Origin of the sequence: Pseudomonas sp. BF-R-19, from assembly GCF_019956445.1 — a bacterium.
Classification (GTDB): domain Bacteria; phylum Pseudomonadota; class Gammaproteobacteria; order Pseudomonadales; family Pseudomonadaceae; genus Aquipseudomonas; species Aquipseudomonas fluorescens_BH.
The window spans coordinates 1-56579 of the sequence record NZ_JAHBDN010000049.1; the positions used below are offsets into that span (position 1 = coordinate 1).

The 56579-nt window shown below is 60.5% G+C and carries 56 protein-coding genes (1 of these 56 running past the window's edge); 21 read left to right on the plus strand and 35 right to left on the minus strand.

Going from position 1 to position 56579, the window contains the following annotated elements; genetic code table 11:
- Positions 1 to 198 precede the first annotated feature (198 nt).
- From KGB28_RS13285 to KGB28_RS13295, 3 genes are all read left to right on the plus strand, one after another.
- Entirely contained in the window at positions 199 to 1812 is a 1614-nt protein-coding gene (locus tag KGB28_RS13285; protein ID WP_223445727.1) for an inorganic phosphate transporter, read from the plus strand.
- A gap of 300 nt (positions 1813 to 2112) precedes the next feature.
- Positions 2113 to 2979 (plus strand): hypothetical protein, encoded by an 867-nt coding sequence (locus KGB28_RS13290; RefSeq protein WP_223445728.1) that lies wholly within the window; start codon positions 2113 to 2115, stop codon positions 2977 to 2979.
- Positions 2976 to 3698, plus strand: a complete 723-nt coding sequence (locus tag KGB28_RS13295) for a TylF/MycF/NovP-related O-methyltransferase (protein WP_056725897.1) — start codon at positions 2976 to 2978, stop codon at positions 3696 to 3698. Before KGB28_RS13290 ends, KGB28_RS13295 begins: the two co-directional genes overlap by 4 nt.
- A 168-nt stretch (positions 3699 to 3866) precedes the next feature.
- Here KGB28_RS13295 and KGB28_RS13300 read toward each other — a convergent pair whose 3' ends face one another.
- Complete coding sequence (locus tag KGB28_RS13300) at positions 3867 to 4301, minus strand: multidrug/biocide efflux PACE transporter (protein WP_223445730.1); 435 nt, start codon at positions 4299 to 4301, stop codon at positions 3867 to 3869.
- A 90-nt stretch (positions 4302 to 4391) separates the two neighbouring features.
- Here KGB28_RS13300 and KGB28_RS13305 point away from each other — a divergent pair, with 90 nt between their 5' ends.
- Positions 4392 to 5246 (plus strand): LysR family transcriptional regulator, encoded by an 855-nt coding sequence (locus KGB28_RS13305; RefSeq protein WP_223445732.1) that lies wholly within the window; start codon positions 4392 to 4394, stop codon positions 5244 to 5246.
- 111 nt (positions 5247 to 5357) lie between these two features.
- Here the strand turns inward: KGB28_RS13305 and KGB28_RS13310 are convergent, their stop codons facing one another.
- The 3 genes from KGB28_RS13310 to KGB28_RS13320 all read right to left on the minus strand — a co-directional run bounded on the left by KGB28_RS13310 (position 5358) and on the right by KGB28_RS13320 (position 7431).
- Positions 5358 to 6593 carry an RNA polymerase sigma factor gene (locus tag KGB28_RS13310; protein ID WP_223445733.1) on the minus strand — a complete coding sequence of 412 codons (1236 nt, stop codon included), beginning with the start codon at positions 6591 to 6593 and terminating at the stop codon, positions 5358 to 5360.
- Between the two features lies 1 nt (position 6594).
- A complete protein-coding gene (locus KGB28_RS13315; protein ID WP_007985194.1) occupies positions 6595 to 6939 on the minus strand; it encodes a YciI family protein in 345 nt (114 codons plus the stop codon).
- Positions 6940 to 7005: 66 nt separating this feature from the next.
- Entirely contained in the window at positions 7006 to 7431 is a 426-nt protein-coding gene (locus KGB28_RS13320) for a YybH family protein (RefSeq protein ID WP_108228697.1), read from the minus strand.
- 141 nt (positions 7432 to 7572) lie between these two features.
- On the opposite strand from KGB28_RS13320, the gene KGB28_RS13325 reads away from it, so the two are divergent.
- Entirely contained in the window at positions 7573 to 8058 is a 486-nt protein-coding gene (locus KGB28_RS13325) for a GNAT family N-acetyltransferase (RefSeq protein WP_223445735.1), read from the plus strand.
- 136 nt (positions 8059 to 8194) lie between these two features.
- Here the strand turns inward: KGB28_RS13325 and KGB28_RS13330 are convergent, their stop codons facing one another.
- The 3 genes from KGB28_RS13330 to KGB28_RS13340 form a co-directional block, all read right to left on the minus strand.
- Positions 8195 to 8683 carry a GNAT family N-acetyltransferase gene (locus KGB28_RS13330; protein ID WP_223445737.1) on the minus strand — a complete coding sequence of 163 codons (489 nt, stop codon included), beginning with the start codon at positions 8681 to 8683 and terminating at the stop codon, positions 8195 to 8197.
- A gap of 98 nt (positions 8684 to 8781) precedes the next feature.
- Positions 8782 to 9267, minus strand: a complete 486-nt coding sequence (locus KGB28_RS13335; protein ID WP_223445739.1) for a GyrI-like domain-containing protein — start codon at positions 9265 to 9267, stop codon at positions 8782 to 8784.
- A 67-nt stretch (positions 9268 to 9334) separates the two neighbouring features.
- Complete coding sequence (locus KGB28_RS13340) at positions 9335 to 9997, minus strand: LysE family translocator (RefSeq protein WP_085717119.1); 663 nt, start codon at positions 9995 to 9997, stop codon at positions 9335 to 9337.
- 137 nt (positions 9998 to 10134) lie between these two features.
- Here KGB28_RS13340 and alaC point away from each other — a divergent pair, with 137 nt between their 5' ends.
- Complete coding sequence (gene alaC / locus KGB28_RS13345; protein ID WP_223445740.1) at positions 10135 to 11352, plus strand: alanine transaminase; 1218 nt, start codon at positions 10135 to 10137, stop codon at positions 11350 to 11352.
- A gap of 181 nt (positions 11353 to 11533) precedes the next feature.
- Here alaC and KGB28_RS13350 read toward each other — a convergent pair whose 3' ends face one another.
- Positions 11534 to 12886, minus strand: coding sequence for a GntP family permease (locus tag KGB28_RS13350; RefSeq protein WP_223445742.1), 1353 nt, complete (start codon positions 12884 to 12886; stop codon positions 11534 to 11536).
- Between the two features lie 81 nt (positions 12887 to 12967).
- Entirely contained in the window at positions 12968 to 13501 is a 534-nt protein-coding gene (locus KGB28_RS13355; RefSeq protein ID WP_223445744.1) for a gluconokinase, read from the minus strand.
- 215 nt (positions 13502 to 13716) lie between these two features.
- Here KGB28_RS13355 and KGB28_RS13360 point away from each other — a divergent pair, with 215 nt between their 5' ends.
- Positions 13717 to 14748 (plus strand): LacI family DNA-binding transcriptional regulator, encoded by a 1032-nt coding sequence (locus tag KGB28_RS13360; RefSeq protein ID WP_223445746.1) that lies wholly within the window; start codon positions 13717 to 13719, stop codon positions 14746 to 14748.
- Positions 14749 to 14909: 161 nt separating this feature from the next.
- Here KGB28_RS13360 and KGB28_RS13365 read toward each other — a convergent pair whose 3' ends face one another.
- Positions 14910 to 15158, minus strand: a complete 249-nt coding sequence (locus KGB28_RS13365) for a DUF6124 family protein (protein ID WP_223445748.1) — start codon at positions 15156 to 15158, stop codon at positions 14910 to 14912.
- 399 nt (positions 15159 to 15557) lie between these two features.
- Between KGB28_RS13365 and KGB28_RS13370 the strand changes: the two genes are divergently transcribed.
- Entirely contained in the window at positions 15558 to 16193 is a 636-nt protein-coding gene (locus tag KGB28_RS13370; protein WP_223445749.1) for a glutathione S-transferase family protein, read from the plus strand.
- Between the two features lie 110 nt (positions 16194 to 16303).
- Here KGB28_RS13370 and KGB28_RS13375 read toward each other — a convergent pair whose 3' ends face one another.
- The gene (locus KGB28_RS13375) at positions 16304 to 17176 is read right to left on the minus strand and encodes a LysR family transcriptional regulator (protein ID WP_223445751.1); all 873 of its coding nucleotides are present in this window, start codon (positions 17174 to 17176) and stop codon (positions 16304 to 16306) included.
- Positions 17177 to 17275: 99 nt separating this feature from the next.
- Between KGB28_RS13375 and gstA the strand changes: the two genes are divergently transcribed.
- Complete coding sequence (gstA, locus tag KGB28_RS13380; RefSeq protein ID WP_223445753.1) at positions 17276 to 17878, plus strand: glutathione transferase GstA; 603 nt, start codon at positions 17276 to 17278, stop codon at positions 17876 to 17878.
- A 129-nt stretch (positions 17879 to 18007) separates the two neighbouring features.
- On the opposite strand, the gene KGB28_RS13385 is transcribed toward gstA, so the two are convergent.
- From KGB28_RS13385 to KGB28_RS13405, 4 genes are all read right to left on the minus strand, one after another.
- Positions 18008 to 19021, minus strand: coding sequence for an ABC transporter substrate-binding protein (locus KGB28_RS13385; RefSeq protein WP_223445755.1), 1014 nt, complete (start codon positions 19019 to 19021; stop codon positions 18008 to 18010).
- Positions 19018 to 19566: a sigma-70 family RNA polymerase sigma factor gene (locus KGB28_RS13390; protein WP_223445757.1), complete on the minus strand. Its 549-nt coding sequence runs from the start codon at positions 19564 to 19566 to the stop codon at positions 19018 to 19020. The genes KGB28_RS13385 and KGB28_RS13390 overlap by 4 nt, the downstream gene beginning before the upstream one ends.
- Before the next feature lie 133 nt (positions 19567 to 19699).
- Positions 19700 to 20491 (minus strand): phosphate/phosphite/phosphonate ABC transporter substrate-binding protein, encoded by a 792-nt coding sequence (locus KGB28_RS13395; protein WP_223445759.1) that lies wholly within the window; start codon positions 20489 to 20491, stop codon positions 19700 to 19702.
- A gap of 140 nt (positions 20492 to 20631) precedes the next feature.
- On the minus strand, positions 20632 to 21573 hold the full coding sequence (locus KGB28_RS13405) for a fatty acid desaturase (RefSeq protein ID WP_223445761.1): 942 nt from the start codon (positions 21571 to 21573) through the stop codon (positions 20632 to 20634).
- Between the two features lie 329 nt (positions 21574 to 21902).
- Between KGB28_RS13405 and KGB28_RS13410 the strand changes: the two genes are divergently transcribed.
- Entirely contained in the window at positions 21903 to 22316 is a 414-nt protein-coding gene (locus tag KGB28_RS13410; protein ID WP_223445762.1) for a GNAT family N-acetyltransferase, read from the plus strand.
- Positions 22317 to 22433: 117 nt separating this feature from the next.
- Here the strand turns inward: KGB28_RS13410 and def are convergent, their stop codons facing one another.
- Both def and KGB28_RS13420 read right to left on the minus strand, forming a co-directional pair.
- The gene (gene def / locus KGB28_RS13415) at positions 22434 to 22973 is read right to left on the minus strand and encodes a peptide deformylase (RefSeq protein ID WP_223445764.1); all 540 of its coding nucleotides are present in this window, start codon (positions 22971 to 22973) and stop codon (positions 22434 to 22436) included.
- Between the two features lie 2 nt (positions 22974 to 22975).
- A complete protein-coding gene (locus KGB28_RS13420) occupies positions 22976 to 23932 on the minus strand; it encodes a YihY/virulence factor BrkB family protein (RefSeq protein ID WP_046042267.1) in 957 nt (318 codons plus the stop codon).
- A 353-nt stretch (positions 23933 to 24285) separates the two neighbouring features.
- Here KGB28_RS13420 and KGB28_RS13425 point away from each other — a divergent pair, with 353 nt between their 5' ends.
- Positions 24286 to 24663 (plus strand): hypothetical protein, encoded by a 378-nt coding sequence (locus tag KGB28_RS13425; RefSeq protein ID WP_150757893.1) that lies wholly within the window; start codon positions 24286 to 24288, stop codon positions 24661 to 24663.
- A gap of 166 nt (positions 24664 to 24829) precedes the next feature.
- On the opposite strand, the gene fadD1 is transcribed toward KGB28_RS13425, so the two are convergent.
- Both fadD1 and fadD2 read right to left on the minus strand, forming a co-directional pair.
- Positions 24830 to 26530, minus strand: a complete 1701-nt coding sequence (gene fadD1, locus KGB28_RS13430; RefSeq protein WP_223445767.1) for a long-chain-fatty-acid--CoA ligase FadD1 — start codon at positions 26528 to 26530, stop codon at positions 24830 to 24832.
- Between the two features lie 360 nt (positions 26531 to 26890).
- Positions 26891 to 28579, minus strand: a complete 1689-nt coding sequence (gene fadD2, locus KGB28_RS13435; RefSeq protein WP_223445769.1) for a long-chain-fatty-acid--CoA ligase FadD2 — start codon at positions 28577 to 28579, stop codon at positions 26891 to 26893.
- A gap of 245 nt (positions 28580 to 28824) precedes the next feature.
- On the opposite strand from fadD2, the gene KGB28_RS13440 reads away from it, so the two are divergent.
- Positions 28825 to 29769 (plus strand): alpha/beta hydrolase, encoded by a 945-nt coding sequence (locus KGB28_RS13440; RefSeq protein ID WP_223445771.1) that lies wholly within the window; start codon positions 28825 to 28827, stop codon positions 29767 to 29769.
- Between the two features lie 41 nt (positions 29770 to 29810).
- A complete protein-coding gene (locus tag KGB28_RS13445) occupies positions 29811 to 30281 on the plus strand; it encodes a MaoC family dehydratase (RefSeq protein ID WP_007974451.1) in 471 nt (156 codons plus the stop codon).
- Positions 30282 to 30424: 143 nt separating this feature from the next.
- On the opposite strand, the gene KGB28_RS13450 is transcribed toward KGB28_RS13445, so the two are convergent.
- On the minus strand, positions 30425 to 30892 hold the full coding sequence (locus KGB28_RS13450) for a ferritin-like domain-containing protein (RefSeq protein ID WP_151213937.1): 468 nt from the start codon (positions 30890 to 30892) through the stop codon (positions 30425 to 30427).
- Between the two features lie 203 nt (positions 30893 to 31095).
- Between KGB28_RS13450 and KGB28_RS13455 the strand changes: the two genes are divergently transcribed.
- Positions 31096 to 31332 carry a DUF3820 family protein gene (locus tag KGB28_RS13455; protein ID WP_003227425.1) on the plus strand — a complete coding sequence of 79 codons (237 nt, stop codon included), beginning with the start codon at positions 31096 to 31098 and terminating at the stop codon, positions 31330 to 31332.
- A 19-nt stretch (positions 31333 to 31351) separates the two neighbouring features.
- Positions 31352 to 32533, plus strand: a complete 1182-nt coding sequence (locus KGB28_RS13460) for an aminotransferase class V-fold PLP-dependent enzyme (protein ID WP_223445773.1) — start codon at positions 31352 to 31354, stop codon at positions 32531 to 32533.
- Between the two features lie 2 nt (positions 32534 to 32535).
- Here the strand turns inward: KGB28_RS13460 and KGB28_RS13465 are convergent, their stop codons facing one another.
- From KGB28_RS13465 to zwf, 4 genes are all read right to left on the minus strand, one after another.
- Positions 32536 to 33261 (minus strand): intradiol ring-cleavage dioxygenase, encoded by a 726-nt coding sequence (locus KGB28_RS13465; protein ID WP_223445775.1) that lies wholly within the window; start codon positions 33259 to 33261, stop codon positions 32536 to 32538.
- 275 nt (positions 33262 to 33536) lie between these two features.
- Entirely contained in the window at positions 33537 to 34202 is a 666-nt protein-coding gene (locus tag KGB28_RS13470) for a bifunctional 4-hydroxy-2-oxoglutarate aldolase/2-dehydro-3-deoxy-phosphogluconate aldolase (protein ID WP_008050561.1), read from the minus strand.
- Between the two features lie 17 nt (positions 34203 to 34219).
- Positions 34220 to 34933 (minus strand): 6-phosphogluconolactonase, encoded by a 714-nt coding sequence (gene pgl, locus KGB28_RS13475; RefSeq protein ID WP_223445777.1) that lies wholly within the window; start codon positions 34931 to 34933, stop codon positions 34220 to 34222.
- Positions 34920 to 36389: a glucose-6-phosphate dehydrogenase gene (gene zwf, locus KGB28_RS13480; RefSeq protein WP_223445779.1), complete on the minus strand. Its 1470-nt coding sequence runs from the start codon at positions 36387 to 36389 to the stop codon at positions 34920 to 34922. The genes pgl and zwf overlap by 14 nt, the downstream gene beginning before the upstream one ends.
- 228 nt (positions 36390 to 36617) lie before the next feature.
- On the opposite strand from zwf, the gene KGB28_RS13485 reads away from it, so the two are divergent.
- A complete protein-coding gene (locus tag KGB28_RS13485) occupies positions 36618 to 37478 on the plus strand; it encodes a MurR/RpiR family transcriptional regulator (protein WP_170948639.1) in 861 nt (286 codons plus the stop codon).
- A gap of 148 nt (positions 37479 to 37626) precedes the next feature.
- Here the strand turns inward: KGB28_RS13485 and KGB28_RS13490 are convergent, their stop codons facing one another.
- From KGB28_RS13490 to edd, 11 genes are all read right to left on the minus strand, one after another.
- Positions 37627 to 38481, minus strand: coding sequence for a D-hexose-6-phosphate mutarotase (locus KGB28_RS13490; protein WP_223445781.1), 855 nt, complete (start codon positions 38479 to 38481; stop codon positions 37627 to 37629).
- A gap of 113 nt (positions 38482 to 38594) precedes the next feature.
- Positions 38595 to 39941: a carbohydrate porin gene (locus KGB28_RS13495; RefSeq protein ID WP_223445782.1), complete on the minus strand. Its 1347-nt coding sequence runs from the start codon at positions 39939 to 39941 to the stop codon at positions 38595 to 38597.
- A 196-nt stretch (positions 39942 to 40137) separates the two neighbouring features.
- Positions 40138 to 41298, minus strand: coding sequence for an ABC transporter ATP-binding protein (locus KGB28_RS13500; protein WP_223445784.1), 1161 nt, complete (start codon positions 41296 to 41298; stop codon positions 40138 to 40140).
- Positions 41299 to 41302: 4 nt separating this feature from the next.
- On the minus strand, positions 41303 to 42148 hold the full coding sequence (locus KGB28_RS13505) for a carbohydrate ABC transporter permease (protein WP_007974434.1): 846 nt from the start codon (positions 42146 to 42148) through the stop codon (positions 41303 to 41305).
- Positions 42141 to 43049, minus strand: coding sequence for a carbohydrate ABC transporter permease (locus KGB28_RS13510; protein WP_008032969.1), 909 nt, complete (start codon positions 43047 to 43049; stop codon positions 42141 to 42143). Before KGB28_RS13510 ends, KGB28_RS13505 begins: the two co-directional genes overlap by 8 nt.
- Before the next feature lie 193 nt (positions 43050 to 43242).
- Entirely contained in the window at positions 43243 to 44541 is a 1299-nt protein-coding gene (locus tag KGB28_RS13515; protein ID WP_223445786.1) for an ABC transporter substrate-binding protein, read from the minus strand.
- Between the two features lie 117 nt (positions 44542 to 44658).
- Positions 44659 to 45918 carry an AGE family epimerase/isomerase gene (locus KGB28_RS13520; protein WP_223445788.1) on the minus strand — a complete coding sequence of 420 codons (1260 nt, stop codon included), beginning with the start codon at positions 45916 to 45918 and terminating at the stop codon, positions 44659 to 44661.
- A 236-nt stretch (positions 45919 to 46154) separates the two neighbouring features.
- Positions 46155 to 47582 carry an ATP-binding protein gene (locus KGB28_RS13525; protein ID WP_219098057.1) on the minus strand — a complete coding sequence of 476 codons (1428 nt, stop codon included), beginning with the start codon at positions 47580 to 47582 and terminating at the stop codon, positions 46155 to 46157.
- Between the two features lie 31 nt (positions 47583 to 47613).
- Positions 47614 to 48345: a response regulator gene (locus tag KGB28_RS13530; RefSeq protein ID WP_223445790.1), complete on the minus strand. Its 732-nt coding sequence runs from the start codon at positions 48343 to 48345 to the stop codon at positions 47614 to 47616.
- Positions 48346 to 48522: 177 nt separating this feature from the next.
- Positions 48523 to 49482 carry a glucokinase gene (locus tag KGB28_RS13535; RefSeq protein WP_223445792.1) on the minus strand — a complete coding sequence of 320 codons (960 nt, stop codon included), beginning with the start codon at positions 49480 to 49482 and terminating at the stop codon, positions 48523 to 48525.
- The gene (gene edd / locus KGB28_RS13540; protein ID WP_223445794.1) at positions 49479 to 51305 is read right to left on the minus strand and encodes a phosphogluconate dehydratase; all 1827 of its coding nucleotides are present in this window, start codon (positions 51303 to 51305) and stop codon (positions 49479 to 49481) included. The genes KGB28_RS13535 and edd overlap by 4 nt, the downstream gene beginning before the upstream one ends.
- Positions 51306 to 51525: 220 nt before the next feature.
- On the opposite strand from edd, the gene gap reads away from it, so the two are divergent.
- The 5 genes from gap to KGB28_RS13565 form a co-directional block, all read left to right on the plus strand.
- Positions 51526 to 52527 carry a type I glyceraldehyde-3-phosphate dehydrogenase gene (gene gap, locus KGB28_RS13545; RefSeq protein WP_223445796.1) on the plus strand — a complete coding sequence of 334 codons (1002 nt, stop codon included), beginning with the start codon at positions 51526 to 51528 and terminating at the stop codon, positions 52525 to 52527.
- A 17-nt stretch (positions 52528 to 52544) separates the two neighbouring features.
- The gene (locus KGB28_RS13550; protein ID WP_057713543.1) at positions 52545 to 53009 is read left to right on the plus strand and encodes a methylglyoxal synthase; all 465 of its coding nucleotides are present in this window, start codon (positions 52545 to 52547) and stop codon (positions 53007 to 53009) included.
- A gap of 77 nt (positions 53010 to 53086) precedes the next feature.
- The gene (locus KGB28_RS13555; RefSeq protein WP_223445798.1) at positions 53087 to 53605 is read left to right on the plus strand and encodes an RNA polymerase sigma factor; all 519 of its coding nucleotides are present in this window, start codon (positions 53087 to 53089) and stop codon (positions 53603 to 53605) included.
- A gap of 120 nt (positions 53606 to 53725) precedes the next feature.
- Entirely contained in the window at positions 53726 to 54691 is a 966-nt protein-coding gene (locus tag KGB28_RS13560) for a FecR family protein (protein WP_223445800.1), read from the plus strand.
- Between the two features lie 122 nt (positions 54692 to 54813).
- A protein-coding gene (locus KGB28_RS13565; protein WP_223445802.1) for a TonB-dependent receptor crosses the window boundary here: on the plus strand, positions 54814 to 56579 show its 5' portion. 799 nt of this gene lie beyond the right edge of the window; only the first 1766 of its 2565 coding nucleotides appear in the window; the start codon lies at positions 54814 to 54816; the stop codon falls past the right edge of the window.

Here is a 56579-nt window from a genome sequence, read left to right on the forward strand (position 1 = left end):
GCGGTGTGTCATTCAACATTGATATTGACTGGCCTGACGCCTTCGCGAGCAAGCCCGCTCCCACAGGGTTCACCTTCAAAGACCGGTGATTTCAAATCAACGGCCCGCAAATCCCCCAAACACTGACCCAGAGCAGCCTCCCTGTAACAATTGGCAACGATTATCACTGATACACCTCCCTCCTCAGGAATGTCCGTGATGGCTACGCCCTCCTTCACCGCCGCCCCGGCGCCCGCCAGTAGCGCCATACCGCAACTCGACAAAAAACCCGGCCTGCTCACCATCGTGGTGTTTTTCGCCGTGCTGGCCATCGGCTTGTTGTTTACCGCCTACAGCCTGATGCACGACATGAACGAACTCGGCACGGTGGTGACCACCTGGACGCCGTTCCTGCTGTTGGGCGTGGCACTGTTGATTGCCCTGGGCTTTGAGTTCGTCAACGGCTTCCATGACACCGCCAACGCGGTGGCCACGGTGATTTACACCAACTCGCTGCCGCCGAACGTTGCGGTGGTCTGGTCCGGTTTCTTCAACTTCCTCGGGGTGCTGCTGTCCAGCGGCGCGGTGGCGTTCGGCATTATCGCCCTGCTGCCGGTGGAGCTGATCCTGCAAGTCGGTTCGTCCGCCGGTTTCGCGATGATCTTCGCCCTGCTGATCGCCGCGATCCTGTGGAACCTCGGCACCTGGTGGCTGGGGCTGCCGGCGTCGTCTTCGCACACCCTGATCGGTTCGATCATCGGGGTCGGCGTGGCCAACGCCCTGATGCACGGCCGCGACGGTACCAGCGGGGTGGACTGGGCCCAGGCCACCAAGATCGGTTACGCGCTGCTGCTCTCGCCACTGGTGGGCTTCGGCTTCGCGGCGCTGCTGTTGCTGGCCCTGCGCGCGTTCGTCAAGAATCGTGCGCTGTACAAGGAGCCAAAGGGCGAGACCCCGCCGCCGTGGTGGATTCGCGGCCTGTTGATCGTGACTTGCACCGGCGTGTCGTTTGCCCACGGCTCGAACGACGGCCAGAAAGGCATGGGCCTGATCATGCTGATTCTGGTGGGCACGCTGCCAATGGCTTACGCATTGAACCGCACCATGCCGGCCGATCAAGCGTTGCAGTTCGCCGCAGTCGCCGAAGTGACCCAGCAAGCACTGGTCAAGGCGGCACCGCAACCGGCCCCCGCCGACCCACGCGCGGTGCTGTCCGAATACGTGCGCAGCAAGGAAGCGACCCCGCAACTGGTGCCGGCGCTGGCCGCGCTGACCGGCAGCATCGGTGCTCAGGTGAAGGGTTATGGCTCGCTGTCGAAAGTCCCGGCCGAGGCCGTGGGCAACGTGCGTAACGACATGTACTTGAGCAGCGAAACCATTCGCCTGATGGACAAGAACAAGGTCGGCAATTTCGACGCCGACACCAGCGGCAAGCTGCAACTGTTCAAGCAGCAGATCGACAACTCCACGCGGTTCATTCCGTTGTGGGTGAAGATCGCCGTGGCCATCGCCCTTGGCCTGGGCACCATGGTCGGCTGGAAGCGCATCGTGGTGACCGTCGGCGAGAAAATCGGCAAGACCCACCTGACCTACGCCCAGGGCGCCTCGGCAGAAACCGTGGCGATGCTGACCATCGGTGCCGCCGACATGTTCGGCCTGCCGGTATCGACCACTCACGTGTTGTCCTCGGGCGTGGCCGGGACCATGGTCGCCAACGGCGGCGGCTTGCAGATGAAGACCATCCGCAACCTGCTGATGGCCTGGGTGCTGACGTTGCCGGCGGCGATCCTGCTGTCGGGCAGTCTGTACTGGTTGTTCACGCAATTGTTCTGAATGTGGGAGCGGGCTTGCTCGCGAAAGCGGTGTATCAGTCGACATCGATGCTGAATGTCAGACCGCCTTCGCGAGCAAGCCCGCTCCCACAGGAGTGCAAATCCCAGGGTCGCAGCCTGGGTTCGAAGCACATCATCCCGGCGGGTTTTCCCGTCGGGATTTTTTTCGTCCAGCGGCACGGCATTTGCTCGCATGCTCAAAGGCTTGCGCTTTATTGACGCACCACACGTCCGCCAGCCCTTCAGTTTGTCAGCCTGTTGCCGACTCTTATGAGAGCCAAAGTATTCCTGGGTGAGAACCGTGAACTTATTCATCAATCAGTTGCACAAGCACGCTGATTTCAGAAGTGCGATCTACGCTGGCGACATCTTCCTCAACACCGAACTGAAAGCGGCAAAGGAACTCTGCGCCTTTGCCCAGGAAAGCATCACGGCGGCCTTCGATGGCGAGACCAATCACCAGGCGCTGCACACGCTGATGCCGGTGGAAGAGTTCGTGGTGCTGGTGACCCGCCTCAAGGGCCAGTTCACCAACAGCCTGCGTGCCAAGGAGCTGATCCGCGGCTTCACCGACGAAATCGGTGCCGCTCCCGAGGCGTTCATTTTCGACGTACCGCGCATCCGCGTCGTGCCCAACTACGACTACCTGCACGCCGGCGTCAGCTACGCCTACAAACCCCATCGCGATACCTGGTACGGCGGTGTCGACTGCCAGATCAATACCTGGATGCCGGTCTACACGATCCAGCCTGAGCAGACCATGATGATCAACCCGGCCTACTTCGACGTCCCGGTGAAAAACACCTCGGCGCAGTGGAGCCTGTCCGACTGGATCGGCGTGCAACGCCAGCGTGCCAAGGACAACGTCAAGGAAGAGGCGCGCCAGCACCCGGTGCCCACCGAAGCGATCAACAGCGCCTCAGAACTGCGCATTGCCGGCAACACCGCCGAGATGCTGGTGTTCTCGGGTTCGCACCTGCACGGCACCGTGCCCAATTACACGCAACACACCCGCTTCAGCGTGGACTTTCGCCTGATGCACCTCGACGACCTCAAGCAGCTGCGCGGCGCGATCAACGTCGACAGCGCCTGCCCGGATGTCGGCGCCGGTTTCAAAGACTACTTCCACGTCCACGACTTTTCGAATTTCCGAGGAATCCCGCAATGACCAAGCGTCGCATCACGCCCGCCGAGGCCCAGTACAACGAAACCCGTACCAACGTCCTGAAACGGGTCGATGCCGAATACGTGGCCGACGCGCCGTTCGTCTTCGCCAACCGCATTGGCGTGACCGCCGCACTATCGCGCATGGAATTGTTCAAGAAGGTCGCTGAAGTGCCGGGCGCGATCATTGAGTGCGGCGTGTACAAGGGCAACTCGTTGATGCTCTACATGCACCTGTCGATGATTCTCGAGCCGTATGCGATCAACCGCTCGATCGTGGGTTTCGACACCTTCGAAGGCTTCCAGAGCATCGACAAGAAAGAAGACCCGGCTGACGTCAATGAGACCATGTTCGCCGACACCGACCAGTCGCTGATCCAGGACATGATCGACGCCAACGACCTGTTGCGCCCGGTCAACCGCATTCCGCGTTGCGAACTGGTCAAGGGCGATATCGTCAAGACCGTGCCGGAGTGGGTCAAGACCCGTCCGGACCTGGTCGTGGCCATGCTGATCCTCGACACCGACCTGTACGAGTCGACCAAAGTCGCGCTGGAAACCTTCCTGCCGTACATGCCCAAAGGCGCGATCGTGGTGCTCGACGAAGTCGCCTACCGCAACTTCCCGGGCGAAACCAAGGCCCTGCGTGAAGTGCTCGACCTGAACAAGATCGAACTCAAGCGCCTGCCGTTCGATTCGTGCGTGGGTTACTTCCACGTCTGATCCAAAGACCTGGAATCTGATGCAATACCTGTGGGAGCGAGCTTGCTCGCGATGGCGGTCTGTCATTCAGCAATGCTGTTGACTGACACGCCGCCATCGCGAGCAAGCTCGCTCCCACAAGGGCAGGTCTCAGACCTCTGACCCGCCCTCTCGCCACAAAAACACGACTCAGCAAACCTCGCGAGTCACCAGCATCCGCTCCCGAACCACGTCATACGCCCAGTGGTAGACGTAGGTGTACGGCAGGAAGAACAGCAACACACCGATGTCCAGCAGGAACGCCTGCCACAGGCTGACATTCAGCCACCAGGCGATCAACGGTACGCCCAGGGCGACCAAGCCGCCTTCGAACAACAGCGCATGCACCACGCGAACCCAGGCGTTGTGGGCGATGGCGAGACGCTTGAGCAGCCGATCGAACATACCGTTGAAGACCACGTTCCAGGCCAGGGCCAGGCCGGCGATGAGGACGGTGACCATGCCCATTTCCAGCATCGGTTTTTTCATGATCCAGGCCAGCAACGGGGTACAGATCAGGATGGCCAGCAGTTCGAAGCCGATGGCTTGAAAAATACGTTCAGTAATGGATTTGTTGGCGCTCATGGCCGAACTCCCTTGAGTGACTGTGGTTGCCATGATCCATCATCACGCCGATACTTCATAACCAATAACCATCGATCAAGGCGATAGTTCATGGCGTCTCACGAAGTGTTGCTGGCGTTTGTCGAAGCCGCGACCCAAGGTTCGTTTTCCGCCGCGGCACGCAAGTTGGGCCGCAGTCAGTCGACCATCAGCGCGGCGGTGGCCAGCCTGGAAATCGACCTGAACCTGACGCTGTTCGACCGCAGCAGCCGCAAGCCCGGGCTGACCCCGGCCGGGCACGTCATGCTGCAACGGGCCGAGGAGATCCTGGCCGCCACCAGTCGCCTGGAAATAGCCGCCAGCCAACTGTCCCAAGGGGTGGAAGCGAAGCTGACGGTGGCGCTGTCCGATACCTATCAGTCGGACCGCTTCGAAGCCGCCTTGAGTGCCTTCGAGCAGCGTTACCCGGACCTGGAACTCGAGTGCCTGATCGCCGAATGCGATGACTTGATGTCGCTGGTACAAAGCGGCCGGGCGCAGATTGCCTTCGCCGAAATGCAGGACAGCTACCCGCCGGACCTGGTCAGTTCGACGGTGGACGAGCGCACGGAAATCGCCTTGTTCGTGTCCCCGGCACATCCGTTGGCGAAACTGGACTATGTCGACCGGGACGTACTGCAGCAACACCGCGAACTTCGCCTGGCCACCATCATCAATCCCTATGAAAGTCGGGCGAAGGGCCGCGTCTGGTCGGCGCCGAGTTATCTGATGCTGCTGGAAATGGCTCAGGGTGGATTCGGCTGGGCGCCGTTGCCGCGCTGGCTGGTCGAGCGGTTCGGGCCCGGTACGTTGCAGGAACTGGTGGTGCGCGGCTGGCCGAAAACGGTGTCGGTGGATGCGTTGTGGTCGCGGCTGAATCCGCCGGGGCCGGCGGGGAGCTGGTTGCTGGGCAAGATGCTGGAATAGCGGCGCGGCCATTCGCGAGCAAGCCCGCTCCCACATTCAGACCTCATTCGCCTGAACACTTCGGTCACCTGTGGGAGCGGGCTTGCTCGCGAAGAGGCCAGTGAGGACACATCAATCCAACGCCTTGAGCCGCTCTTCGATAAACCGCCGCTCCGGCTCTTGCCGGGTCAACGCCAGCGCCCGTTCCCAAGCCGCCCGCGCCTCTTGTTTGCGGCCCAGTTGCCGACAGAACTCCGCCCGCGCCGAATGCGCCAGGTGGTAGTCGAGCAGTTCTCCCCGCTCCAGAATGGCGTCGACCAGCGTCAGCCCCGCCAGCGGACCATCGCGTTGCGAAATAGCCGCTGCACGATTCAACTCGATCACCGGTGACGGCACCGCCCGCAGCAGGACGTCATACAGACCGACAATCTGCAGCCAATCGGTTTCCCCCGCCGTCGGGGCTTCGGCGTGCACCGCCGCGATCGCCGCTTGCAGGCAATAGGGCCCGAATCGTCCCATGGTCAGCGCCCGCTCGACCAGCATGCAGCCTTCGCTGATCAACCCGGCGTCCCACAGCGAACGGTCCTGCTCGTCCAGCACGATCAACTCGCCGCTCGCCGAGGTCCTGGCCGGGCGGCGCGACTCGTGCAGCAGCATCAACGCCAGCAAGCCCATCACCTCCGGCTCCGGCAACAGTTCCACCAGCAACCGGCCGAGACGGATCGCTTCGCGGGTCAAATCCTCGCGGATCAGTTCGGCCCCGATGGACGCCGAGTAGCCCTCGTTGAAAACCAGGTAAATCACCCGCAATACGCTGTCCAGGCGCTCGGGCAACTCAGCGAGCGTCGGCACTTGATAAGGGATTTTCGCATCGCGGATCTTCGCCTTGGCGCGCACGATGCGCTGGGCGATGGTGGCCGGGGCCGAGAGAAAGGCCCGGGCGATTTCTTCCGTGGTCAGGTCGCACACCTCTCGCAGCGTCAGCGGCACTTGCGCGTCCGCCGCCAGGGCCGGGTGGCAGCAAGTGAAGATCAGCCGCAGGCGATCGTCTTCCACGTCTTCATCACTCCAGTCGGCCTGTTCCAGCGCCTCCAGTTGCGCGATCAGCAAGGGCTGCGACGCGGCAAAACGTGCGCGCCGGCGCAAGGCATCGATGGCCTTGAAGCGCCCGGTGGACACCAGCCAGGCCCGCGGATTGTCCGGTACGCCGTCACGCTGCCAGCGTTCGACCGCGATGAAAAACGCCTCGTGCAAGGCTTCTTCGGCGAGGTCGAAATCCCCCAGCAAGCGAATCAGGGTCGCAAGAATCCGCCGCGACTCTTCGCGATAGATCCGCTCGACCTGCGCTTGAACCGGCAGCCCCGGCATCTTAAGGATTCAACTGCCGAACGGGGCGCACTTCGACACTGCCGACCCGGGCCGCCGGAATGTTCCCGGCGACCTGGATGGCTTCGTTGAGGTCCCTGGCATCGATCAGATAAAAACCGGCCAACTGCTCCTTGGTTTCAGCGAACGGGCCATCGGTGATCGACATCTTGCCGTTGCGCATGCGCACGGTGGTGGCGGTCTGTACCGACTCCAGCGCCTCGGCGGCGACCATCCGGCCGCTGCCCTGGATCGACTCGGCATAGGCCATGCACTCTTCGTCCTTCGGGCTTTCCGGCAGCGAATGCAGCAGGCGCTCATCGCTGTAGACCAGGCATAAATACTTCATCACGCTCTCCTTATCGAACGATCAACTATGGCCGCTGATTGGCATTCTGGCTCGGCTTCCCGACGATCAGGGTTTGAGATCGAACAGCGTCGCGCCGCTGGTCATGTCGAACGGTGCCGACCAATGTTCGTGGACGATCTGCCACAGCCCGGCTTCTTGCCGATAGCAAGCGGTGACGCGCATCCAGCAGGACTGGGTTTCGCCCTTGTCGTTGGTGCCACCGCAATGGGCCAGCCAGTGAGCGAACGCAATTTCCTGGGACGGCTCGATGGTGATTTCGTGGAATTCGAAGATGTGAGGGCCGGGGCACATTTCCATGCAGGCCTGCCAATGTGCGCGATACGCCGGCTTACCTTTGAATTGCAGGGCCTTGACCGCGTCGAAGGAGACGATGTCATCGGCATAAAGGGCCATGACTTTTTCAATGTCCTTGGCCATGACCGCCTGACGATAGTTCTCGATGAGGTTATGGATCTGGGTTTGCGAGTTCATGGTGGTTCTCCGTGGTTTTTATAGTGAAGACACCCTTAGTCGTCCGGCGATCCGGCAAATCGACAGACGAAATAAAAATAAACCATAAAGCCAAACTCGCTAGAATCCGAGGTTCATTTCCGTTGGATAAAGGACACTCCAGTGACAGCCCGACTCGTGCCTTATGAAAGCCTGAATGCGCTGCAGCGCCAACAGGTCGAGGCCATCGAAGTGCATTCGCAACAGATCAGGTTCTCGGGTGACATCCACGGCGCATTGCACACGTTGTTGTCCAAGCCCGGCCCCGGCGTCAAGGGATTCGCCCTGCTGGCCGAGGATGTGCCCGTCGCGTTCCTGCTGCTCAAGCGCCCGCCGGTGTTGCCGGTCTGGGCCGATGAACACAGCGCCACCCTGCATGCGCTACAGGTCGATCAGCACGCCCAGGGCAAGGGCTACGGCAAGGCCTGCCTGCAAGCGCTGCCCGAGGTGGCGCGCCTGGCCTGGCCGGAAATCAGGGGGCTGGAGTTGTCGGTGGATGCCGACAACGAAGCCGCCATCGCCCTGTACGCCAGGTTTGGCTTTGTCGACAGCGGCGAGGCGTACAAGGGCCGGATCGGTTATGAGCGGCGGATGGGGTTGGTGTTCTGAACACGCCCCCACCAACACCACAAAACTACTGTGGGAGCGGGCTCGCTCGCGAAGGCGGAGTGTCAGTCAATGATGATGTCGACTGACACTCCGCCTTCGCGAGCAAGCCCGCTCCCACAGGGGATCTCCAACAGTCTTACAGCTCCAAAATCATCTCATGCCACGCCATGCCGCCATGGTCAGACGCCGAGGGTTTGATATAGGCAAAGCCAAAACCGGCATACAACGGAATATGCCGCTCCTTGCACATCAGGTTGATGCTGACCTTGCCCATCGCACGCATGCGCTCGATGAACTCGCCCATCAGGCGCTTGGCCAGGCCTTGCCCTTGATAATCCGGGTGTACCACCACCGACATGATCACCACGTGCGGCCCGGCCGGGTCGTGGCCGATCAGTTCCTTGAACGCCTCGTCCGACATTTCCACCTGGAACGCCGCACCGGAATTGATGAAACCGGCAACAACCCCGTCCACTTGCGCGACGATAAACCCCTCGGGCCAGGTGGCGATGCGGGTGGCGATCTTCTCGCGGGTCGCGGCTTCGTCACCTTCATAGGCAAGGGTTTCGATGGCAAAGCAGCGGTCCAGATCGGCGGGGGTGACGTTGCGGATGACGGTGTTCATGGCAGCTCGGAATCAGCGTGGGAAAGGCTGGGGATGATAAATCAGCCGCCGTGGGACATCGAGAGACGAATCGGCTGATCCGCCTCTCGATACACGTGTCACGCCTTGATCGGCAGCCAGATTTCCAGTTTGCCGGTGTTGAGCTTGGGGTTGAAGTCTTCGCTGTAGCGTTCGAACTCCGGGGCGTCCAGCGCCTGGTGTCCGGACTGTGGCAGCCAGGTGTCGAAGATGTAGCGAAAGGTCTGCGACAAGGTATCCAGCGCCCCCTTGTGCTCGAACACCGCGTAATACTGGGGTTGCACTTCAACCCAGCGGTAGGTTTCCGGCAAGTCGTCGAGTTTGCTGATCTCGACCCCTGCGATGTAATCGAAGCCGCCCTTGCCGTCGAAATTGCAGCAGACACCGTAGGTGACTTCACCTTTTTGGCCCGGAATGTTCCCAATGTGGGGCTCGAGTTTTTCCCAGAGTTTGGGAATGCCCTGGGTGGTTTGCTGGGTAAATTGTCCGCCCAGCCCTGCAATCAGCAGGAAGTGCCCGTGTTCGAAGCGCGGTTGCGTCAGTTCGACGCGTGCTAACTCATCCATGACTCGACTCCTGACGCATAAAAATGGGTTCGGCTGGGAGTATAGAAGCCAAACCCGATTCGCCCAATTACAGTGCGTGCAATTGCTCGACGGCAGCGGCACCAACGAACTCGTTGTAACCCGATAGGATCACGTAGACCGCGAAATAACAGAAGATCGCCGCCGATGCCATATAGGAATAACGCAGCAATTTGTCGCCCAGCAACTTGCCGCCATGGCTCGCGGCGAAGCACAAGCCTGCCGACCAAAGCAGCCCGGCACAGAGGAAACCGCCGAGAAACAGTGCCGAACTGAGCGGGCCACCGCCACCGGAACGGGCGATCAGGGTGCCGCCCACTGCCGCGAACCACAGAATGGCGCTGGGCGAAGACATGGCGAGAAAGATCCCGCGCAAGAATTCCTTGCGGTGGGAGTTGTTCCCGACCTCCGCCGTTTCGGCCAGCAGCGCCTCGTGGTGAATCGCCGAATAGATCATCTTCGCCGCGAAGTACACCAGCAGCGCCGAGCCACCGATCCACAACACCCAGCGCACGCTTTCGTACTGCAGCAACACGGTCATGCCGGCCAGCGCCAGTACCGCGTAGATCAGGTCGCCGACACAGGTCCCCAGCCCCAGGGCAAAGCCCTGGAAATAGCCGCGTTGCATGGCCAGCGTGATCATCGCGATATTGGCCACGCCGATATCCAGGCACAGCGAGAGGCTCAGCAAGAAGCCGCTGGTAAATTCCATCGAACCCTATCCTTCGGACAAATTTGTTTACATTGAGGCTGGACAGTCTGCCACAGCTGCCCTTACATTCCGCCACAGGTCACCGCTGACCTGCGTCGCTCGGACGGTTCCGGGCGCTTACGTTATCCGAGGCAACAATGGCCGAACAAGGTTCGCCGCGCCGCTTTGCGCGCATAGATCGACTCCCCCCTTACGTTTTCAACATCACCGCCGAGCTGAAGATGGCCGCCCGTCGTCGTGGCGAAGACATCATCGACTTGAGCATGGGCAACCCCGACGGCGCCACGCCGCCGCACATTGTCGAAAAACTTGTGCAGGTCGCTCAGCGTGAAGATACCCACGGTTACTCCACCTCCAAGGGCATTCCGCGCCTGCGCCGGGCGATTTCCAACTGGTACAAGGATCGTTACGCGGTCGACATCGACCCGGAAAGCGAAGCCATCGTCACCATCGGCTCCAAGGAAGGCCTGGCGCACTTGATGCTGGCGACCCTGGATCAGGGCGACACCGTGCTGGTGCCGAACCCGAGCTACCCGATTCACATCTACGGCGCGGTGATTGCCGGCGCCCAGGTGCGCTCGGTGCCACTGGTGCCGGGCGTGGATTTCTTCGCTGAGCTGGAGCGGGCCATTCGCGGCTCGATCCCCAAGCCGAAGATGATGATCCTCGGTTTCCCGTCCAACCCCACCGCCCAGTGTGTGGAGCTGGACTTCTTCGAACGGGTGATCGCCCTCGCCAAGCAGTACGATGTGCTAGTGGTGCACGACCTGGCCTATGCCGACATCGTCTACGACGGCTGGAAAGCCCCGTCGATCATGCAGGTGCCGGGGGCCAAGGACATTGCGGTGGAGTTTTTCACCCTGTCCAAGAGCTACAACATGGCCGGCTGGCGCATTGGCTTCATGGTCGGCAACCCGGAACTGGTCAACGCCCTGGCGCGGATCAAGAGCTACCACGACTACGGCACCTTCACCCCGCTGCAGGTAGCGGCCATCGCTGCGCTTGAAGGCGACCAGCAATGCGTGCGCGACATCGCCGAGCAGTATCGGCAGCGGCGTAATGTGCTGGTCAAAGGCCTGCATGAACTGGGCTGGATGGTGGAAAACCCGAAAGCCTCGATGTACGTCTGGGCCAAGATTCCCGAGGCCTATGCGCACCTGGGCTCGCTGGAGTTCGCCAAGAAACTGCTGGCCGAAGCCAAGGTGTGTGTCTCGCCGGGCGTCGGGTTTGGCGAATACGGCGATGATCACGTGCGCTTTGCCCTGATCGAAAACCAGGACCGGATTCGTCAGGCCGTGCGCGGGATTCGCGGGATGTTCCGGGCGGATGGGTTGGCACCAAAAACCAACGCCTGACACATATCCCCTGTGGGAGCGGGCTTGCTCGCGAAAGCGGTGTATCAGTCAATAGAGATGTTGAATGTACCGGCCTCTTCGCGAGCAAGCCCGCTCCCACATTTGTTCTATGTTCAGCCTTGAAATCGATCACCCACAAAAAAACCGCATCGCTGCGGTTTTTTTGTGTCTGCCGAATCGCTTAGACGAACAGCGACAACAACAGGATAAAGCCCAGGCCAACCACGGAGAGGATGGTTTCCATCGCGGTCCAGGTCTTGAAGGTTTCGGCCACGGTCATGTTGAAGTACTGCTTGACCAGCCAGAAACCGGCGTCGTTAACGTGGGACAGGATCAGGGAACCTGCACCGGTGGCCAGCACCAGCAGCTCACGGTTTACGCCCGGAATCATCCCCACCACCGGCACCACAATGCCCGCGCCAGTAATGGTCGCCACGGTCGCTGAACCGGTCGCGATACGGATCACCGCCGCCACCAGCCAGGCCAGCAAAATCGGCGAGATCTGTGCAGCCACCGCCATGTTGCCGATCACGTTACCCACACCGCTGGTCACCAGCATCTGCTTGAAGCCGCCACCGGCACCGATGATCAGGATGATCGCAGCGGTCGGCGCAAGGCTCGCGTCCAGCCACTTGAGCATCTGTTGCGAACCGATGCCCTGCTTGTAGCCGAAGGTGTACAGCGACAGCAGCAACGCCAGCAGCAGCGCCGAGATCGGGTGACCGATCAAGTCCATGAAGGTGCGGAAGAAGTTGCCGTCCGGCAGCACCACATCGGCAAAGGTCTTGAGCAACATCAGGAACACGGGCGACAGCACAGTGATCAGGGTAATGCCGAAGCTAGGCAGATCGCCTGCATCCTCATCGCGCACCAGTTGATCCACCAGTTCCTGATTCGGATGACCAGGAATGTGCTTGGCAATGAACGTACCGAAGATCGGGCCGGCAATAATGGCCGTCGGCAGCGCAACGATCAGGCCGTACAGAATGGTTTTACCGATGTCGGCACCGAACACGCCGATGGCCAGCAGCGGACCCGGGTGCGGCGGCACCAGGCCGTGCACGGCGGACAGACCGGCCAGCAACGGGATACCGATCTTGATGATCGACACGCCGGTGCGCCGGGCAACGATGAACACCAGCGGGATCAGCAGCACGAAGCCGATCTCGAAGAACAGCGGAATGCCGACCAGGAACGCAGCGAACATCATCGCCCACTGCACCTTGTCCTTGCCGAAGGCGCGGATCAACGTCTGCGCAATCTGATCCGCACCACCTGATTCGGCCATCATTTTGCCGAGCATGGTGCCCAGCGCGAGGATGATGCCGACAAAGCCAAGCACACCACCGAAGCCGTCCTGGAACGCCTTGATGATGGTGCCGATCGGCATGCCGGAGGTCAGCCCGAGGAAAGCGGCGGCAATGATCAGGGCGATGAAGGGGTGAAATTTGAACTTGGTGATCAGGACGATAAGTCCGATCACCGTGACCACTGCATCGAGCAGCAGGAACGTCTCGTGGGACATGCCAAACATTAGGGGTGTCTCCTGGTTGTTGTTGTTATTAAAGCGGGTTGATCAGAAGTCGTGAGGACAGCGCTGTCTTTGCAAACACAGTCATACCGCCTGCTTCAGGCCGTGCGCCTGCCACCAGGCATGAGCCTGCGCCGCCAGTTGCTCGACGCTATGGGTCGAAGCATCCAGCGCCAGGGTCAACGGCTCGCCGACGGGCGATTCGAGGGTGGCGAACTGGCTGTCGATCAGGGTCGACGGCATGAAGTGGCCTGGCCGATGGGACACACGGTCGGCGGCCACTTCGGGGGTCAACTCAAGGAACACGAAGCCCAGGCCCGGCAAGGCACTGCGCAGACGTTCGCGATAGACGTGCTTGAGCGCCGAACAGGTCAGCACCGGGCGCTGGCCCTTGGCGTCGACACGGCGCAGTTCATCGCACAGGCTGTCGAGCCAGCCGGCACGGTCTTCATCGTTCAGGGGAATACCCGCGCTCATCTTTTCGATGTTGGCGGCAGGGTGAAAAGAGTCGCCTTCAATGGCCGTGGCGCCGCTCATATGGCACAGGGCCTCGCTGACGCACGTCTTGCCGCAACCGGCAACGCCCATGATGACCAGGGCGGTGATGGGATGATTCATGTAACACCTCAGCGCGCAGACAGCGCTACCTTTGCCAGTTATGACACTAGATCAAAAGCAGATGTTGCCGACGCCTTTCTTGTCATTTTGTGGGTTGCAGCAGGTTAGGTCCCGACGCCAAAAAGAGAGGATCAGGCGAACCCTCGCTCACGCATTTGCAGCTGCATCGAGACAGCGCTACCTTAGTGCCTTGAATTTTGTTTGGCAAGCCGTCGATGAATCCAACTAAAAACGATAAAAATACCCGCACCACTGGCCGCCCTACCCTGAACGAAGTGGCCCGACTGGCCGGCGTCAGCCCGATCACCGCCTCCCGCGCCTTGCGCGGGGTCAGCACCGTGGCCACTGAACTGGTGGAAAAGGTGCAGAAAGCGGCGCTGGAACTCAACTATGTGGTCAACCCTGCCGCCCGCGCCCTGGCCTCGGCCCAGAGCCAATCGGTGGTGGTATTGGTGCCGTCGTTGTCGAACCTTTTGTTCATCGACACCCTGGAAGCCATTCATCAGGTTTTGCGCCCCAAGGGCTTCGAAGTGCTGATCGGCAACTTCCATTATTCGCGTGATGAAGAAGAAAACCTGCTGCGCAACTACATGGCCTATCAACCACGCGGCTTGTTGCTGACCGGTTTCGACCGCACCGAAAGTTCGCGACGGATGATCGAGGCCAGCAATATTCCTTGCGTGTACATGATGGAATTGGACAGCGCAGCCGGGCTCAATTGCGTTGGCTTTTCGCAACTGGCCGCGGGCGAAACGGCTGCCGAACACTTGCTGTCTCGCGGCCGCAAGCGCCTGGCCTACATCGGCGCGCAACTGGACCAGCGCACCTTGCTGCGCGGCGAAGGTTTCCGCAAAGCCCTGCAAAAGGCCGGTCTGTATGACCCGGACCTGGAAGTGCTGACGCCGCGCTCATCCTCCGTCGGCCTCGGCGGTGAACTGTTCCTGCAACTTCTGGCCAGTCATCCGGATGTCGACGCGATCTTCTTCGGTAACGACGACCTGGCCCAGGGCGCCTTGCTCGAAGCCATGCGCAATGGGATCAAGATCCCCGAGCAAGTGGCGATCCTCGGCTTCAACGACTTGCCCATGTCCGAACACATGGTCCCGCGCCTGAGCAGCATCAACACCCCGCGAGAGGCCATTGGCCGCCGCGCGGCGGAGCAGATGCTGACGCTGATGGCCGGCAACACCGTGGCCAAGCCGGTGCAGGACATGGGGTTTGAGTTGAAGGTGCGGGAGAGTACATAAGCGCGACACATATCCATTGTGGCGAGGGACCTTGCTCCCGTTGGGTTGCGAAGCAGCCCCCAAAACCTGCGCTCCCCGCTGGATCTGGTACACCGAATGTCATGCTTTACGACGGCTACGCCGCCGAACGGGAGCAAGCCCCCTCGCCACAGGTTCCGCGATTAATCCTGCGGATCGAGGTTATCCAGTACCCGGTTCACCGCCAGTTCAGCCAGCATGATGATCTGTGCAATCGCCAATGCCGTATTGCGCTGGCTACCTTCCAGAAAAGCAGCAAAGTCATTGGTCATGACGCTCGCCGAGGCCAACGACTCGCAGGCGTGCGCCAACAGAGTTTCGTTATTGATACCGGGTGAGATGGCGAACATTGGGCTGGGATTGCGTGGGGGGTTCGGCGTGGGTTTGAACATGGTGATGCTCCTAGAGTAATGGAGCTGCCACGATTCGCTGCTAGACGAAAATAAGGTGGCAGCCGTGCGCGGGCTAGCAGACCAGGACTCTAGAACCCGGTAGACCCGAAGATCTTCCCACGCACAGCCGCCATAACATGAACTGACAGGCATAAAAAACACCTGTTCACGATTGGTGGACGCTATGCGCCTAAAGTATCCAGGCTGCTAGACCCGATCGCTGAATTTGCAGCGACGCGGAACGATAGAGTCCGGATACCAGGCGCACAAGCCGGCGGATTCTGGCGTAGTTGTAGGCAATGACGCAATAAATCGTAGGCAGCGGAAACCTGTCGAAACGCCTTTCCTACAGACCACTCCTACAATTACACCTACGCCTTTCGCGATGGAGCAGCTCAAATGGAACACACACTGAAGATTCTCGGCAAAGCCTCGTCCATCAACGTCCGAAAAGTCCTGTGGACCTGCGAAGAACTGGGTATTGCCTACGAACGCGAGGACTGGGGCAGTGGCTTTGCGTCCACCCACAGCCCCGAGTTCCTGCGCTTCAATCCCAACGCGCAGGTGCCGGTGCTCATCGATGAAGCCGGCGTGTTGTGGGAATCCAATACGATCTGCCGCTATCTGGCCGGCAAACACCAACACCACCACGAGCTGCTGCCTGGCGAACCGGCGGCACGCGCCCGGGTGGAACAGTGGATGGACTGGCAAGCCACCGAGCTCAATCCGTCGTGGAGTTATGCGTTCATGGCGCTGGTGCGCAAGGACCCGGAGTTCCAGGACGCGCATCGCCTCGAAGTCGGCATCCGCGGCTGGAACCAGAAGATGGGCATCCTCGAACATCAACTCGCAACCACCAAGGCGTATGTCGCCGGACCACAGTTTACTTTGGCCGACGTTGTCATCGGTTTGTCGGTCAATCGCTGGCTGATGACGCCGATCGACCGTCCTGACTACCCCGCCGTCGATGAATATTTCAAACGCCTGGCGCAACACCCCGGTTTCCTGAAGCATTGCTGCAATGGCTTGCCTTGAATGGCCGCAGGTTGCCGCCTGGATCGCCACACAGCAAGGCAACCTTGGGCTTGCAAGGCCACTAGTCGGCCAGCATTGAGGACAAAATCGGTTCAGCGGCTTGTCGGGGGTTACCGTCCGTCGAGCATGTCCAGCAGCGCCTGCACCGCCGCCGACGGTGGTTTGTTCGCGGCGACCACCAAGGCAAACTCGCGCTCGATCCGCGGCAACACCGGTACCACGCGCAAACCTTGCCGATTGCCCGGCAGCGTCATCTCCGGCACCAGGCTCACGCCGATGTTTTCCCGCACCAGGGTGAACGCACTGCTCCACTCACGGACCTCGACGCGCACATCCTGCAGTTGCAGCCCCGCATCGGCAGCCAGGCTTCGCGCGTTGGTCGAACAACCGCCCGTGGCCAGTACAAAAGGTTGCGCCACCAACTCTTCGAGGCAGACGCCTTCTTCATGGGAACGCCGCGCCAGCGGATGGCCCCCGGGCAATACCGCCATCCAGGCATCGCGTCCCAAAGGACTGGCCTTGCGCTCGGCAGACGGATTGAGCACCACGCCGACATCCACCAACCCCGCGCCGAGCAGGGTTTCCACTTCGTCATCGCTGACCTCCAGTGCGACCACCTCAATGCCGGGGTAAAGCCGGTTGAACTGACGCAGCAACGGCGGCAGAAAGGTCGCCAGTACCATGGGAAAACTGGCCAGGCGGATCGTCCCGCGTTCAACACCTTTTGCGGCCTCGACAGTGCTGCGAATGGCTTGCAGCGCACCGAGCATGGTCCGTGCCTGCTCGATGACCGGCAGGCCGATGGCTGTCGGCAACGTCTGGCGGTTTTCCCGGGTGAACAATTGAACACCCAGGGTTTCCTCGATCAAGGCCAGGGCCTGGCTGGCGCCTGACTGGGTCATGCCGACCCGTTCGGCGGCCCGGGTGATGTTGCCGGTATCCGCCACGGCCACCACCATTCGCCAGTGCATCAGGTTCATCATGGCAGTAGCTTTCCTTATGGCAGTTTTCTGAAAGATTAATTTTACCGTTGGCGCCGCGCACTATGACACTGGCGTAAATCCACAACCAGAGCCCGCCCCATGAAGCTGTATTACGCCCCCCAAGCCTGCTCGCTGGCGCCGCATATCGTGCTGCGTGAACTGGAACTGCCTTTCCATTTGATCCGCGTCGACAACATCAGCAAAACCACGGCAGACGGCGACGACTTTCTCGCCATCAACCCCAAGGGGTACGTCGCAGCCTTGCAACTGGATAACGGCGAAGTGCTGACCGAAGGGCCGGCAATTCTGCAATTCCTGGCTGATCTGCGGCCGCAAGCGAAACTGGCCGCAGTGCAGGGGACATTCGAGCGGGTACGGTTGCAGGAATGCCTGAACTTCATCTCGACGGAGATTCACGGCGGGCTCGGTTTGCTGTTCAACGCTCGATTTCCCGAAGAGGTGAAAGCGCTGATCAAGGAGAAACTGTTCAAGCGTTTGGCCGTATTGAACCAGACGTTGGAGCGGCAGGATTACTTGATGGCGGGCGGGTTTGGCATTGCTGATGTGTATTTGTTTACGGTGTTGCGTTGGGCTCGGTTGTTCGACATTCAATTGAATGAGTGGCCGGCGTTGGCAAGGTTTCAAGCCAGGGTGGATCAGCGGCCGGCGGTGAAAGTGGCGTTGGCCGCCGAGTTGGCGTAAGACTTGAGATTATTCGCGAGCAAGCCCGCTCCCACAGGGGATCTTTGTTGACCACGGGATTTGTGGACACAACCGACCCAATGTGGGAGCGAGCTTGCTCGCGATGGCTACCTTCCAGGCACTACAAAACTACAAGCTCGCACTCACCTTGGTAGCCACCTCCCCCGGCACCCAGCCCTTCCACACCTGTGGCTGCTCACGCAAAAACGCTTCGGCGACTTCACGGGGTTTCTGCCGCTTTTCACTCATCTGGCCCAAGGTCTGGTTCAACAGATCGATCGGCAAATCGACCTTTTCAAAGAACGTCACCAGGTCCGGGTATTGCGCCTTGAACGGTGCCGATACGCCGATGGCCAGGCTCGCCGGCATCGAGCGCGTGCCTTTGGGGTTCGGGTTGTTGGCGTCGGCCAGGGTTTTCCAGGCTTCGGCGTCGAACGGCGGCTCGTCGAGTTTCACCAGTTTGAAACGCCCCAGCAGCGGTGTCGGCGACCAGTAGTAGAACAGCACCGGTTTGCCACGGCGGATCGACGACGCCACCTCGGCATCCAGTGCGGCACCGGACCCTGTGCGGAAGTTGACGTAGCTGGCGGTCAGGTCATAGGCCTTGAGTTTTTGGCTGTTGACGATTTCCGAGGTCCAGCCGGTCGGGCTGTTGAGGAAGCGCCCGCGGCTCGGGTCCTCGGGGTCGCGGAATACGTCCTTGTATTTCGCCAGGTCAGCAACGGATTTCAACTCCGGGGCCAAGGGCTTGATGCCGCGCTCGGGATCGCCCTTGATCACGTACTCCGGCACCCACCAGCCTTCAGTGGCGCCCTTGACCGTATCGCCGAGGCCGAACACCTTGCCCTCCGCCGCCGCCTTGACCCAGGCGGGGCTGCGCCCTGCCCACTCTTCACCGATGACCTGAATATCGTTTTTCGCCAGCGCCGCTTCAAGGCTGACGGTGCTGCCCGGCAGCGTGTCGGTCGGGTAGCCGTAACCTTTTTCAACGATCAGGCGCAGGATTTCGGTGATGAGGCTGCCGCTTTCCCAAGTGATGTCACCAAAGTGAATAGGCGCCGCTTTTTCCGCGGCCGATGCCGGGTGGGACACCAGGCTCAGGGCCAGCAGCGAACTGCCGAGCAGGGTTTTGATCGATCTCATGCGGACCTCTTGTTCTGGAGTGGGCTGTTCAGGAATTGATTGGCACTGTGCCGGTCGCACAGGGCCTGGGATCGGGTCATGTAGTCGCTGACTGAACGCAGCGAGATGCCCAGCACCGCGGCGATTTGCGGATAGGTCAGGCCGTCGATCCGCGACAGCAGGAAGGTCGAGCGGACTTTGCCCGGCAACCGCTGAAGACTGCGATCCACACGGGTCAGGGTCTGGGACACCTGAGCCAGTTCCTCCGGCGATTCGGCGTGGATTGGCTCGGCCTGTTGCAGTTGCTGAAGGTACTGGCGCTCCAGGTCATCCCGACGCCAACGCTGATAGAGCAGGCGCTGGGCAATGGTGGTGAGCAAGGCACGGGGTTCACGGATTGCCGTCAGGCCAGGGGCCTGCAGCAGTTGCACGAAGGTTTCACCGGCAATGTCTTCGACAGCGGCGGCATCGTTCAGGGACTGACGCAGGCGTGTGCAGAGCCAGTGGTAGTGAGCGCGGAACAGGCCGTCCACGTGTTTGCGATGAAGAATATCGGCGCCGGACATAGGGGCTCCTGGGTTAGGGGTCGCTGAATGTCCGGTGGTCCGGTGAGGCGAATCCTAGCAAGGAGGCTTATTCATTAATAATATTTAAAACTTATTTTTATATTCTATTTTGAAATTAAAACTCTATTGCGTCCTATCGCAAATCCCCATACCCCAACGTCTCGGCTTCACGCTGATAGTCGAGCACAACCTGATAGTCGCTTTCGTTGGCGGGCAGTACCTCTGGCAAACCGAGGGTTTCGGCAACCTCCGGCAATTCGCGCAACGCCAGGTTCATCACCCTTAGCAGCTCTTCAGCCTGCTCATCGTTGACTGTAGCGGCGGTAATGAACGGTAAGGCAGGACTGAGCGCACTGCGGGCAATCACGTGCAAACCGGCCACTTCCTCTGCGGCATGGCGCGCCAGATAGGCAAAGGTCACGCTGTCGATGGCCGCCAGATCGGCAAGGTCTTCGCGCAACCAACGCAGGCTTTCACGATGACTGCCGCTGACGCCGACCTGAGCAAAAAACCGCCCGTCACGTTGCAACGGCGCCAACCGGTGGCGCAGCAGGTTCATGCCACTGTTGGAGTCCAGGCCATTGATCACACCTCGGCTGCCGCGAAAATCCGCCAAGGTTCGCCGTGCATCATCAAGGCGTCCCAGAATCAGGCTGCAATGATTGCCGCCGCTGCTGTCCGGCAGCTCATAACGAGGCCGCCCCAGCACCCGGACCTTGCCGCGCAATGCCGTCATCAGCGGATAGCCGCAGGTTTGTGTCAGCAGCAAGTGCGGCGACAACCACATCTGCATCAGCGACAGGCCTTCGGTATCACGACGGGCGTCGCCCAGGTGCTCGAGGATTCGCGCCAGCCAGCGTTCGCTGGCCTGGTGGATGGGTTCGGGGGCGGTGTACATCAGCAGTTCGGCGATGTGTTGGGTCATCGAAAAAGTCCCATGCGGCAAATTTCCAATGTGGGAGCGGGCTTGCTCGCGAAGGCGGCGTGTCATTCAACATGGATGTTGGCTGGGACGACGCCTTCGCGAGCAAGCCCGCTCCCACAGGGTTTTGAGGTGATCATGCATCAGTAAAACGGATGCCTCGGGCTGTCGATGGCTTTTACTCCATGCTCACGCCACAACTGCCCGTATCCCCGCACCAGAAACCCGCCACTGCGCGCCAGCCATTGCTCGCGACGGGCCCGATAAGCGCGGGGCAGGTCGTACCAGGGCAACCCCGGCAACTCGTGATGCACCAGATGAAAGTTGAGGTTCAGGAATATCCAGCGCCACGGCCACGCCGCTTCATTGAGCACCGTGCGTTGCTCCGGCGCAGCATGAGGCCGATGTTCATAGTAGGAGCGAATCATGGCGATCGACAGCGCCGGCACACTGATCAAAAACAGATAATGCCAAACCGGCAACACACTGACGTTCGCGATGAACAGCAGCATCAACCCGGTCATCAAGCCGTGACTCAACCACATCATCCAGGCCTGGCGCTCGCCCGTTCTCAGGCGTTGCAGCTCTTCACGGGCCAACGCCAGCAAGGCCAGCGGTGCACCCAGGGCAAAGCGGCCGAGCACGGTTTTGTTCAGCCAGTGCAGGCTGCGCACCAACAGTGAACTGCCCCGCCACTGCCCGGCGCTCAGGTAACGGCTTTCCGGATCGCGACCGGGGATCGTCAGGTCTTCGTCGCGGTGATGCAGCAAATGGCTATCGCGGTACAAGGTGTACGGATACCAGACGGCAAGCGGCGCGTAGCCAAGGATTTTGTTCAGGGTTGGCCAGCGCGTGGGATGGCCGTGCAGCAGTTCGTGCTGCACGGACAACCACAGCACCAGCAATGGAATCAGCAACAGCGTGCTCCACCACAAACCCAATCGATGGCTGTTCAACACGATGCCAAACCAGGCGCCGTATACACCGATCAACAGCAACCAGGTTGGCCATTCGGTACGCGCGGTGAAGCGTCGGCGCAGGGTTTCGATTTCTTCTTGGTGAGTGCTATCAAAGTAATGGGGCATGGCGTAGCTCAGATCGGGGACCAGTCCCCTTCTGTGCATTGGCCTTGGGAAATCTTGCAGATTATTTTCAGGAGGATCGCTCCCATGTTGCATGGGAGCGATCAATCAACGCAGGATCAGTGACCGAACACGCCGACCTTCTTGGCCTTCTTGTCCGCGCGCTTTTCAATGGCGGTTTTCACCGGTTTCTTTTTCGCCGCTTTCTTTGAATCCAGACCTTTGGACATGATGCGTACTCCACTCATGGGGATGTGAGATCAGGTATACACCTATCCCGGCGCGCGCGTTCTTTTATAATCGCCCGCTTTGCACACCGACAGTCCGAGACCATGCCCGATACTCAATTCACCCTGCTCGACGAGCCGTTATGGCCATTGATGAACAAGTTCTACCGCGCTCACCAATCGTCGATGAAAGCCGTGCGCGACGCGCAGCTGTGGGTGGCCCGGCGTGAGCAGATTGTTGCCGTGCTGTGTTTGCGTCCGGTGTCCGGCGGGCATTGGCTGACCGGCTTGCTGGTCGATCCGGCCTGTCGCGAACAAGGGCTTGCCGCCGGGTTGATTGCGGCTGCAGTGAAGGAGTGCGAACTGCCGGTGTGGCTGTTCTGTCATCCGGACTTGCGGGGGTTTTATGAGCGGCGCGGGTTTACGTTCGATCCGCCGATGCCTTACGCGATGGTTGAACGGTTGAGCCGTTATGCGCGCAGCAAGCCGATGATTGCGATGGGGTTGGCGCCGAAGTAATCGAGATCAAAATGTGGGAGCGGGCTTGCTCGCGAAGGCGGTGTATCAGTCGCCAGCAATATTGACTGACCGGGCCTCTTCGCGAGCAAGCCCGCTCCCACAGGGCTTTGCAGTGATCTAATCGTCCGCGTTGGGGTCCAGGTCCGGGAACATCACCTCGGTGAAGCCAAACTTGCTGAAGTCGGTAATGCGCGACGGGTACAGGCGGCCGATCAGGTGATCACACTCATGCTGCACCACCCGTGCATGAAACCCCGAAGCGATGCGTACGATGGGCTCGCCCTTGGGGTCGACGCCTTCGTAGCGAATCTGCTGGTAACGCTGCACCGCGCCACGCAGGCCAGGCACGGACAAACAGCCTTCGAAGCCCTCTTCCAGGGTCGGGCTCAGCGGTGTGATCAACGGGTTGATCAGGATCGTCTGCGGCACGGCCTCGGCATCCGGATAACGCTCGCTGTGCTCGAAGCCGAAGATCACCAGTTGCAGGTCGACACCGATCTGCGGAGCAGCCAGGCCAACGCCCCCCACACTTTCCATGGTCTGGAACATGTCATCGATCAGTTGCCACAGCTCGGGGCTGTCGAACATTTCGGCCGGCACTGGCGAGGCAATGCGCAGCAGGCGCTCATCGCCCATTTTCAGAATTTCACGAATCATGATCAGGTTTCATCAATGGTCGGTTTGTGTGAGTGATCGCGGCCCAGCCCCGACACGTGGTGTTTTTCCTCATGGACGGGACCATGCTCGCCAGCCACTTTTTCGCCAGGGTCCTTGCCCTCTCGCGACATGTGCTCGATCACGGCATTCATCTCCGCGCCCAGCAGCAGCACCGCGGCGGAAATGTAGAAATACAGCAACAGCACGATGATCGCACCGATACTGCCATACATGGCGTTGTAGTTGGCGAACTCCTTGACGTACAAACCGAAGCCCAAGGAGGCGATGATCCATACCACCACCGCCAGCACTGAGCCTGGGGTGATGAAGCGGAATTCCTGTTTGACGTCGGGCATGACGTAGTAGATCAACGCCACCGCGACCATCAGCAGGATCACGATCACCGGCCAGCGCGCGATGGTCCAGAGGGTGACGATGAAGTACTCAAGGCCGACCTGCGCAGCGATCCAGCTCATCACCTGCGGCCCGAGCACCATCAGCGCTGCGGCGATCAGCAGCATGCCGGCAATGCCGACGGTGTAGATGATCGACAACGGAAAGCGTTTCCACAGCGGGCGCCCTTCTACCACGTCGTAGGCGGCGTTCATCGCGCTCATCATCAGCCGCACACCGGCGGAGGCGGTGTACAGCGCAATCACGATACCCACTGACAGCAAGCCGCCCTTGGATTGCTGCAACTGGTCGATCACCGGGTTGACCTGCTCCAGCGCCTGAGGCGGCAACACGAGTTCCGATTGCAGGCGCAGCCAGGAGAAGAAGTCGGGCAGATGCAGGAAGCCGATCAGGGCAATCAGGAACAGGATGAACGGAAACAGCGAAAACAGCATCTGATAGGCCAGCGCCGAGGCATAGGTCGACATTTCGTCGGCGATGAACTCGGTGACCGTGCGCATCATCACACGGTGCAGGGGCAAGCCTCTCATGTCCGGGAAAATCATTCGCGTCTCCATTCGCCGCATACGGATTGGGTTGAAGTCGTGGCGACTCAGGGGCTGTTTTCTTTCATCAAGGTAGCCCAGTTGGCGACTTTGAAACAAATTCAGCGTGCAAGTTCAGGCTGACACAAAAACGGCCATCTGAAGATGGCCGCGTCTTCTTTTCATTAAAGACATTTCAATGCAGGAAAGCCGTTACACAAGGTTGACCGAGGGCTTTTGCAGGGAGTTTCATTTATTTCACCACGACATTTCATCGTTCAGTGCAGGTTGGGCTTTATGTTTACGGGCCAACCCCTGAGAATGCGCATCACATTCAGGCCTTGGCGCTGAAGATCCAATCCCGTAGGAACGTTATGAAACTCGATAAAAAGCAGGCCATTGCCCGCAGAAACCAGGAACTCGGCGGTGCTGTGCTTGGCGTCAACAACTGCCACTTCGCCGAACTGAACCGTAACCGCAACATCTGGTGGTTCGACCTCCCGGTGACGCGCCTTGCAATCGGTCAGTACGAGTGGATTCACCTGCTGATGCACACGCCGGACACCGACGAGCTGCTGCACCTGAAGGTGCCGACCGTGTTCCTGCGCGAGAAGCTCGAAGGCCTGGTGGTGCGAAATGAAGGCAAGCGCAAGGCAGCATTGAGCCTGGAACTGAGCGCCGACAAGGACTCCTTCCTGCAGGACATGCGCCCGGCGGGCACCAACGTCAACTTCGCGCCGTTTCGCCAATAAAAAGCAAAAGCTTCGCGAGCAAGCCCGCTCCCACATTTAACCGAGTTCCTCCAGCAAGAATGCGGTCGAATGTGGGAGCGGGCTTGCTCGCGAAGACGACCTGACAGGCACCAATGACTTATCAGGCATCCAAAAAAAGCCCCGCATCTGCGGGGCTTTTTGTTGATTACGCGGTGGCTTTCTTCGCGTTGATCTTCTTCAGCTCTTCATCGCGCAATTCACGACGCAGGATCTTGCCGACGTTGGTGGTCGGCAGCGCATCGCGGAACTCCACGGCGCGCGGGACCTTGTAGCCGGTGACGTTGGCGCGCATGTGCTCCATCACCTGTTCCTTGGTCAGGGTCACGCCCGGCTTGGCGACGATGAAAATCTTGATCGCCTCGCCCGACTTCTCGTCCGGTACACCGATGGCCGCGCATTGCAGCACGCCCGGCAGGGTGGCCAGCACGTCTTCGAGTTCGTTCGGGTACACGTTGAAACCGGACACCAGGATCATGTCTTTCTTGCGATCGACAATGCGCATGTAGCCATCGGGCTGGATCAGCGCGATGTCACCGGTCTTCAACCAACCTTCGCTGTCGAGGATTTCATCCGTGGCTTCCTGGCGCTGCCAGTAACCCTTCATGACTTGCGGACCCTTCACGCACAGTTCGCCGATTTCGCCCATCGATTGTTCGACACCGGCATCGTTGATGATTTTGCACAGGGTCGATGGCACCGGAATGCCGATGGTGCCGATCTGGATGTTCTGGATCGGGTTGACCGTCGCCACCGGGCTGGTTTCGGTCATGCCGTAGCCTTCGCAGATGGCGCAACCGGTCACCGCTTTCCAGCGTTCGGCCGCGGCCAGTTGCAGGGCCATGCCGCCCGACAAGGTGACTTTCAGCGCGGAGAAATCCAGCTTGCGGAAGCCTTCGTTGTTGCACAGGGCCACGAACAGCGTGTTCAGGCCGACGAAGCCGCTGAACTTCCACTTCGACAGTTCCTTGACCATCGCCGGCAGGTCGCGCGGGTTGCTGATCAGGATGTTGTGGTTGCCGATCAGCATCATCGCCATGCAATGAAAGGTGAAGGCATAGATGTGGTACAGCGGCAGCGGCGTGATCAGGATCTCGCAACCTTCATTGAGGTTGGAACCCATCAGCGCCTTGCACTGCAGCATGTTCGCCACCAGGTTGCGGTGGGTCAGCATCGCGCCCTTGGCCACGCCGGTGGTGCCGCCGGTGTATTGCAGCACCGCGACATCGCCACTGGCCGGACTGGCTTCCGCCACTGGCTGGCCCAGGCCTTTGCTCAGCACGTCGTTGAACTTGACGGCCTTGGGCAAGTGATAGGCCGGCACCATTTTCTTCACGTACTTGATGACGCTGTTGATCAGCAGTCGCTTGAGCGGCGGCAGCAGGTCGGCGACTTCGGTGACGATCACATGCTTGACGCCGGTTTTCGGCACCACGGTTTCCGCCAGGTGCGCCATGTTGGCCAGGCAGACCAGGGCCTTGGCACCGGAGTCGTTGAATTGGTGTTCCATTTCCCGCGCAGTGTATAGCGGGTTGGTGTTGACCACGATCAGCCCGGCGCGGATGGCACCGAAGACGGCTACCGGGTACTGCAACACGTTGGGCAGTTGCACGGCGATTCGATCGCCAGGCTGCAAATCGGTATGCTGTTGCAGGTAGGCGGCAAACGCACCGGACAATTCGTACAGTTCACCGTAGGTGAGTGTCTTGCCCAGGTTGCTGAATGCCGGCTTGTTGGCGAAGCGTTGGCAGGATTGCTTCAACACTGCCTGAATATTCGGATACTCGTCTGGATTGATGTCGACAGCAATCCCAGCTGGGTACTTATCCTTCCAAAAGTCTTCGATCATGGAAGCCCACTCCTCAGCAACGCGAATTCAGCACCGCATTTGATGCGATTATTATTGGTGTTTGGCCATTGGTAAATCTGGCTGATAGAAGGCCGAGAAGTCACAAAGCGCGCCGAGAGTAGCAGCTTTGCCAAGGGTCGACTAGAGCCAAAAGCGGCCTCTACGGTCACAATCGTGACTCAAGACTTGCAAGCAGTCATTTTAGAGCAAAAAACCTATAAAGCCCTGTAACCCACGAAAACCGGGGCTTTAGCGTCCGCCGAAAAGCATCGCGGGCAAGCCCGCTCCCACAAGATCTATATAGATCCCTGTGGGAGCGTGGCTTGCCCGCGAACCGCGCGAAGCGCGGCCATTCACCCATCAGGCGATATCACGCAACTCCCGCCGCAAAATCTTGCCCACCGGTGTCATCGGCAACGACTCACGCAGTACGATGTGCTTCGGTACTTTGTACGCCGTGAAGTTCTCCTTGCAGTAAGCCTTCAACTCTTCAAGGCTGACCCCTGCCTCACGGGCCACCACGAACAGCTTCACCGCCTCCCCCGACCGCTCGTCGGGCACACCGATGACCGCACAGTTGGCGACGTTCGGATGAGCCATCACGACGTCTTCGATCTCGTTCGGGTACACGTTGAAGCCCGAGACAATGATCATGTCCTTCTTGCGGTCAACGATGCGCACGAAACCGTCCGGGTCGATCACCGCAATGTCACCGGACTTGAACCAGCCCTCGGCATCCAGCACTTCGGCCGTGGCATCGGGTTTCTGCCAGTAACCCTTCATGATCTGCGGGCCTTTGATACACAGTTCGCCACGCTCACCCAGCGGTTGTTCGACGCCGTCATCGCTGATGACTTTCAGCGTGGTGCCCGGCACCGGCATGCCGACCGTGCCGATCCGCGACTGGTCGCCATAGGGGTTGGTGCAGGCCACCGGCGAAGTTTCGGTCAGGCCGTAACCTTCGGTGATGCGGCATCCGGTCAGTTGTTCCCAACGCTCGGCGGTGGCCTTGACCAGCGCAGTACCGCCGGAATTGGTGAGCTTGAGGCTGGAGAAGTCCAGGGTCTTGAAGTCCGGGTGATCCATCAGCGCGACGAACAGCGTGTTGAGCCCCAACAGCGCCGAGAACCGCCAGTTCTTCAGCTCCTTGATGAAGCCGCCGATGTCCCGCGGATTGGTGATCAGCACGTTGTGGTTGCCCGTCACCATCATGCACATGCAGTTCGCTGTGAAGGCATAGATGTGGTACAGCGGCAGCGGCGCGATCATCACCTCCTGGCCTTCGCGCAGCAGCGGCTGACCGTCGCTGGCCGACTGGCTGAGGCAGGCCCGTGCCTGTTGCATGTTCGCCACCAGATTGCCGTGGGTCAGCATCGCGCCCTTGGCCAGGCCCGTGGTGCCGCCGGTGTATTGCAGCACGGCGATGTCGTCGAGGCCGACGCTCAGTGGCTTGATACCCAGGCCACGGCCCATGTGTAACGCACGCTTGAAAGAAACGGCCTGGGGCAAGGAATAGTCCGGGACCATCTTCTTGACCTTGCTCACCACAGTGTTGACCAGCCATCCCTTGGCGGTGGGCATCAAGTCGCCCATCTTCGCTTCGATCAGGTACTGGATATCGGTGTCGGGGAGGACTTCCTGGACTTTCTGGCCGAACATGTTCAGGTACACCAGCGCCCGGGCACCGGAATCCTTGAACTGATGACGCATTTCCCGCGCGGTGTACAACGGGTTGGTGTTGACCACGATCAATCCGGCGCGCAAGGCACCGAACACGGCAATCGGGTAATGCAGGACGTTGGGCATCTGCACCGCAATGCGGTCCCCCGGCACCAGGTCGGTGTGGGCTTGCAGGTAGCCGGCGAAGGAGGCGCTCTGGCGCTCCAGTTCGGCGTAGGTCAGGGTCACGCCCATGTTGCTGAACGCAGGGCGGTCAGCAAACTTCTTGCAGGAACGCTCGAACACCTCGATCACCGACTTGTAGGTTCCCAGATCGATGTCCAGGGGTACGCCGGCCGGGCGTTTGTCATTCCAGAAATCAGGTTGCATTGTTGTTGTCCTCTTTACCTGAATCTATCCGGGGCCACTTTTCTGTCACTTTTCAAAAAAAATGCAAAAAGCGGAGCTTCACGGACACTAGCAGTTATGACGGAGCAGGCAAATATGCCCACGGCCGTCATTGACCGCATGAATCTATTCGCCGTGGCGTAGGCTGATCAGACGCCCAGCCAAGGATGCGCTATAAACTGCAACGAGCTGTTTCAGACAAAGCAGCCTCATGCAAAGGAACCGCCATGATCCATGACACTTTCTGGCTGACCACGAGCGACCACAGCCGCCTCTTCGTCAACCAGTGGCTTCCCGACGGCAGCCTCAAGGCAATGATTCTGCTGGCCCACGGCATGGCCGAACACAGCGGTCGCTATGGCCCCCTGGCGGAAAAACTCTGTGAACAGGGCTATGGCGTGTGCGCGCCGGACCTGCGTGGACATGGCAAAACTGCCGAAAACGGGACCCTCGGGCATTTCGCCGATGACGATGGCTGGTGCAAGGTCGTGAGCGACCTGGCCTGCCTCAACCAGCACATCGGCCAGCAACACCCTGGCGTTGCGATCGTGCTGCTCGGTCACAGCATGGGCAGTTACATCGCCCAGGCCTATCTGCTGCACCACAGTGCCAGCCTGCACGGGGCAATCCTCAGCGGCTCGAACTTCCAGCCTGTGGCGCTTTATCGCGCGGCACGGCAAATCGCCCGTTTCGAACGCCTGCGCCAGGGCCGCAAAGGACGCAGCGCATTGATCGAATGGCTGTCGTTCGGCTCGTTCAACAACAAATTCAAACCGGCACGCACGCCGTTCGACTGGCTCAGCCGTGATCCGGCGCAGGTCGATCTGTACGTCAACGACCCGCTCTGCGGTTTTCGCTGCACCAATCAACTGTGGATCGATTTGCTCGGCGGCTTGCAGCAAATCAGCAAAGCGTCCAATCTCGCCCAGATCGATCCGGGCCTGCCGCTGCTGGTGATTGGCGGCGAATGTGATCCGGTGAGCGAAGGCAAACGTCTCAACGATCTGGCCGACGCATTGCGGGCGGCCGGCAGCCAGCATCTGCAACTGACCGTTTACCCGCAGGCGCGACACGAACTGTTCAACGAGAGCAACCGCGATGAAATCATCGCCGATGTACTGAACTGGATCGCACAGGCCTTGAGCGCTCCTCGGCCGCACCGATCCGAATAGTTTTTTGTGAATTTTTTAATTCGTCACAGGAATTGAGACAGATGACCCAGGTTACCAACACCCCTTACGAAGCCCTCGAAGTCGGCCAGACCGCCAGTTTCAGCAAGACCGTCGAAGAGCGCGACATCCAGTTGTTCGCCGCGATGTCCGGCGATCACAACCCGGTGCACCTGGATGCCGAATACGCCGCCAGCACCATGTTCAAGGAGCGCATCGCCCACGGCATGTTCAGCGGCGCGTTGATCAGCGCGGCGGTCGCCTGCGAATTGCCTGGCCCGGGGACCATCTACATCGGCCAGCAAATGAGTTTTCAGAAACCGGTGAAGATCGGCGACACCCTGACCGTGCGCCTGGAAATCCTCGAAAAACTGCCGAAGTTTCGCGTGCGCATTGCCACTCGCGTGTTCAACCAGCGCGATGAACTGGTGGTGGATGGCGAGGCGGAAATCCTCGCACCACGCAAGCAACAGAGCGTGACGTTGACGGAGCTGCCAGCGATCAGCATTGGCTGATTGACTGGTCAAAAACAAACAATGTGGGAGCGGGCCTGCTCGCGATGAGGGCCTGACATTCAACATTGATGTTGACTGATCTGGCGCTTTCGCGAGCAAGTCGAATCGTCGCACCGCCGCTCCCACAGTTGTTTCAGCCAGGCTTACGAACGTGCACGCGCCTGGTTACGCAGGGCTTTGACCTGATCGTGGTTACGCTGCACGCCGTGGTACTGACGCTCAACCAGGTCGCGAATGCCCACCAGATTGTGCTTGTTGATTTTCTCCATGGCGTCGCGGTAAGCCTTCAACGCATGGTCTTCACCGCGCTCGGCTTCATTGAGTACGGCCTCCTCGCCCTTGCCGGTGAACATCGACTTCACGTCGACCCAACGACGATGCAGGTCGCCGCTGACACTGGTGGAGGTTTGCGGATCACCCCCCATCGAGCGCACGGCAGACTGCAATTCCGCTGCGGCCGTCGCACAATCGGTCGAACGCTTGATGAACAGGGTTTTGAGTTCAGGGTGTTTGATGTCTTCAGCGCAGGTCTTGAACCCAGCCTGACCGTCCTTGCTGGTTTCAATCAGGTCGTTGAGTACAGAAATCGCTTCTTTGTTCATGTCGGTCATTTTTCAGTTCCTCGCGGTTGATGAAAGATGCAATGAGTAGTGCACCCTGCATGCCAGCCCGGAACTGCTCACTTATTCTTTATTTTTCAAATAGTTACTTATTATCAGAAAATCTGTATCCGTTTTATTTGCATGATCTGTCATTTGGCCTGCATGCAGAATGCCTGTATTTTCCAGACTGACCGAATCAAGACGACCGATTGATGAATCCTGAAAAGCTCGAACTGCTGATTACCCGCGAAATGCCCTTCGGCAAGTACAAGGGCCGAATCATTGCCGACCTGCCCGGCCCTTACCTGAACTGGTTCGCCCGGGAGGGTTTCCCTCACGGCGAGTTGGGCGGCCTGCTGGCCCTGATGCAGGAAATCGATCACAACGGTTTGTCGGACTTGCTCGAACCGCTGCGCGCCAAACACGGCAAACCTGCCCCGCGCCACTGAATCACCTACCGAGTAGCCCATGCCCGACAACACCCGCCGCGCCCGTGATGAAGCCTTCTGGCAAACCTTTGCCGACCGCTACGATGTCGAACCTGGCCCGCTCAACCTGGAGAACGGTTACTTCGCACGTATGTCGCGCACGGTGGTCGAGGAATACCAGCGCAACATCGAGCTGATCAACCGCAGCAATTCGGTGTACGTGCGCCAGCGTTACGAACAGGGCGACAGCCTGAAGATCCGCGCGCAACTGGCCAGGTTGATTGGCGTACCCGCCGACAGCATTGCCCTGACCCGCAACGCCTCGGAAGGTTTGCAGTCGCTGATCCGCAACTACAACCGGCTGCAGCCCGGCGATCAGGTACTGGTTTGCGACCTGGAATACGACACGGTCAAAGGCGCCATGCGCTGGCTGGCGCGTAATCGCGGCGTTGAAGTGATCGAGATCGAACACGCACACCCAGCCACCTTCGACAGCCTGCTCAATACCTATCGTGAAGCCTTCGCACGGCATCCGCGGCTGAAGCTGATGGCCCTGACCCACGTCACCCATCGCACGGGCCTGGTGATGCCGGTGCAGGCGATTGCGGTCGCTGCGAAGGAGCATGGCATCGATGTCATCCTCGATGGGGCCCATGCTCTCGGCCAACTCGAATTCGACCTCACCGAACTGGGTATCGCCTTCGCAGGCTTCAATCTGCACAAGTGGATCGGCGCACCGCTGACGCTCGGTTTTATCTACATCGCTCCCGAACGCCTGGCCGATATCGACCCGGACATGGGCGAGATGCATTTTCCGCCCACTGACATTCGCGCCCGTACCTCGTACAGCACCCCCAATATCCCGGCGCTGCTGACCCTGCCGCTGGTGCTTGAAGAACATTGGGCGATGGGCGGTGCTGCGGCCAAGGGTGCGCGGCTCAATTATCTGCGCAACCGCTGGGTCGCTACGGCGCGGCGGTTGCCGGGCGTCGAAGTCCTGACCCCGGATGACCCGCGCCTGTATTGCGGCATCACCTCGATGCGCTTTACCCGGCATGCCGACCAGCAACTCATGGTCCAGCGCCTGCTCAATGAATACAACCTGTTCACCGTGACCCGCAGCGGTGCGGCATGCGGTCCGTGCATCCGCATTACCCCAGGGCTTACCACCACCGCGGCCGACATGGATGTGCTGGCCAGGGCACTGACCGAACTGGGCTGACGTCAGACGGTGTACTTGTCAAAGTCCTCGGGCTTGATCTGTGTCGACACGGCGAACGTGTCGATGCCGATGGTCATCTGCCCGAAGTATCCGTCTTCGGCCGAATCCCGCCCCAGGGTGTGCACGCTCAAGGTCGATTCTTCACCGCCCATGGTTGTATAAAAAAAGTCCTGATCGTTGGTCAGCACCGGCACGGCTCGACCGCTGTACGGTCGGCTGCCGAGTACCGAGCGCGAGGCCACCTCCGGCAGGTAAAGCTGCCCGACCCAGGCGACATGCCGTTCTTGCAGATAGTTGTTGCCGGCCGTGATGCGCACGGCGACGTGAATGTGCAAGGCGCGGCCGGCGTAAAAACCCGGGTAGATCGTGGTGAAGCGCACGATGCCCGACTTGTCGGTGAACTGCCCGCCGCGCAGGTAGGTATCGTCATCGGTTCGCGGGACGGCGCCGATGTCACCAGTATCGACCTCGACGTCCGGGTTGATCTTGCCCCAGCCCGAATAGGCACCGCGGGCATTGCATTGCCAGATGTCCACCAGCGCATCGGGGACCGGCTCACCGGTCATGGCATCGATGATGGTCAGCCGCAGCACCAACGGAACGCCTTCGGCGCCTTCGCTGATGTTTCTGCGGATCAGTTTGGGGTTGCGGAAATACGGGCCGGCAATCTGTTCGGGGGACAGCAGGTAAACGGGTGCTGCGGGTGCAACTGAGGCGGTAGCGTCCATGACGTTCTCTCTTCCATAAGATGGACGCAGGTTAACGCCAGGCAATTTTTGGTATGCGGTAACTATGTATCGCATGGTGTCTTTGTGGGAGCGGGCTTGCTCGCGAAGGGGGAGTATCAGTCGACATGATTGTTGCCTGACACGCCGCCTTCGCGAGCAAGCCCGCTCCCACAGGTTTCGAGTCGTACCTGCTTGTTTCGGGCAAAAAAAAACGGTGCACCGACCAAGCGCACCGTAAAGCCGTAGAACACACAACGAGGTGTAGGGTGAAGCGATCAGTCCAGCAGCGCCAAAGCCTCGGCAGTGCATTCCTGAATGCGGGCCCAGTCGCCGTTCTTGATCCACTCCGGATCAAGCATCCAGCTACCGCCCACGCACATGACGTTTTTCAATGCCATGTAGCTCTTGATGTTGGCAGGTCCCACGCCGCCGGTCGGGCAGAATTTCACTTCGCCGAACGGGCCGCCCAAAGCCTTGATGGCTGCAACGCCGCCGCTGACTTCGGCCGGGAACAGCTTGAAGCGGCGATACCCCAGACCATAGCCTTCCATGATGCCCGAGGCATTGCTGATGCCCGGCAACAGTGGAATCGGGCTGGCGACGCTGGCTTCCAGCAGATCGCGGGTGATACCCGGCGTGACGATGAATTGCGAGCCGGCCGCTTCCGCCGCCGCCAGCATGTGGCGATCCAGCACGGTGCCGGCACCGGTCACCAGTTCCGGACGCTGCTCGCGCAGAATCTGGATGGCCTTGAGGCCGAATTGCGAACGCAAGGTCACTTCCAGGGCCGTCAGGCCACCGGCCGCGAGGGCGTCGGCCAGCGGCAGAACGTCTTGCTCGCGGGCGATGGTGATCACTGGCAGAATCCGCGCTTTCGCGCAGATGCTGTCGATCAGGGCAACTTTATCCGCCATGGAAACGGTCGGGGATGGGTTTGTCATAGCGGCTGTTCCTTGGCTCATGGGCACCAGTAAATCTCTAACGTGGGTTGCAGAAACGCGCGAATCGGCATTGCGGCGACATCGTCACCGGCCAGTGCGGTACTCAGGGTGGTCAGCTTGGACTGACCGGAAATCGATAGAACCTTGTGTTTGGCCGAGGCCAGCAGTGCGCGGCTCATGGTCAGGCGCTGATGCGGCACGGTCGGCGCCAGCATCGGCCAGCAACGACGGACGCCATCGGCCTGCAATGCCTCGGCAAGGTTCGGGCTGTTGGGAAACAGCGACGCGGTGTGGCCGTCATCGCCCATGCCGAGGATCAGCACGTCGATCACCGGCAACTCCGACAGCAAACGGTCGGCCTGCTCGGCCGCCTGTTCCAGGTTGGCGCTGGCGCTGTACAGGCTCAGGAACTGCGCCTTGGCCGCCAGGCCTTGCAGCAGGTAACGCTTGATCAGACCCGCGTTGCTGTCGGCGTGCTCCACCGGTACCCAACGCTCGTCGGCCAGGCTGATCACCACGTTCGACCAGTCCAGCGTCTGCTTGGCCAGGTGCTGGAAAAATGCCACCGGGCTGCGGCCACCGGAAACCACCAGGGTCGCAGTGCCCTGGGCGTCGATCGCGTCGCTCAGTTGTTTCGCCACGTTCAGTGCCAGGCTTTCAGCCAGCAGCACCGGGCTCTTGTATGCATGGGCGCTGACGCCCTGCGGCAGTTTCAAATCAGATATCGCCATACCACGACCTCCCGTCCCGCGTGATCAATGCAATGGAGCTCATCGGCCCCCAGGACCCGGCCGCGTACGGCTTGGGCGCATCACCGGATTTTTTCCACCCGGCGATCAACTGGTCACACCACTTCCACGCGGCTTCGATTTCATCTTTACGGACAAACAGGTTCTGATTGCCGCGCATCACTTCCAGCAACAACCGCTCGTAGGCATCGGGAATCCGTGCGCTGCTCCAGGTGTCGGAAAAATTCAGCTGCAACGGACCGCTGCGCAGCTGCATGCCCTTGTCCAGGCCTTGATCTTTGGTCATGACACGCAAGGAAATGCCTTCGTCCGGCTGCAGGCGGATAATCAGCTTGTTGCTGATTTGCAGGCGCTGCTCGGGAGCGAAGATGTAGTGCGACGGTTCCTTGAAGTGGATGACGATCTGCGACAGCTTCTGCGGCATGCGCTTGCCGGTACGCAGGTAAAACGGCACGCCGGCCCAGCGCCAGTTGCGGATGTCGGCACGCAGGGCGACAAAGGTTTCGGTGTCGCTCTGGGTGTTGGAATTGGGTTCTTCCAGATACCCCGGTACCGCTTTGCCTTCGCTGTAGCCAGCGATGTACTGGCCGCGCACCACTTGAGTGGTCAGGCCTTCCGGGCTGATCGGCGCCAGGGCCTTGAGCACTTTGACCTTCTCGTCGCGGATGCTGTCGGCGGACAGGTCGGCCGGCGGGTCCATGGCGATCAGGCAGAGCAGTTGCAGCAGGTGATTCTGGATCATGTCCCGCAGCTGGCCGGCCTTGTCGAAGTAACCCCAGCGGCCTTCGATACCGACCTTCTCGGCCACGGTGATTTCCACGTGGGAAATGTAGTTCTGGTTCCACTGGGTTTCGAACAGGCTGTTGGCGAAACGCAGGGCGATCAGGTTCTGGACGGTCTCTTTACCCAGATAGTGGTCGATGCGGTAGGTGCGGTTCTCCGGGAAGAACTGCGCTACGGAGTCGTTGACCTTGCGCGAGGATTCCAGGTCCGAACCGATGGGTTTTTCCAGCACCACGCGGGTGTTTTCCGCCAGGCCGACTTTCGCCAGGTTCTCGCAGATCGCGCCGTAGACCGCTGCCGGGGTAGCAAAGTAGGCGATGACCCGCTGCGAACTGCCTGCGGATTCGGCCAGGGCCACATAATCATCGGGGTTGAGGAAGTCGACGTGCAGGTAGCTCAGGCGCGCCAGAAAACGCTCGACCACGGCTTCATCCAGCTCTTTGGCACCGACATAGCGGCGCAGCTCGGAGGTGATGAACGCCAGGTGTTCCTGCTCGCTGCCCGGCTCACGAGCCAGCGCGATGATCCGCGTGTCCTCGTGCAACAGGCCGGCGCCGTCGAGTTGATAAAGGGCAGGAAACAGCTTGCGCAAGGCCAGATCGCCAAGGGCGCCGAACAAGGCAAAGGTGCACGGTTCAACCGTAATCGAGAGCATGATGTTTGTTCTTTTATCAAGTTAAGCTACAAATACCTTTTTTCAAGGCATCACTCAAGGGAAAATGTAGTAATAACCACAACATTTTCGCAAAATACAGATTCCGAGTGGTGGTCGGTCGGAGCCATCAGTAGGATAGGCCACCGTTACGGGCCTCACCAAAGGCCCTTTTTGCATTAGCCGCGCGCTTATCGGTGCCGGTGAATCAAGGAAACTTATATGGACCGCGTGCGAAATTTACTGGAGCAAATCCAGAATCGCCTTGAAGAGCTGAACAAGGCCGAACGCAAAGTCGCCGAGGTGATCCTGCTCAACCCGCAGCAGGCCACCCGCTTCAGCATCGCCGCCCTCGCCCAGGCCGCTTCGGTCAGCGAACCGACGGTCAACCGTTTCTGCCGTTCGTTCGGCGTCAGCGGCTACCCCGAGCTCAAGCTGCAACTGGCCCAGAGCCTGGCCAGTGGCGCCGCCTATGTCAGCCGTGCGGTGGAAGCCGACGACAATCCGGAGGCCTACACCCAGAAGATCTTCGGCAGCGCCATCGCCTCGCTGGACAGCGCCTGCCAGGCACTGGACCCGAACCTGATCAGCCGCGCCGTCGACCTGCTGATCCAGGCCCGGCAGATCCACTTCTTCGGCCTCGGCGCCTCGGCCCCGGTGGCACTGGATGCGCAGCACAAGTTCTTCCGTTTCAACCTTGCCGTCACGGCCCACGCGGATGTGCTGATGCAGCGCATGATTGCCTCGGTTGCCCATACCGGCGAGCTGTTCGTGATCATTTCCTACACCGGTCGCACCCGCGAACTGGTGGAAGTGGCGCGCATCGCCCGGGAAAACGGCGCCTCGGTGCTTGGCCTGACCGCCGAGAACTCGCCACTGGCCAAGGCCAGCACCCTGAGCCTGAACATCCCGTTGCCGGAGGACACCGACATCTACATGCCGATGACGTCGCGGATCATCCAGCTGACCGTGCTGGATGTGCTCGCCACCGGCATGACCTTGCGCCGGGGCGTGGATTTCCAGCCGCATTTGCGCAAGATCAAGGAGAGTTTGAACGCGAGCCGGTATCCGGTGGGTGACGAGTTCAACTGACCGATCCTGAATCTTTATTGCTTGAAAGGACGCCTTCGCGAGCAAGCCCGCTCCCACATTTGACCGCATTCGTTCTGACGGAACCGGGTCACCTGTGGGAGCGGGCTTGCCCGCGAAGGGGCCAGCCCAGACACCACAAGATCCAGAACTAAACCCCCACCCGCGCCTGCAAACTCAAATGCGCCCGCTCCCCCGGTTTCAGGCACAGGCTGTCGGTGCCTCCACTCGCCGCTTCTACACAGACAAATTCGGATATCTCGTTCCAGGTCACGCCGAGCAATGGCCGCGAGCCGGGATGCCACACCACCGTGTCGGCCGTATCCCCGGTATCAATGCACAACGCCCGCTGCCAGGCGTGGTCGTTGAGCTGCAATTCGCCGTCATGCTGGAACACCCGCTGGCATCCGCCGTCCACGCGTAACTCGCCTTCCTGCTGACAAACCTGCCGGCTCAACTGGTCGTAACCCTGCGCGCCTTCGAGCCCAGACAGCGCTATCTCGCTGACATCGCCAATACGCCAGTAAGCATGCAAAGCCTGGCTCAACTGGCACGGCATGTCGTCCTGATGCTCGGTGCTCAGGCGCAGTTCCATGCGCTCGCCCAGGTGCGCGTGCAGGTCCACCTGCCAGTCGCACAGCTTCAGTTGCCAGTGCAATCGCACGCCATCGTCGTCACTGTTACTGTCGAGCAGCTTCCAGTCGAGCAACCGCGCCCAGCCATGGGACGGCCAGGCGTTTTCGCTCGGATGCCGGCCATACCACGGCCAACACACCGGCACGCCACCGCGAATGGCGCCGACCTGAGGCCACTTCGCCGCGCACCACAACCAGGGTTTCTGGCCCTTGGGCTGGAAGTGCAACAGCTGCGCGCCCTGACGGCTGAACACCGCCTGACACAGCGGATGATCGATCACCAGCACGTCGCGCGTCTGATAGCGCTCCCAGGCGAACACCGGACGCTCGCGCAAGGATTTGAAGAAGCGTTGTAGCGGATGCTCAAGCATGTGCCACGGTCCTGAAATCAACTGTCACCGGGGTGCGCGGCCCGCAAAAAAAAGCGGACAGCCATGGCTGTCCGCAAATATGCGCACATGGAGAGAAGCTTATCGCAGACGCGTTAGAACACCGACTGAATTTTCAGGCCGGCCACCAGCGCGTTGTCGACTTCATCCACACCTCCCGGGTGAGTGACGTATTGCAGGTTGGGACGTACGGTCAGCCAGTTGGTCACGTGGAAGCCGTAGTTGATCTCGTAGTTGTATTCGGTTTCACGAATGGGCGAGAACAGCGGATTGTCGTATTCCGAAACACCGTTGGCCGCGTTGGTCAGCTCAGCGTTTTTCTTCACGTCATCGTTGACATGGATACGGGCGAAACCGATGCCCACGTCATCCTTCGGACGCGCGTCGAACGGGCCCTTGTACACGAACATCAGCGACTGGTAGTTGTCGATGAAGTTGGTGTCCTTGTCGTGGAAAGTAGCGTTGGCCGCGATGTTCAGACCACGGGAAGCGTCACCGTTGTGGCTGGTGAGCTGCTGCTGCGCGACGAACCAATAGCCGTGCTTGCTATCGTGGACGCGATAAGGGTTGCCAGTGGTCGCTGCATTCTGGCCGTTGTCGTCCTCGAGAACGTCGTCGGCATCAGAGGTACTTTTGTAGTAACCGACACGGTATTCGCCCGGCAGGTTGTTGACCTTCGGCGACCAGACCAATTCGACCGGCAGGACGGTGCCATTGGTGCCACTGCCGCTGAGCTTGAAGCCGTTACCGTGCTCCAGTTGCGACGTGTTCTGGTTGTACGCGCCGATCTGTGCGTAGAGCTCGTCATTGATGTTGTACTTCACGCGGATCGCCGCCTGGCTGACCGGCCAGTTGTACCAGATGTTGGTCGCCCAGTTACCCACCTGGGATCCGCAGAACGCCAGGTTCTGGAATTCGCACGGGAAGGTGTTGAAGTCTTCACCTTCACCGAAGTAACCGGCTTTTACGTCCAGTTTGTTGTCGAAGAACTGGTGCTGAATCCAAAGCTGGGTCAGTCGGACCATGTGGCCGCGACCATAGACTTCCTGGGAGGAACTCAAGGTGCCGGCACGCGGATCGCCGATACGGTCGTTGGAGATGTTCTCACCGTTACGGTTGGTGAGCTGGATCTTGGCCTGGGTGTTATCCCAGCCGAACAGTTTCTCCAGGTCCAGCGCCGCGCCCAGGCCAAACTGGTCGGCGTAGCGCGCGGTCTTGTCATCGTTGAAGCCGCCGTTGAGGTTGCCGCCGACTTCACCGACGTAGTCCATCTTGATGTCGATGCCTTGCTCGATCAGCTTGGTACGCTCGCCCCCCCAGTCGCCCGTCATCCACTTGGAGTCGGAGCTGAACGCTTCATCGGCCATCGCATTGCCGGCCAGAACCAGTGCTGCCGCTGCTGAAACCTGGCAGATCAACCGGGCCTTGTTCTTCATCTTCATCCCTACTTCCTCGTTTTATTGTTATTAACTTTTCTTTTTTTTAACGCGGTTACATCCGGTGCAATGCGCGACAGGCCGTGCATTGCGAATCCCCCTGTGGGAGCGGGCTTGCTCGCGAATGCGGTGTGCCATTCAACGCAGATGTCGACTGATCCACCGCTTTCGCGAGCAAGCCCGCTCCCACATTTCTTGATCTTCAGCGGCCTTTGAATTGTGCGACGTTGTCAGCGTGCGCTTCGGTTTTCGGCACCCCGGCGACCCCCAGTCGCTCACCCGTCTTGGCATCGAACAGCAGCACTTTCGCCGGATCGAATTGCAGGGTCAGGGTCTCGCCCACCGCTGGCGCCACGTCCGGTGCCAGGCGGCAGCAGACCTTGGTGTCGTTGAGATTCACGAAGACCAGGGTGTCGGGTCCGGTCGGCTCGGTGACCTGGACTTCGGCACGAATGGTCGGCAAACCATTGGCTTCGCCGTTGGCCAGGATGATCTGCTCAGGGCGCATGCCGAGGATCACTTCGCGGTCTTCGAGACCGGCGTCCTGCATGCCCAGCGGCAACTCGCAGCGGGCCTGGCCGCTGTCGAGCAACGCCAGCAGACGACCGTCCTTGCGCTGCAAGCGCAGCGGAATGAAGTTCATCGGCGGCGAACCGATGAAGCTCGCCACGAACAGGTTGGCCGGGTTGTTGTAGATGTCTTTCGGCGTACCGAACTGCTGGATGATCCCGTCCTTCATCACCGCCACTTTGTCGCCCAGGGTCATGGCTTCGATCTGGTCGTGGGTCACGTAGACCGTGGTGGTTTTCAGGCGCTGGTGCATCAGTTTCATTTCGGTGCGCATCTCGACCCGCAGCTTGGCGTCGAGGTTGGACAGCGGTTCGTCGAACAGATAAATCTTCGGCCGCCGCGCCAGGGCACGGCCCATCGCCACGCGCTGTTGCTGGCCGCCGGAGAGCTGGCCGGGCTTGCGGCTGAGCAGATGTTCGATCTGCAACAGCTTGGACACCCGAGCGACTTCTTCGTCGATTTCCGTGGTCGGCATTTTGCGGATCTTCAGGCCGAAGGCGATGTTGTCGCGCACGCTCATGGTCGGGTACAGCGCGTAGGACTGGAACACCATGGCGATGTCGCGATCCTTGGGGCTCATGCCGCTGATGTCGGCGTCGTCCACCAGGATCGCGCCGCCGCTGATGGTTTCCAGGCCGGCGATGCAGTTCATCAAGGTCGACTTGCCGCAGCCCGACGGGCCGACCAGGATCAGGAACTCACCGTCATCGATTTTCAGTTCGATGTTTTTCAGGGTGTCCGGCAAGCCGGGGCCGTAGGTCTTGTTGACGTTGCGTAATTCGAGAGTTGCCATGTTTCTACCCCTTGACCGCGCCGGACGTCAGCCCACGCAGGAAATACTTGCCAGCGAATATGTAGACCAGCAGTGTCGGCAGCCCGGCGATCATCGCGGCGGCCATATCAACGTTGTATTCCTTGGCCCCGGTGCTGGTGTTGACCAGGTTGTTCAGGGCCACGGTAATTGGCTGGGCGTCGCCACTGGCGAACACCACGCCGAACAGGAAGTCGTTCCAGATCTGGGTGAACTGCCAGATCAGGCAGACCATCACGATCGGGATCGACATCGGCAGCAGGATCTTCAGGAAGATCGTGAAGAAGCCCGCGCCATCGAGCCTTGCGGCCTTGACCAGCGCATCCGGAATGCTCACGTAGTAGTTGCGGAAGAACAGCGTGGTGAACGCCAGGCCGTAGACCACGTGCACCAGCACCAGGCCGGTGGTGGTGTTGGCCAGGCCGAACTTGCCGAGGGTGAACGAGGCTGGCAACAGCACGGTCTGGAACGGCAGGAAGCAGCCGAACAGCAGCAGGCCGAAGAACAGTTGCGAACCACGGAAGCGCCACATCGACAGCACGTAGCCGTTCATGGCCCCGATGAAGGTGGAAATCAGCACCGCCGGCACGGTGATCTTCACCGAGTTCCAGAAGTAGCCGCCGACCACGTCCCAGGCCTTGATCCAGCCGATGCCGTCGATCACGGTCGGCCAGCTCAACAGGTTGCCGGTACGGATGTCTTCCGGGGATTTGAAACTGGTCAGCAGCATCACCACCAGCGGGATCAGGTACACCGCCGCTGCCAACAGCAGGGTGGCGTAGATCGCGATGCGGCTGAAACTGATGCCCGATTTGCCGAGTTGATTAGTCATGGCGTTTGCCTCGCAGCTCGGAGTACAGGTACGGCACGAGGATGGTCAGCACGGCGCCGAGCATCAGCATGGCGCTGGCCGAACCGATGCCCATCTGGCCACGGCTGAAGGTGAAGGAATACATGAACATCGCCGGCAGGTCGGAGGAGTAACCCGGACCGCCCGCGGTCATCGCCGCGACCAGGTCGAAGCTCTTGATCGCGATGTGCGCCAGGATCATGAAGGCACTGAAGAACACCGGGCGCAGGCTCGGCAGGACGATCTTCAGGTAGATGGTCGGCAGGCTCGCCCCGTCGACTTGCGCGGCACGGATGATCGATTGATCGACGCCGCGCAGACCGGCGAGGAACATCGCCATGACAAACCCGGAGGCTTGCCACACGGCGGCGATCACCAGGCAGTACACCACACGATCCTGATCCACCAGCCAGTCGAGACGGAAGCCTTCCCAGCCCCAGTCACGCAGCATCTTGTCCAGGCCCAGGCCTGGGTTGAGCAGCCACTTCCACGCGGTACCGGTGACGATCATCGACAGCGCCATCGGGTACAGGTAGACGGTGCGGATGAAGCCTTCCTTGCGAATGCGCTGGTCCAGCAGCACGGCGAGGAATACACCCAGCACCAGGCTGATGCCGATGAACATGCCACCGAACAACGCGAGGTTCTTGCTCGCGACCCACCAGCGGTCGTTGTCCATCAGGCGCATGTATTGCTGCAGGCCGACCCACTTGTAGCTCGGCATGAAGCTGGAGTTGGTGAAGGACAGAATGAACGTCCAGATGATGTAACCGTAGAAACCAACCAACACGATCAGCATGCTCGGCGCCAGTACCAACTTGGGTAGCCAGCGTTGCAGCGCATCGAACGGTGAGGCTTTGCTGAAAACCGCCACAGAGCTCATCGGGATAATCCAGGTGGAGAAGTGAAATCCGGACAGAGTTCCACCCTGTGGGAGCGAGCTTGCTCGCGATAGCTGACTGACATTCAACATAGATGTCGTCTGTTACACCGCTATCGCGAGCAAGCTCGCTCCCACATTGGGACGGAGCTCTCTCTGGGGTTTGCCGCAGGACCTGCCTGCGGCCGATCACGAATTACTGGGCAGCTTTGACAGCCGAGGCCAGTTGGGCGCTGGCCTTGGCCGGGTCAGCATCCTTGTCGTTCATGAAGTTGGTGACCACGTCGAAGATCGCGCCCTGTACGGCCAGGGAGGTGGCCATGTTGTGCGCCATGCTCGGTTGCAGGCCGCCGGTCTTGTCGTCCGCGATGAAGTCCTTGGCCGACTTCTGCGCGCACTCGTCGAAGCCGAGCTTGTCCATTTCGTTCAGCATGTCGTTACGCACCGGGATCGAACCCTTGTTCATGCTGAAGACTTTCTGGAAGTCGGTACCCAAGGCGACCTTGGCCAGGTCTTGCTGGGCAGCGATGTCGCCCTTGCGATCGGCCTTGAGCTTGAACACCGCCAGGGAGTCGATGTTGTAGGTGAAGGCTTTTTCAGTGCCCGGGAACGCTACGCACTGGTAGTCCTTGCCCGCGACTTTCTTCGCCGCCGTCCACTCGCTTTTCGCCCAGTCGCCCATCATCTGCATGCCGGCCTTGCCGTTGATGACCTCGGCGGCGGCGATGTTCCAGTCACGACCGGCGCGGTTCGGGTCCATGTAGGTGGTGATCTTTTTCAGCTCGGTGAAGGACTTGGTCATCTGCGGGCCGGACAGGGTTTTCTGGTCCAGGTCGACCAGGGCTTTCTTGTAACCGTCGGCGCCCATGACCGAGAGCACCACGTCTTCGAATACGGTGCTGTCCTGCCAAGGCTGACCGCCGTGGGCGAGCGCGATGAAGCCGGCGGCTTTGAGCTTGTCGCCGGCGGCATAGAATTCTTCGAGGGTGGTCGGGGCTTTTTCGATCCCGGCTTTCTTGAACACTTGCGGGTTGATCCACAGCCAGTTCACCCGGTGAATGTTCACCGGAACGGCGACGTAGTCACCTTCGTACTTCACGGTATCGGAGACTTTCTTCGACAGCAGGCCATCCCAGTTTTCCGCCTTGGAAACGTCTTTCAACGCGTCGGTGCTGAGCAGGCCAGTGCTGCCCCACTCCTGGATGTCCGGACCTTTGATCTGTGCAACGCCCGGCGGGTTGCCGGCTACGGCGCGACTCTTGAGTACGGTCATGGCCGTGGAACCGCCACCGCCGGCGACTGCGCCGTCCTTCCAGGTGAAGCCGTCTTTTTCGACTTGAGCCTTCAGGACATCGACCGCTGCTTTTTCACCACCGGAAGTCCACCAGTGAACGACTTCAACGGAACCTTTGGATTCGGCGGCCAGGACACTGAGAGGGAGTGCAGACAGGGAAGCGAGAGAAATGACAGTAGCGAGGCGAGAAATCGCATTCATCTAGGAGCACCTTTCTTGTTGTTATGCATGCAAGTCTGTTGCTTGCGCTGCATAAGATTCTAAACAGGAGATATCCCCTCGCAGGTAACGAAGGGATGCGCGAGTGTCACCGCATGGTTACATAGAACCGCTCTGGGACAGCTGCGCCAGCGCCGTGGCCATACTCGGCGCCAGCGCCAGGCGCGGAATCAGCACGGCTTGCCAGGCGTGGTAAAGGTCGGGTTTGCCGGGCCAGATATCGGCACTCGGGCGGTTCAGAGGGTCGAGTTCGTGATGCCAGCTGCCACCTTCGCGGTCGATGAAATGACTGTCACAGAACTCCCAGAACAGTCGGTACCAGTGTTCGTATTGTTCATCGCCTGTGCGTTTGAGCAAGGCACTGGCGGCGGCGCTGGCTTCGCAATGGGTCCAGTGCAGGCGATGGCGGACCACCGCTTTGTTGTCCCAGTCCAGGGTGTAGACAATGCCCGGCGCGCCATCGACATCCCAGCCGTGGAGGCAATTGTGCTCGAACAGTTTTTGCGCGTCGGTGACCAGCCAGCCCGGTGTGAGCATCCCCGCTCTCACCCGCGACGCCTCGAGGTGCAGCAACAGCCGCGCCCACTCGAAACCATGGCCCGGCGTGGTGCCGTAGGGGCGGAAGCCGTCGGCGGGGTTGTCGCGGTTGTAGTCCCGCAGCGGCTGCCAGGCGCGGTCGAAATGCTCGATCACCAGGTAATCGTTGGCGGCGGCGTGATCATGGATCACGCGCTCGACGATGCGCTGGGCACGGCACAGCCAGCGGTTGTCATCGGTGACATCGGCCAGGGCGAGGAAGGCTTCGGTGGCGTGCATGTTGCTGTTGGCGCCCCGGTACGCCTCCTCTTCGCTCCAGTCGCGATTGAAAGACTCGCGCATCGCGCCTTCTTCTTCGCTCCAGAAACAGGTGTCGATGATGTCGATGGCATCATCGAGCAAGGCTTGCGCACCGGGGCGCTGCGCGACCACCGCAGAACTGGCGGCCAGCGCGACGAAAGCGTGCAGGTAGGCATTCTTGCCGGTATTGCCGTCGCGATGTTCGGCAGCCGCGAACCAGCCGCCATGCAGCGCGTCGCGCAATGGTCCGCGCAGGGCGGCAACGCCGTGATCCACCAGCTCGGCAAAACCCGGCAAGCCCTGAATGTGGGCCATGGCGAAGCTGTGGGTCATGCGCGCGGTGTTCATGGTCTGGGCTTGCGCATCAGCCGCGAGGCGGCCTTTTTCATCGAGGTTGCCGAAGCCTTCAGGCAGCTTCGAAGCCTTGGCGAAGGCCAGCAGGCGCAAGCCTTCGGCGGCGAGCCATTGCTGATGGGCAGGTGCGTTCAGCCAACTGCTGAAGGCCGGTTGGAAGGTGTCCATGGCGTACCTTTTTTGTTGTTATGACTGTGGGGCAGCATAAACAACGGGGGAAGGCAGGCTTGTAACGAAGGGGGTGGGTTATGTCACCAGGCTGTGACATTCATCTTGAGGTATGTGTTGAATGATCTGACGCCTTCGCGAGCAAGCCCGCTCCCACACTTGATCGCATTCCATCTGGATGAACTCGGTCAAATGTGGGAGCGGGCTTGCTCGCGAAGAACGATAACGCGGTCTGACTAGTCAACGCTGCGGGGTAACTGCAGGGTCACCCGCAATCCGCCCTCACGCAAATTCTGCAAGCTGACCTCACCGCCATGGCTATGGGCAATGTTGCGGGCAATCCCCAGCCCCAAGCCATACCCCTGCTGCTGCCCGGCCAGGCGGAAGTGCGGTTCGAACACCTGCTCCAGGCGCTGCTCCGGCACGCCCGGCCCTTCATCATCGACATGCAGGATGAACGCGCTTTCGTCGTCATCGATGTGCAGGTGCGCGTTCTGCCCGTACTTCAACGCATTGTCGATCAGGTTGCCGATGCAGCGCTTGAGCGCCAGCGGTTTGCCCGGGTACGCCGCCAGTGCCCGCCCTTGCTGGGTCACGCGGCCGTTGCCATTGGGGGCAAGGTACGGCTCCACCAGACAATCGAGCACATGGTTGAGGTCCACCGGCTCGATGTTCTCGTGGATGTCGGTGTCTTTCACACATTGCAGCGCGCCCTTGACCAGCAATTCGAGTTCGTCCAGATCGCGCCCGAACTTGGCTTGCAGCGTTTCGTCTTCGAGCAATTCAACCCGCAGGCGCAAGCGGGTGATCGGCGTGCGCAAGTCGTGGGAAATGGCGCTGAACAACTGGCTGCGCTCGGTGAGGTAACGGCTGATGCGCTCGCGCATGGTATTGAAGGCGCGCCCGACCTCGACCACTTCGCTGCCGCCGCCCTCGGCCACCGGCTCCACGTCGGCCCCCAGCGACAGGTCCCGTGCCGCCCGCGCCAGGCGCTTGAGCGGACGACTTTGCCAGTGCACCAGCAGGCCGATGAACAACAGCAAAAAGCTGCTGGTCAGGACGATGAACCACACCTGCTGCGCCGGCAGGCCCTGCTCTTCAAGACTGGTGTAGGGCTCGGGCAACAGCGAGGCAATGTACAGCCATTCGCCCGGCGCCATCTGGATCTGCGTGACCAGCACCGGCGGATTCACCGGCTCCAGGGTCAACGCGTAGTGCGCCCAGGAGCGTGGCAACTCATCGAGCTTCAGGCCGCCATTGAAGATGCGCAGGTCTTCCGGGCTGACGAAGGTCACCGAGATGACCGTGTCCTGGCCGAGTGACTGGCGCAGCACTTCGTCCACAGCTTTGAGCACCGCCTCTTTGCGCGGGGTGATGGGTAGCACTTCCATGCCCAGGGGTTTGTCGTTGAGCGTCACCACGAACCGGGTGCCGCCCATGCTGCGCAACTGGTCGAGCACCAAGGGGCGATACGCCACTGGCAACGAACGGAAATAACTGACGCTGGCAGTCATTGAGTGGGCCAGGCTGCGGGCGCTGGTGACCAGGCCCTCGAGCTGCGTTGCGCGCAGTTGCGACACCCAGATCACGCTCGACAACGTCTGGGCAAACAACACCGCCAGCAAGGTCAGCAACAACATCCGCCCAAGCAGTGAACGCGGCATCGGCACCTTGGCGGCGAGTTTGCGCAAAGACTCAGTGGCCATTGCCGGCAACCACATTGGCTGCCAGTTGGTAGCCACTACCACGCACGGTGCGGATCAGCCGTGGCGGTTTTTCCGTGTCGCGCAGGCGCTGGCGCAACCGGCTGACCGCCATGTCGACGATGCGATCCAGCGGCATCAGTTCACGGCCGCGGGTGGCGTTGCCGATGGTGTCGCGGTCAAGGATTTCCTGCGGGTGATCGAGGAACAGCTTCAGCAGCGCGAAGTCGGCGCCCGAGAGAATCACCTCTTCGCCGTCGATGTGGAATAGCCGATGGCTGACCATGTCCAGCCGCCAGTCATCGAAAGCCAGCACCTCACCGCCACTACGTTCCTGACCGAACTGCGCGCGGCGCAGCAACGCCTTGATCCGCGCCTGCAATTCCCGTGGGCTGAAGGGCTTGCCGAGGTAATCGTCAGCGCCCAGTTCCAGGCCGATGACACGGTCGGCTTCGTCGGAACTGGCGGTGAGCATGATGATCGGCACTTGCGCCTGGCGCGGATGCTGGCGAATCCAGCGGCACAGGCTGAAGCCGTCTTCGTCGGGCAACATCACATCAAGGATCACCAGATCGCTCGGTGCCTCGTTCAGCGCCTGGCGAAAGCCGGCACCGTCGGGCGTGGTACGTACCTGAAAACCGGCGCGGGTCAGGTAGGTATCCAGCAACTCGCGTATCTCTTGATCGTCATCGACCAACAAAATCGACTTGTTGACTGAGCTCACGGGGCGGCGTCCTTGTTGTTTGAATTGGGCGGATTATGCCTTAAGCACCGATTTTACAAACACTGAAGAACAATTGTGGGAGCGGGCTTGCTCGCGAAGGCGGTGTATCAGTCAACGAATATGTTGAATGTAAAACCGCATTCGCGAGCAAGCCCGCTCCCACATTTTGATCGTATTTCAGGCTGGGAGAGATTGTTCCAAGGCCACACCCGCACCCATCAATCCCGAATACGGCGCCGTCACCAGCCACACCGGAATCCCCTTGAAGTAATCGCTCATGCAACCCTTGTCGGCGAAGCACCGGGCGAAACCGCTTTCGAGGAAGAAATCGGCAAAGCGCGGAATCACTCCGCCAACGATGTACACGCCACCACGCGCGCCGGTGGTCAGTACGTTGTTGCCGGCCACGCGACCCAGCCAGCAGCAGAACTGCTCAAGCACTTCCACGGCAATCGGGTCGCCCGCCAGCCCGGCAGCGGTAATCGCTTCCGGTGTGTCGAGCACCGGCGTGTGCCCATCCACCGCACAGATCGCCCGGTAGACGCGGGGCAAGCCGCCGCCGCTCAGGGCTGTCTCTGCACTGACATGGCCAATTTCGTTGAAGATGTGCTGCCAGAGTTGAGTTTCACGCGGACTGCTCAACGGCAGATCGACGTGACCACCCTCCCCCGGCAACGCGGCAAATCGGCCCTCGCCCAGATCGAGCAAGGTGCCGACGCCCAGGCCCGTGCCCGGGCCAATCACCACCGCCGGGCGCAACGGCTCCGGCGTGCCTTCGCAGACCACGCGGTATTCGCCGGGCTGCAAACGGGTCATGCCCAGGGCCATGGCCGAGAAGTCGTTGACCAGCAACAGCTGATCCACCTGCAAGGTCTGGCAAAAGCCCTTGCGGCTCAGGCGCCAGTGATTGTTGGTGAACTTGAATTCATCACCACTCACCGGGCCCGCTACCGACAGGCACACCGAACCGATCGCCCCCGGAGCCAACCCCAGGCCGCTCAAGTAGAGGCTGATTGCCTCCTCCGGGCTGGGGAAATCTGCTGTCGCCAACACCTGGACCGATTCCAGTTGCTGGTTTTTCCACAACGCGAAACGTGCGTTGGTCCCACCGATGTCACCGACCAAAGCCAGTTTCAATTAAGCGTCTCCAGGGCAGAAGTGAAGGCGCTGGCGCCCTGCTCCGCCGAGCTGAAGGCCATGCGCATGAAACCGAACAGCTCGCGACCGGTGCCGATGTTGTTACCCAACAGACCTTTGGCCGGTGTGCGCGCTGCAAATTCTTCGGCGTCCACCTTAAGCTCCAGGGTGCCTTTGACGCCATCGACGCGGATGATATCGCCCTCTTGCACCCGCGCCAAAGCGCCGCCTACGTAAGCTTCGGGGCTGACATGAATGGCCGCCGGGATTTTCCCCGACGCGCCGGACATGCGCCCGTCGGTCACCAGCGCGACTTTAAAGCCGCGATCCTGCAGCACGCCGAGGAACGGCGTCATCTTGTGCAACTCCGGCATGCCGTTGGAGCGTGGACCCTGGAAGCGCATCACCGCGACAAAATCCTTTTCCAGCAAACCGGCCTTGAATGCATCGGCCAGGTCCTGCTGATCCTGGAACACCATGGCCGGCGCTTCGACGACCTGGTTTTCCACGGCCACGGCGGAGACTTTCATCACGCCACGACCGAGGTTGCCTTCCATCACCCGCAGGCCACCCTCTGCCGAGAACGCGCGGGCGACTGGGCGCAGGATGCTTTCATCGAGGCTGTCGGTCACGCCTTCACGCCAGACCAGTTGGCCATTGTCGAGGAACGGCTCCTGGGTGTAGCGGCTCAGGCCGTGGCCCATCACGGTGTTGACGTTTTCGTGGAGCAACCCGGCTTCCAGCAGTTCACGGATCAGGAACGACATGCCGCCCGCGGCCTGGAAGTGGTTGATGTCGGCTTTGCCGTTCGGGTACACGTGGCTCAGGGTCGGCACGACTTCGGAGAGGTCGGCCATGTCCTGCCAGGTCAATTGAATACCCGCCGCCATGGCAATGGCCGGCATGTGCAGGGTGTGGTTGGTCGAGCCGCCGGTGGCGTGCAGCGCGACAATCGAGTTGACCAGCGAACGCTCGTCGACGATTTCACCGATCGGGATGTAGTCACCGTTCTGCTTGGTCAGGCGCGTGACCTGGTGCGCGGCTTCGCGGGTCAAGGCGTCGCGCAATGGCGTGTTCGGGTTGACGAAGGACGCGCCCGGCAGGTGCAGGCCCATGACTTCCATCAGCAACTGGTTGGTGTTGGCGGTGCCGTAGAAGGTGCAGGTACCAGGGCTGTGGTAGGACTTCATCTCCGATTCCAGCAGCTCTTCGCGGGTCGCCTTGCCTTCGGCGTACTTCTGGCGCACGTCGGCTTTCTGCTTGTTGGAAATGCCCGACACCATCGGCCCGCCCGGCACAAAGATCATCGGCAGATGGCCAAAGCGCAGCGCGCCCATCATCAGGCCCGGCACGATCTTGTCGCAAATGCCGAGCAGCAGCGCGCCGTCGAACATGTTGTGGGACAGCGCCACGGCCGTGGACAACGCGATCACTTCGCGGCTCGGCAGGCTCAGCTCCATGCCCGGCTCGCCCTGGGTCACACCATCGCACATGGCCGGCGTGCCACCGGCGAACTGGCCGACGGAGCCGATTTCGCGCAGGGCTTTCTTGATCAGTTCGGGGAAGACTTCGTACGGCTGGTGCGCCGAGAGCATGTCGTTATATGACGAAACTATCGCGATGTTCGCGGAGTTCATCATCCGCAGGCTGTGCTTGTCGTCGCTGCCGCAACCGGCCACGCCATGGGCGAAGTTGGCGCATTGCAGCTTGCCGCGCATCGGACCGTCGCTGGCCGCACCGCGGATCAATGCAAGGTAGGCCTCACGCGTGGCGCGGCTGCGGGCGATAAGCCGTTCAGTGACCTCAAGGACGCGGGGATGCATGTGTAGAACTCCAGGCTAACGGATGTGGCGACCTGATTGTCTATGCTGATCAAAGGCCGGTGTCGATGGGATGACAGACGGTTTATTTGACCATTCGGACCAGTTGATTCAGGTCACTCGTTGTAGATCGAACAAAATATTGCCATCAAAAAGGCTTGTTTTCTATTTTTTTACGAATAATCTTGTAATTCCAACAACAAAACGACGGTAGCGCCGCACTATGACTCTTCGAATCGCAATCAATGGTTTTGGCCGCATCGGCCGTAATGTCCTGCGCGCACTCTATACCCAGGGCTACCGTCAGGATCTGCAGATCGTCGCCATCAACGACCTGGGCGACAGCGCGATCAATGCTCATCTGCTCAAGTACGACACCGTTCACGGCACGTTCGATGCCGATGTCCAACACGATCAGGAGAGCCTGACGGTCAACGGCGACCGCATTTCGGTCAGCGCCATCCGCAACCCGGCCGACCTGCCCTGGGCCGCGGAAAAGATTGATGTGGTGTTCGAATGCACCGGTCTGTTCACCGACCGGGCCAAGGCCGCCGCGCATATTACGGCCGGCGCGCGCAAAGTGATCATCTCGGCCCCGGCCAAAGGCGCCGACGCCACCGTCGTTTACGGGGTGAACCACGACATTCTGCGCCAATCGCACCAGATCATTTCCAACGCGTCGTGCACCACCAACTGCCTGGCCCCGGTGGCCCAGGTGCTGCATCGCGAGCTGGGAATCGAAAGCGGCCTGATGACCACCATCCACGCCTACACCAACGATCAGCACCTGACCGACGTCTATCACGTCGATCCGTACCGCGCCCGTTCGGCCACCCAGAACATGATCCCGAGCAAGACCGGTGCTGCTGAAGCGGTGGGCCTGGTGCTGCCGGAATTGGCGGGCAAATTGACCGGCATGTCGGTGCGCGTACCGGTGATCAATGTGTCGCTGGTGGACCTGACGGTGCATCTGAAAAAAGAAGCCAGCGCAGAGGACGTCAATGCGCTGATGAAAGAAGCCAGCCAGCACTCGAAGATCCTTGGGTACAACACCCTGCCGCTGGTCTCCAGTGACTTCAACCACAACCCGCTATCGTCGATCTTCGACGCCAACCACACCAAATCCACCGGCAAGCTGCTCAAGGTACTGGCGTGGTACGACAACGAATGGGGCTTCTCCAACCGCATGCTCGATAACTGCCTGGCGCTGTGCAATGCTGAATAAGCCCGGAGCAACCATCGATGATCGGCATCAGCTTTACGCAAAAGACCATGGCGGCGCGCAAGCGTATCGCCCTGGTCGCCCATGACCACTGCAAGGTGTTCTTGCTGGACTGGGCCGAACGGCAAAAAGACAGACTGGCCCAGCATGATCTGGTCGCCACCGGCACCACGGGGTTGTTGTTGCAACAACGCCTCGACCTGCCGGTGCAAAGCATGATCAGCGGGCCACTGGGCGGCGACCAACAGCTCGGTGCGCAAATCGCCGAGCAGCGGGTCGACATGCTGGTGTTTTTCTGGGACCCGTTCGAACCCCAGCCCCACGACCCGGATATCAAGGCGTTGCTGCGGGTCGCGGCGGTGTGGAACATCCCGGTGGCGTGCAACGAATGCAGCGCCGACTATCTGCTCAGCAGCCCGCTGATGGATCAGGCGCACCTCCATCGGATTCCCGATTACGCCACCTATTTGCAGGGTCGCGCGTAAAGCTTCACAAATCAGTACTTGACCACTCGAGTAGATGATAAGCATTATCATCTACTCGAAATGGATCAGGTTCTCCCGTGAGTCAGTCGCGCTTCAACCACGTTTTCCTCGCCCAGCGCACCTCCCTGCTGCGCACGCTGGAACGGATGGTCAACAATCACAGCACTGCTGAAGACCTCCTGCAGGAAACCTACCTGCGGGTGACCCGTGCATTGAGCGAACGGGCCATCGATCATCTTGAGCCCTTTGTCTTCCAGACGGCGCGCAACCTGGCGCTGGACCATTTGCGCGCGCGGCGCATCCATTCGCGCACCATGGTCGACGACGTGCCGCAGGAGGTGGTGCACAGCATCGCCGCCCCCACCAGCAGCGCCGAAGACGCCGCCCACGCCGAACAATTGCTGGAGCGCCTGAACGTGAGCCTCGGTCAACTCAGCGCCCGCCAACAGCGGATTTTCATCCTCAGCCGCCTGCACGGGCACAGCTACCAGGAAATCGCCGAGGAGCTGAACGTGTCCCTCAGCACCGTGCAGAAAGAACTCAAATTGATCATGTCGATCTGCATCGGGGTTGCCGATCGCTTGAACGCCAACTGAGCGCCAAGGCCCTGCGCTTATCTGGACCGACTGCGCTGATCATCGGGCTTTGCTACCCTTGGCCCACCTTTACGCTTCACTAAAAAAACAGCCGTGCACAGACACTGCCGAGGAAACACCGTGACGGACAACCACCGCTCCCCTGAGCCTTCATCGGCGCAGGACCCCGCAAGCGCGATGGACCAGGCCCTGGACTGGCTGATCGTGCTTGGCAGTCCCGACGAGGAGCAGAGCCGCCAATTCCATGCATGGCTCGACGCCGATCCGTTGAATGCCCAGGCGTTCGCCACGGCCCAGGCGATCTGGGACGGCCCGCAAGTGGCGTTATGCGCGCAAAGCCTGGCCGCCCGTCCGGCGAAAGTCACTGTCCTCGCCCGTCTGCGTCCGCACTGGAAACCACTGGCCACCGCCGCCGTGCTGCTGCTCGGGCTGTTCAGTTTCAGCAGTTTGCCGATGCGCCTGCAGGCCGATCACCTGACCGTGGTCGGCGAGCGCCAGCGCCTGCAACTGGAGGATGGGTCCAAGGTCCTGCTCAATACCAATTCGGCGTTCTCAAGCACCATCAACGACCAGCAACGTGTTGCCCGCCTGTATCAGGGCGAAGCGTTTTTCGAAGTGCAGGCCAATCGCGGCCAACCACTGGAAATCGACGCCGGCCCGGTCACGGCCAGCGTTCGCGATACCGCATTTGCCGTGCGTTACCTCGACGGCGTGGCGCAGGTGCGGGTGCAACGCGGCGATGTCGACTTGCGCGCCACCCGGGATGACGCGCGGGTGCGCTTGTCCGCCGGGGAAAGCATTCGCATCGGCCCCAACGGCTTCGACCGCCCGGCCAAGCTGGATGCCGCCACCGACCTGGCGTGGGTCCAGGGACGGCTGGTGTTCGAAAACTGCCCGTTGAACCAAGTGCTGGCAGAACTTCGCCGCTACTACCCGGGCTGGATCATCAACAACAACGAACAGTTGGCCGATATCACCGTGACCGGCAACTACCGCCTCGATCAGCCGCTGGACGTGGTTCGCTCCCTGGCACACATCACCTCGGCCCGGCTCCAGGAATTCCCGGCGCTGGTCATCTTGAACTGAATGAGAATTATTTTTACTCGATAGCCAAACCCCGTACGTCTCGTTATAGCCAATGCAATTGATTCGCATCTCACCATGCAGATCAGCACCTATAAAGATTCGTGCGACACGGAGCGCTATCGATGTCCCCTCGCCTTACCCGCCAAGCCCCTTCACCCTCCCGCGTGCTGTCGCTGCTGACCGCCGCCATCCTGATGGCCGGTACCGCACCGCTCATGGCCGCCACCGCCACCGAGCAGTCGACCCGCAAAATGGGCGACTACTCGTTCGCCATTCCCCAGCAATCACTGGTGTCGGCACTCAATGCCTTTACCGCCGTGACGGGCTGGCAGGTCGGCGTGTCGTCGGAGCTGGCACAGGGCGTGGCCTCGCCGGGAGTACGCGGTTCGCTGTCACCGGAGAAAGCCCTGGAGCGCCTGTTGGTGGGGACCAACCTGGGCTATCGCAAAATGGGCAACAACAGCATCGTGCTGGAAAAGCGCAGTGGTAGCAGCACGCTCAACCTGCAACAGGTGACCATCAGCGCCACCCGTAACGAGCAGGATGTGAACAGCGTACCGAGCACGATCTCTGTCTACACGCGCGAAGATCTGGACCGCAACAACGTCAATACCATCAAGGAGCTGGTGCGCTACGAACCCGGTGTTTCGGTAGGCGGCGCAGGCCAACGCGCTGGCATCACGGGCTACAACATTCGCGGCATCGATGGCGACCGCGTGCTGACCCAGGTCGACGGGGTGCAGGTGCCCGACGGTTTCTTCAACGGCCCGTATGCCCAGACCAACCGCAACTATGTCGATCCGGAAATCGTCAAGCGTGTGGAAATCCTCCGGGGACCGGCGTCGGTGCTGTATGGCAGCAGCGCCATTGGCGGTGCGGTCAGCTACTACACGCTGGACCCGGACGACATCATCAAGCCAGGCAAGGATGTCGGCGCCCGCCTGAAAACCGGCTACAGCTCCGCCGACGACAGCTGGCTGACTTCCGGCACCGTCGCCGGCCGTACCGGCGAGTTCGATGGCCTGCTGCATCTCAGTCAACGCAACGGTCATGAAACAGAGTCCTTTGGCGAAACCGGCGGCACTGGCCTGAACCGCACTGAAGCCAACCCCCAGGACGTGCGCACCACCAGCGTGCTGGCCAAACTGGGCTGGAATTACGCCGACGACGCACGCCTGGGCCTGACCTACGAGCATTACAAGGCCGACAGCGACACCAATCAATTGAGCGCAGTGGGCGGCCCGTTCAATGCCGGACGCGGTATGGGCTTCTACAAGTCCCGTACCGGTAACGACACGATCACCCGCGAACGCTTTGGCCTGGAACACAGCTTCGGCCTGGACAGCGCACTGGCTGACAACATCAAGTGGACGCTGAACTACCAGATCGCCAAGACCGACCAGAGCACCGAAGAGATCTACGCGCCGTCGCGGACCGTGCTGCGTAACCGCGATACGACTTACAAGGATCGCCAATGGGTATTCGACGCCCAGGCTGACAAGTCGTTTGCCATTGCCGACACCGAACACTTCGTCACTTATGGCACCACCATCAAGCAGGACAAAGTTACCGGCCTGCGTACCGGTACCGGCACCTGCCTGACCGTGGCCGGCGCCTGCCGTGTCATTGGTGCCCCTAGCGCCAGCGACACGCTGACACCCGCCAGTGACTTCCCGGACCCGACCATCAACAGCTACGCCCTGTTCGCCCAGGATCAGATCAGCTGGGGCAACTGGACCTTCCTGCCCGGTGCACGCTACGACTACACCCAGCTCAAACCACACATCACCGACGAGTTCCTGGCCACCGCCGACCAGAGCCGCAACGGCGTGGTGAGCGACGAGACCAAGACCTGGCATCGCCTGTCGCCGAAGTTCGGCACCACCTA

Coding starts and splice junctions, on each gene's coding strand:
- KGB28_RS13285 (WP_223445727.1), top strand. CDS start 199: ATGGCTACGCCCTCCTTCACCGCCGCCCCGGCGCCCGCCAGTAGCGCC.
- KGB28_RS13295 (WP_056725897.1), top strand. CDS start 2,976: ATGACCAAGCGTCGCATCACGCCCGCCGAGGCCCAGTACAACGAAACC.
- KGB28_RS13300 (WP_223445730.1), bottom strand. CDS start 4,301: ATGAGCGCCAACAAATCCATTACTGAACGTATTTTTCAAGCCATCGGC.
- KGB28_RS13305 (WP_223445732.1), top strand. CDS start 4,392: ATGGCGTCTCACGAAGTGTTGCTGGCGTTTGTCGAAGCCGCGACCCAA.
- KGB28_RS13310 (WP_223445733.1), bottom strand. CDS start 6,593: ATGCCGGGGCTGCCGGTTCAAGCGCAGGTCGAGCGGATCTATCGCGAA.
- KGB28_RS13315 (WP_007985194.1), bottom strand. CDS start 6,939: ATGAAGTATTTATGCCTGGTCTACAGCGATGAGCGCCTGCTGCATTCG.
- KGB28_RS13320 (WP_108228697.1), bottom strand. CDS start 7,431: ATGAACTCGCAAACCCAGATCCATAACCTCATCGAGAACTATCGTCAG.
- KGB28_RS13330 (WP_223445737.1), bottom strand. CDS start 8,683: ATGAACACCGTCATCCGCAACGTCACCCCCGCCGATCTGGACCGCTGC.
- KGB28_RS13335 (WP_223445739.1), bottom strand. CDS start 9,267: ATGGATGAGTTAGCACGCGTCGAACTGACGCAACCGCGCTTCGAACAC.
- KGB28_RS13340 (WP_085717119.1), bottom strand. CDS start 9,997: ATGGAATTTACCAGCGGCTTCTTGCTGAGCCTCTCGCTGTGCCTGGAT.
- alaC (WP_223445740.1), top strand. CDS start 10,135: ATGGCCGAACAAGGTTCGCCGCGCCGCTTTGCGCGCATAGATCGACTC.
- KGB28_RS13350 (WP_223445742.1), bottom strand. CDS start 12,886: ATGTTTGGCATGTCCCACGAGACGTTCCTGCTGCTCGATGCAGTGGTC.
- KGB28_RS13355 (WP_223445744.1), bottom strand. CDS start 13,501: ATGAATCATCCCATCACCGCCCTGGTCATCATGGGCGTTGCCGGTTGC.
- KGB28_RS13360 (WP_223445746.1), top strand. CDS start 13,717: ATGAATCCAACTAAAAACGATAAAAATACCCGCACCACTGGCCGCCCT.
- KGB28_RS13365 (WP_223445748.1), bottom strand. CDS start 15,158: ATGTTCAAACCCACGCCGAACCCCCCACGCAATCCCAGCCCAATGTTC.
- KGB28_RS13370 (WP_223445749.1), top strand. CDS start 15,558: ATGGAACACACACTGAAGATTCTCGGCAAAGCCTCGTCCATCAACGTC.
- KGB28_RS13375 (WP_223445751.1), bottom strand. CDS start 17,176: ATGATGAACCTGATGCACTGGCGAATGGTGGTGGCCGTGGCGGATACC.
- gstA (WP_223445753.1), top strand. CDS start 17,276: ATGAAGCTGTATTACGCCCCCCAAGCCTGCTCGCTGGCGCCGCATATC.
- KGB28_RS13385 (WP_223445755.1), bottom strand. CDS start 19,021: ATGAGATCGATCAAAACCCTGCTCGGCAGTTCGCTGCTGGCCCTGAGC.
- KGB28_RS13390 (WP_223445757.1), bottom strand. CDS start 19,566: ATGTCCGGCGCCGATATTCTTCATCGCAAACACGTGGACGGCCTGTTC.
- KGB28_RS13395 (WP_223445759.1), bottom strand. CDS start 20,491: ATGACCCAACACATCGCCGAACTGCTGATGTACACCGCCCCCGAACCC.
- KGB28_RS13405 (WP_223445761.1), bottom strand. CDS start 21,573: ATGCCCCATTACTTTGATAGCACTCACCAAGAAGAAATCGAAACCCTG.
- KGB28_RS13410 (WP_223445762.1), top strand. CDS start 21,903: ATGCCCGATACTCAATTCACCCTGCTCGACGAGCCGTTATGGCCATTG.
- def (WP_223445764.1), bottom strand. CDS start 22,973: ATGATTCGTGAAATTCTGAAAATGGGCGATGAGCGCCTGCTGCGCATT.
- KGB28_RS13420 (WP_046042267.1), bottom strand. CDS start 23,932: ATGATTTTCCCGGACATGAGAGGCTTGCCCCTGCACCGTGTGATGATG.
- KGB28_RS13425 (WP_150757893.1), top strand. CDS start 24,286: ATGAAACTCGATAAAAAGCAGGCCATTGCCCGCAGAAACCAGGAACTC.
- fadD1 (WP_223445767.1), bottom strand. CDS start 26,530: ATGATCGAAGACTTTTGGAAGGATAAGTACCCAGCTGGGATTGCTGTC.
- fadD2 (WP_223445769.1), bottom strand. CDS start 28,579: ATGCAACCTGATTTCTGGAATGACAAACGCCCGGCCGGCGTACCCCTG.
- KGB28_RS13440 (WP_223445771.1), top strand. CDS start 28,825: ATGATCCATGACACTTTCTGGCTGACCACGAGCGACCACAGCCGCCTC.
- KGB28_RS13445 (WP_007974451.1), top strand. CDS start 29,811: ATGACCCAGGTTACCAACACCCCTTACGAAGCCCTCGAAGTCGGCCAG.
- KGB28_RS13450 (WP_151213937.1), bottom strand. CDS start 30,892: ATGACCGACATGAACAAAGAAGCGATTTCTGTACTCAACGACCTGATT.
- KGB28_RS13455 (WP_003227425.1), top strand. CDS start 31,096: ATGAATCCTGAAAAGCTCGAACTGCTGATTACCCGCGAAATGCCCTTC.
- KGB28_RS13460 (WP_223445773.1), top strand. CDS start 31,352: ATGCCCGACAACACCCGCCGCGCCCGTGATGAAGCCTTCTGGCAAACC.
- KGB28_RS13465 (WP_223445775.1), bottom strand. CDS start 33,261: ATGGACGCTACCGCCTCAGTTGCACCCGCAGCACCCGTTTACCTGCTG.
- KGB28_RS13470 (WP_008050561.1), bottom strand. CDS start 34,202: ATGACAAACCCATCCCCGACCGTTTCCATGGCGGATAAAGTTGCCCTG.
- pgl (WP_223445777.1), bottom strand. CDS start 34,933: ATGGCGATATCTGATTTGAAACTGCCGCAGGGCGTCAGCGCCCATGCA.
- zwf (WP_223445779.1), bottom strand. CDS start 36,389: ATGCTCTCGATTACGGTTGAACCGTGCACCTTTGCCTTGTTCGGCGCC.
- KGB28_RS13490 (WP_223445781.1), bottom strand. CDS start 38,481: ATGCTTGAGCATCCGCTACAACGCTTCTTCAAATCCTTGCGCGAGCGT.
- KGB28_RS13495 (WP_223445782.1), bottom strand. CDS start 39,941: ATGAAGATGAAGAACAAGGCCCGGTTGATCTGCCAGGTTTCAGCAGCG.
- KGB28_RS13500 (WP_223445784.1), bottom strand. CDS start 41,298: ATGGCAACTCTCGAATTACGCAACGTCAACAAGACCTACGGCCCCGGC.
- KGB28_RS13505 (WP_007974434.1), bottom strand. CDS start 42,148: ATGACTAATCAACTCGGCAAATCGGGCATCAGTTTCAGCCGCATCGCG.
- KGB28_RS13510 (WP_008032969.1), bottom strand. CDS start 43,049: ATGAGCTCTGTGGCGGTTTTCAGCAAAGCCTCACCGTTCGATGCGCTG.
- KGB28_RS13515 (WP_223445786.1), bottom strand. CDS start 44,541: ATGAATGCGATTTCTCGCCTCGCTACTGTCATTTCTCTCGCTTCCCTG.
- KGB28_RS13520 (WP_223445788.1), bottom strand. CDS start 45,918: ATGGACACCTTCCAACCGGCCTTCAGCAGTTGGCTGAACGCACCTGCC.
- KGB28_RS13525 (WP_219098057.1), bottom strand. CDS start 47,582: ATGCCGCGTTCACTGCTTGGGCGGATGTTGTTGCTGACCTTGCTGGCG.
- edd (WP_223445794.1), bottom strand. CDS start 51,305: ATGCATCCCCGCGTCCTTGAGGTCACTGAACGGCTTATCGCCCGCAGC.
- gap (WP_223445796.1), top strand. CDS start 51,526: ATGACTCTTCGAATCGCAATCAATGGTTTTGGCCGCATCGGCCGTAAT.
- KGB28_RS13550 (WP_057713543.1), top strand. CDS start 52,545: ATGATCGGCATCAGCTTTACGCAAAAGACCATGGCGGCGCGCAAGCGT.